Source organism: Streptomyces sp. ISL-12 (assembly GCF_018614415.1).
GTDB lineage: Bacteria > Actinomycetota > Actinomycetes > Streptomycetales > Streptomycetaceae > Streptomyces.
Map to the genome: position 1 here is coordinate 52,723 of NZ_JAGGOO010000048.1, position 57,671 is coordinate 110,393.

General features: G+C 70.7%; 45 protein-coding genes (2 of these 45 only partly in view). 23 read left to right on the forward strand and 22 right to left on the reverse strand.

Going from position 1 to position 57,671, the window contains the following annotated elements:
- The 5 genes from J7I94_RS14295 to J7I94_RS14315 all read left to right on the forward strand — a co-directional run.
- On the forward strand, positions 1-200 hold the final stretch of the coding sequence (locus J7I94_RS14295; RefSeq protein WP_215167441.1) for a LacI family DNA-binding transcriptional regulator. Its footprint begins 853 nt before the window's first position; the window shows 200 of its 1,053 coding nt (coding positions 854-1,053); its start codon lies off the left edge, out of view; the stop codon is at positions 198-200.
- A gap of 184 nt (positions 201-384) precedes the next feature.
- Positions 385-1,395 (forward strand): LCP family protein, encoded by a 1,011-nt coding sequence (locus J7I94_RS14300; protein ID WP_215167442.1) that lies wholly within the window; start codon positions 385-387, stop codon positions 1,393-1,395.
- Between the two features lie 105 nt (positions 1,396-1,500).
- Positions 1,501-1,857, forward strand: coding sequence for a YciI family protein (locus J7I94_RS14305; RefSeq protein WP_215167443.1), 357 nt, complete (start codon positions 1,501-1,503; stop codon positions 1,855-1,857).
- A 56-nt stretch (positions 1,858-1,913) separates the two neighbouring features.
- On the forward strand, positions 1,914-3,281 hold the full coding sequence (locus J7I94_RS14310) for an RNA polymerase sigma factor (protein WP_215167444.1): 1,368 nt from the start codon (positions 1,914-1,916) through the stop codon (positions 3,279-3,281).
- 698 nt (positions 3,282-3,979) lie between these two features.
- Positions 3,980-5,002: a hypothetical protein gene (locus J7I94_RS14315; RefSeq protein ID WP_215167445.1), complete on the forward strand. Its 1,023-nt coding sequence runs from the start codon at positions 3,980-3,982 to the stop codon at positions 5,000-5,002.
- Positions 5,003-5,008: 6 nt separating this feature from the next.
- Here the strand turns inward: J7I94_RS14315 and J7I94_RS14320 are convergent, their stop codons facing one another.
- Genes J7I94_RS14320 through J7I94_RS14330 form a run of 3 tightly spaced genes read right to left on the reverse strand, consistent with a single transcriptional unit; the run spans position 5,009 to position 7,415 of the window.
- Complete coding sequence (locus tag J7I94_RS14320) at positions 5,009-5,476, reverse strand: hypothetical protein (RefSeq protein WP_215167446.1); 468 nt, start codon at positions 5,474-5,476, stop codon at positions 5,009-5,011.
- 31 nt (positions 5,477-5,507) lie between these two features.
- Positions 5,508-6,230 carry a 5-formyltetrahydrofolate cyclo-ligase gene (locus J7I94_RS14325; protein ID WP_215167447.1) on the reverse strand — a complete coding sequence of 241 codons (723 nt, stop codon included), beginning with the start codon at positions 6,228-6,230 and terminating at the stop codon, positions 5,508-5,510.
- A gap of 18 nt (positions 6,231-6,248) precedes the next feature.
- Positions 6,249-7,415: a helix-turn-helix domain-containing protein gene (locus J7I94_RS14330; RefSeq protein ID WP_215167448.1), complete on the reverse strand. Its 1,167-nt coding sequence runs from the start codon at positions 7,413-7,415 to the stop codon at positions 6,249-6,251.
- A 228-nt stretch (positions 7,416-7,643) separates the two neighbouring features.
- Here J7I94_RS14330 and J7I94_RS14335 point away from each other — a divergent pair, with 228 nt between their 5' ends.
- The 5 genes from J7I94_RS14335 to J7I94_RS14355 all read left to right on the forward strand — a co-directional run bounded on the left by J7I94_RS14335 (position 7,644) and on the right by J7I94_RS14355 (position 11,871).
- Positions 7,644-7,967: a recombinase family protein gene (locus J7I94_RS14335; protein ID WP_215167449.1), complete on the forward strand. Its 324-nt coding sequence runs from the start codon at positions 7,644-7,646 to the stop codon at positions 7,965-7,967.
- On the forward strand, positions 7,964-8,200 hold the full coding sequence (locus tag J7I94_RS14340; protein ID WP_215167450.1) for a hypothetical protein: 237 nt from the start codon (positions 7,964-7,966) through the stop codon (positions 8,198-8,200). Before J7I94_RS14335 ends, J7I94_RS14340 begins: the two co-directional genes overlap by 4 nt.
- Before the next feature lie 508 nt (positions 8,201-8,708).
- Positions 8,709-9,806, forward strand: a complete 1,098-nt coding sequence (locus J7I94_RS14345; RefSeq protein ID WP_215167451.1) for a phosphotransferase — start codon at positions 8,709-8,711, stop codon at positions 9,804-9,806.
- Complete coding sequence (locus tag J7I94_RS14350) at positions 9,803-10,741, forward strand: lactate dehydrogenase (protein ID WP_215167452.1); 939 nt, start codon at positions 9,803-9,805, stop codon at positions 10,739-10,741. The genes J7I94_RS14345 and J7I94_RS14350 overlap by 4 nt, the downstream gene beginning before the upstream one ends.
- Positions 10,738-11,871, forward strand: a complete 1,134-nt coding sequence (locus J7I94_RS14355) for a hypothetical protein (protein ID WP_308114568.1) — start codon at positions 10,738-10,740, stop codon at positions 11,869-11,871. The genes J7I94_RS14350 and J7I94_RS14355 overlap by 4 nt, the downstream gene beginning before the upstream one ends.
- A 143-nt stretch (positions 11,872-12,014) precedes the next feature.
- Here J7I94_RS14355 and J7I94_RS14360 read toward each other — a convergent pair whose 3' ends face one another.
- A complete protein-coding gene (locus J7I94_RS14360; RefSeq protein ID WP_215167453.1) occupies positions 12,015-13,190 on the reverse strand; it encodes a methyltransferase domain-containing protein in 1,176 nt (391 codons plus the stop codon).
- An 89-nt stretch (positions 13,191-13,279) separates the two neighbouring features.
- On the opposite strand from J7I94_RS14360, the gene J7I94_RS14365 reads away from it, so the two are divergent.
- The 4 genes from J7I94_RS14365 (at position 13,280) to groL (ending at position 17,204) form a co-directional block, all read left to right on the forward strand.
- The gene (locus tag J7I94_RS14365) at positions 13,280-14,203 is read left to right on the forward strand and encodes a polysaccharide deacetylase family protein (protein ID WP_215167454.1); all 924 of its coding nucleotides are present in this window, start codon (positions 13,280-13,282) and stop codon (positions 14,201-14,203) included.
- On the forward strand, positions 14,200-14,904 hold the full coding sequence (locus tag J7I94_RS14370; RefSeq protein WP_215167455.1) for a polysaccharide deacetylase family protein: 705 nt from the start codon (positions 14,200-14,202) through the stop codon (positions 14,902-14,904). The genes J7I94_RS14365 and J7I94_RS14370 overlap by 4 nt, the downstream gene beginning before the upstream one ends.
- 249 nt (positions 14,905-15,153) lie before the next feature.
- Positions 15,154-15,462 carry a co-chaperone GroES gene (groES, locus tag J7I94_RS14375; RefSeq protein WP_019329594.1) on the forward strand — a complete coding sequence of 103 codons (309 nt, stop codon included), beginning with the start codon at positions 15,154-15,156 and terminating at the stop codon, positions 15,460-15,462.
- 116 nt (positions 15,463-15,578) lie between these two features.
- On the forward strand, positions 15,579-17,204 hold the full coding sequence (gene groL, locus J7I94_RS14380) for a chaperonin GroEL (protein ID WP_215167456.1): 1,626 nt from the start codon (positions 15,579-15,581) through the stop codon (positions 17,202-17,204).
- 106 nt (positions 17,205-17,310) lie between these two features.
- On the opposite strand, the gene J7I94_RS14385 is transcribed toward groL, so the two are convergent.
- From J7I94_RS14385 to J7I94_RS39335, 8 genes are all read right to left on the reverse strand, one after another.
- Positions 17,311-19,458 carry a DEAD/DEAH box helicase gene (locus tag J7I94_RS14385; RefSeq protein ID WP_215167457.1) on the reverse strand — a complete coding sequence of 716 codons (2,148 nt, stop codon included), beginning with the start codon at positions 19,456-19,458 and terminating at the stop codon, positions 17,311-17,313.
- Positions 19,455-20,807 (reverse strand): BREX system ATP-binding protein BrxD, encoded by a 1,353-nt coding sequence (gene brxD, locus J7I94_RS14390; protein ID WP_215167458.1) that lies wholly within the window; start codon positions 20,805-20,807, stop codon positions 19,455-19,457. Before brxD ends, J7I94_RS14385 begins: the two co-directional genes overlap by 4 nt.
- The gene (gene pglZ / locus J7I94_RS14395) at positions 20,804-23,533 is read right to left on the reverse strand and encodes a BREX-2 system phosphatase PglZ (protein WP_215167459.1); all 2,730 of its coding nucleotides are present in this window, start codon (positions 23,531-23,533) and stop codon (positions 20,804-20,806) included. The genes brxD and pglZ overlap by 4 nt, the downstream gene beginning before the upstream one ends.
- Entirely contained in the window at positions 23,533-27,456 is a 3,924-nt protein-coding gene (locus J7I94_RS14400; RefSeq protein WP_215167460.1) for a hypothetical protein, read from the reverse strand. The genes pglZ and J7I94_RS14400 overlap by 1 nt, the downstream gene beginning before the upstream one ends.
- Before the next feature lie 243 nt (positions 27,457-27,699).
- On the reverse strand, positions 27,700-28,344 hold the full coding sequence (locus J7I94_RS14405) for a DUF4276 family protein (protein ID WP_215167461.1): 645 nt from the start codon (positions 28,342-28,344) through the stop codon (positions 27,700-27,702).
- Positions 28,341-29,765 (reverse strand): AAA family ATPase, encoded by a 1,425-nt coding sequence (locus J7I94_RS14410; protein ID WP_215167462.1) that lies wholly within the window; start codon positions 29,763-29,765, stop codon positions 28,341-28,343. Before J7I94_RS14410 ends, J7I94_RS14405 begins: the two co-directional genes overlap by 4 nt.
- A complete protein-coding gene (locus J7I94_RS14415) occupies positions 29,749-30,216 on the reverse strand; it encodes an ATP-binding protein (protein WP_308114569.1) in 468 nt (155 codons plus the stop codon). The genes J7I94_RS14410 and J7I94_RS14415 overlap by 17 nt, the downstream gene beginning before the upstream one ends.
- On the reverse strand, positions 30,180-31,262 hold the full coding sequence (locus J7I94_RS39335) for a hypothetical protein (RefSeq protein WP_308114570.1): 1,083 nt from the start codon (positions 31,260-31,262) through the stop codon (positions 30,180-30,182). Before J7I94_RS39335 ends, J7I94_RS14415 begins: the two co-directional genes overlap by 37 nt.
- A 273-nt stretch (positions 31,263-31,535) precedes the next feature.
- On the opposite strand from J7I94_RS39335, the gene J7I94_RS39525 reads away from it, so the two are divergent.
- From J7I94_RS39525 to J7I94_RS14440, 4 genes are all read left to right on the forward strand, one after another.
- Positions 31,536-31,931, forward strand: a complete 396-nt coding sequence (locus J7I94_RS39525) for a LuxR C-terminal-related transcriptional regulator (RefSeq protein WP_215167464.1) — start codon at positions 31,536-31,538, stop codon at positions 31,929-31,931.
- 346 nt (positions 31,932-32,277) lie between these two features.
- Entirely contained in the window at positions 32,278-32,955 is a 678-nt protein-coding gene (locus tag J7I94_RS39000; protein WP_285442576.1) for a histone-like nucleoid-structuring protein Lsr2, read from the forward strand.
- 209 nt (positions 32,956-33,164) lie between these two features.
- Positions 33,165-34,010 (forward strand): helix-turn-helix transcriptional regulator, encoded by an 846-nt coding sequence (locus tag J7I94_RS14435; RefSeq protein WP_215167465.1) that lies wholly within the window; start codon positions 33,165-33,167, stop codon positions 34,008-34,010.
- A complete protein-coding gene (locus J7I94_RS14440) occupies positions 34,007-34,258 on the forward strand; it encodes a DUF397 domain-containing protein (RefSeq protein ID WP_215167466.1) in 252 nt (83 codons plus the stop codon). The genes J7I94_RS14435 and J7I94_RS14440 overlap by 4 nt, the downstream gene beginning before the upstream one ends.
- A gap of 48 nt (positions 34,259-34,306) precedes the next feature.
- Here the strand turns inward: J7I94_RS14440 and pglX are convergent, their stop codons facing one another.
- The 8 genes from pglX to J7I94_RS14480 form a co-directional block, all read right to left on the reverse strand.
- Positions 34,307-38,041, reverse strand: a complete 3,735-nt coding sequence (pglX, locus tag J7I94_RS14445; RefSeq protein ID WP_308114571.1) for a BREX-2 system adenine-specific DNA-methyltransferase PglX — start codon at positions 38,039-38,041, stop codon at positions 34,307-34,309.
- A 120-nt stretch (positions 38,042-38,161) separates the two neighbouring features.
- Positions 38,162-39,085 carry a hypothetical protein gene (locus J7I94_RS14450; protein WP_215167468.1) on the reverse strand — a complete coding sequence of 308 codons (924 nt, stop codon included), beginning with the start codon at positions 39,083-39,085 and terminating at the stop codon, positions 38,162-38,164.
- 436 nt (positions 39,086-39,521) lie between these two features.
- On the reverse strand, positions 39,522-40,154 hold the full coding sequence (locus J7I94_RS14455; RefSeq protein WP_308114572.1) for an RloB family protein: 633 nt from the start codon (positions 40,152-40,154) through the stop codon (positions 39,522-39,524).
- The gene (locus J7I94_RS14460) at positions 40,108-41,460 is read right to left on the reverse strand and encodes an ATP/GTP-binding protein (protein WP_215167469.1); all 1,353 of its coding nucleotides are present in this window, start codon (positions 41,458-41,460) and stop codon (positions 40,108-40,110) included. Before J7I94_RS14460 ends, J7I94_RS14455 begins: the two co-directional genes overlap by 47 nt.
- A gap of 98 nt (positions 41,461-41,558) precedes the next feature.
- Positions 41,559-45,974 carry a BREX system serine/threonine kinase PglW gene (gene pglW / locus J7I94_RS14465; RefSeq protein ID WP_215167470.1) on the reverse strand — a complete coding sequence of 1,472 codons (4,416 nt, stop codon included), beginning with the start codon at positions 45,972-45,974 and terminating at the stop codon, positions 41,559-41,561.
- Positions 45,975-46,158: 184 nt separating this feature from the next.
- Positions 46,159-48,258: an acyltransferase family protein gene (locus J7I94_RS14470; RefSeq protein WP_215167471.1), complete on the reverse strand. Its 2,100-nt coding sequence runs from the start codon at positions 48,256-48,258 to the stop codon at positions 46,159-46,161.
- A gap of 70 nt (positions 48,259-48,328) precedes the next feature.
- Entirely contained in the window at positions 48,329-49,099 is a 771-nt protein-coding gene (locus J7I94_RS14475; protein WP_215167472.1) for an SDR family oxidoreductase, read from the reverse strand.
- Positions 49,100-49,140: 41 nt separating this feature from the next.
- Complete coding sequence (locus J7I94_RS14480) at positions 49,141-49,854, reverse strand: MOSC domain-containing protein (protein ID WP_215167473.1); 714 nt, start codon at positions 49,852-49,854, stop codon at positions 49,141-49,143.
- Positions 49,855-49,959: 105 nt separating this feature from the next.
- On the opposite strand from J7I94_RS14480, the gene J7I94_RS14485 reads away from it, so the two are divergent.
- Complete coding sequence (locus J7I94_RS14485; protein ID WP_215167474.1) at positions 49,960-50,859, forward strand: LysR family transcriptional regulator; 900 nt, start codon at positions 49,960-49,962, stop codon at positions 50,857-50,859.
- A 41-nt stretch (positions 50,860-50,900) separates the two neighbouring features.
- Here J7I94_RS14485 and J7I94_RS14490 read toward each other — a convergent pair whose 3' ends face one another.
- Positions 50,901-51,230 carry a WhiB family transcriptional regulator gene (locus J7I94_RS14490; protein WP_215167475.1) on the reverse strand — a complete coding sequence of 110 codons (330 nt, stop codon included), beginning with the start codon at positions 51,228-51,230 and terminating at the stop codon, positions 50,901-50,903.
- 389 nt (positions 51,231-51,619) lie between these two features.
- Between J7I94_RS14490 and J7I94_RS14495 the strand changes: the two genes are divergently transcribed.
- From J7I94_RS14495 to J7I94_RS14510, 4 genes are all read left to right on the forward strand, one after another.
- Positions 51,620-52,231 carry a response regulator transcription factor gene (locus tag J7I94_RS14495; RefSeq protein ID WP_003948568.1) on the forward strand — a complete coding sequence of 204 codons (612 nt, stop codon included), beginning with the start codon at positions 51,620-51,622 and terminating at the stop codon, positions 52,229-52,231.
- A gap of 406 nt (positions 52,232-52,637) precedes the next feature.
- Positions 52,638-53,228: a sigma-70 family RNA polymerase sigma factor gene (locus J7I94_RS14500; protein ID WP_215167476.1), complete on the forward strand. Its 591-nt coding sequence runs from the start codon at positions 52,638-52,640 to the stop codon at positions 53,226-53,228.
- Between the two features lie 200 nt (positions 53,229-53,428).
- Complete coding sequence (guaB, locus tag J7I94_RS14505) at positions 53,429-54,931, forward strand: IMP dehydrogenase (RefSeq protein WP_215167477.1); 1,503 nt, start codon at positions 53,429-53,431, stop codon at positions 54,929-54,931.
- 105 nt (positions 54,932-55,036) lie between these two features.
- On the forward strand, positions 55,037-56,161 hold the full coding sequence (locus tag J7I94_RS14510; protein ID WP_215167478.1) for a GuaB3 family IMP dehydrogenase-related protein: 1,125 nt from the start codon (positions 55,037-55,039) through the stop codon (positions 56,159-56,161).
- Between the two features lie 722 nt (positions 56,162-56,883).
- On the opposite strand, the gene J7I94_RS14515 is transcribed toward J7I94_RS14510, so the two are convergent.
- Positions 56,884-57,671, reverse strand: partial view of a nucleotide sugar dehydrogenase gene (locus J7I94_RS14515; RefSeq protein ID WP_215167479.1) — the 3' portion only. 421 nt of this gene lie beyond the right edge of the window; 788 of the gene's 1,209 nt are visible here — the last part of the coding sequence; its start codon lies off the right edge, out of view; its stop codon occupies positions 56,884-56,886.

The window sequence follows — 57,671 nt, forward strand, 5'->3', positions numbered from 1 at the left end:
GCTTCGACGACCTGCCGGTGGCCCGCTGGGTGGGGCCGCCGCTGACGACCGTACGGCAGCCCCTGACGGAGATGGCCGAGGCCGCCGTCCGGCTGGTGCTCGACCTCGGCCGCGAGGGCGGCTCCGCGGCGGCGACCCGGGTGGAGCTGGCGACCAGCCTGGTGGTGCGCAGCAGTACGGCGGCGCCGCCGACGGCGTAGCCCCGCGCCGGTCGGTCACGGGCCCGAAACTTTCGGCTCCCCTGGAAGTCTGAGAATTTCCGCAGAAATGGCCCCCGTGTGTCGCCGCCCGCAACAATTCGGACGTACGTTCTTCCCGGGCGGGCACCCGGTGACGGCACCGTGGGGCGTGGGCAGGGGCGACAGAGCCGACAGGGGCGGACACATGGGCGGGCGGGCAAGAGGGCTGAAGGCCGCCGGCCTCACGATGGCGGGGCTCCTGCTGCTGGGCGTCGCGGCGGCCGGCTGGGTCTACTGGCACCTCAACGACAACATCACCGGCGTCGACATCAACAGCGCGCTCGGCGACGACCGCCCCGCCCGCCTCACCCCGGAGCCGTCCGTGTCGGCGTCCGCGTCCGCGCAGGCCACCGGCGCCCTCAACATCCTGGTCCTGGGCTCGGACTCGCGCAGCGGCGAGGAGAACGAGGAACTGGGCGGCGGCGACAGCGAGGGCGCCCGCTCCGACACGGCCATGGTCGTCCACCTCGACGCCGGCCGGACCGGCGCCACCGTGGTCAGCATCCCGCGCGACACTCTCGTCACCCGCCCGTCCTGCCCGCTGGCGGACGGCGGGTCGACGCGGGAGGCGTACCAGGTCATGTTCAACACCGCCTACGCGGTGGGCGGTCCGGTGTGCGCGGTGAAGACGGTCGAGACGCTCACCGGTGTCCGCATGGACCACTACATCGAGATCGACTTCTCCGGTTTCGCCAAGCTGGTGGACGCCCTCGGCGGGGTCACCGTCACCACCGACGAGGACATAGACGACGAGAAGAGCCACCTGACGCTCGACGCGGGCACCCACCACCTCGACGGCACCCAGGCCCTGGGCCTGGCCCGCACCCGGTACGGCATATCCGGCGGCAGCGACCTCGCCCGCATCGAACTCCAGCAGAAACTGGTCAAGGCGCTGCTGAAGCAGATCTCCGACACCGACCTGCTCACCGACCCCGCCCAGCTCTACGACGTCGCCGACGCCGTCACCGGCAGCCTCACCACCGACACCGGCCTGGACTCCCTGGGCGAGCTGATGAGCCTGGGGCAGAGCCTCGGGGGCCTCGCGGAGGACGAGGTGAAGACGGTGACGATGCCGGTGGTGCAGGCCCCGTCCGACGCCAACCGGGTGGTCGCCGACGAGCCGGACGCGAGCGCGCTGTGGGAGTCGCTGCGCTGACCCCTCGAAAAAATCCCCCCGACCGTGTCGATCCGGTCGCCTCCCGATCGACGTACGGGTGAGAGGCCGGGACGGGAACCCGGCCGCCGATCCCGAGGAGTCACCATGCCCCGCTTCCTGTCGCTGATCCGCATCGACGAGACCGACGTCCCCGCCGGGGGCCCCAGCCCCGAACTGATGGAACGCATGGGGAAGCTGATGGAGGAGATGACGAAGGCCGGCGTCCACCTCGACGACGGCGGCCTCGCCCCCACCGCCCAGGGCGCCCGTGTCCACTACACGGGCGGGCAGCTCTCCGTCACCGACGGCCCGTTCACCGAGACCAAGGAGGTCATCGGCGGGTACGCGATGCTCCAGGCCAAGGACCAGGCCGAGGCGGTCGAGTGGGTCAAGCGCTTCCTGAAGACCCACGAGGAGTACTGGACGATCACCTGCGAGGTGCGGGAGATTCTCGGAGGCTGACACGGCTGGCACGGCTGACGGGCCCGCGGTTGGTCCGGGGCGGCCCACGGTGTTGCATGGGGCCTGTGGAACCACAGCCCACCGCCGCCGGGGCCGCCCGGACCGCCCGCACCGCCCAGGACACCCTCACTGCCCGGACCGCCCGGACCGCCCTGGAGACCGTCTTCCGCCTGGAGTCCCCGCGGGTCGTCGCCGGCGTCGCCCGCGTCGTCCGCGACCTCGGCATCGCCGAGGAACTCACCCAGGACGCCCTGGTCGCCGCCCTGGAGCAGTGGCCCCGGGACGGCATCCCCGACAACCCGGGCGCCTGGCTCATGGCCACCGCCCGCCGCCGCGCCGTCGACCTGGTCCGCCGCCGGGAGAACTACGCCCGCAAGCTCGCCGAGATCGGCCGGACCCTCGACGACACGGCCCCGCCCGAGGAACCCGCCGACCCGGAGGACATCGACGACGACCTGCTCCGCCTGGTCTTCACCACCTGCCACCCGGTGCTCTCCGCCGAGGCCCGCACCGCCCTCACCCTGCGTCTGCTCGGCGGCCTCACCACCGCCGAGATCGCCCGCGCGTTCCTGGTCCCCGAGCCGACGGTCGCCCAGCGCATCGTCCGCGCCAAGCGCACCCTGGCCACCCGGAACGTCGCCTTCGAAGTGCCGTACGGCCCCGACCGCGAGGCCCGCCTCGGCTCCGTCCTCGACGTCATCTACCTGATCTTCAACGAGGGGTACGCGGCCACCGCGGGCGACGACTGGCTCCGCCCCGCCCTCTGCGAGGACGCCCTGCGCCTCGCCCGCGTGCTCTCCGCCCTGATGCCCAAGGAACCGGAGGTGCACGGCCTCACCGCCCTGCTGGAGTTCCAGTCCTCCCGCACCGCCGCCCGCACCGGCCCCGACGGCGCCCCGGTCCTCCTCAAGGACCAGAACCGCGGCCGCTGGAACCGCCTGCTCATCACCCGCGGCCTCACCGCCCTCGCCCGGGCCGACGCCGCCGCCCCGGGCCCGTACGTCCTCCAGGCCGCGATCGCCGCCTGCCACGCCCAGGCGTACACCTACGAGGAGACCGACTGGCCGCGCATCGCCGCCCTCTACGCCCTGCTCGCCGCCCGCGCGCCCTCCCCGGTCGTGGAGCTGAACCGCGCGGTCGCCGTCTCGATGGCCGAGGGCCCGGCCCCCGCCCTGGAGATCGTCGACGCCCTCGCCGCCGAACCGGTCCTGCGTACCTACCACTTGCTCCCCAGCGTCCGCGGCGACCTCCTCCACCGCCTGGGCCGTACGGCCGAGGCCCGCGCCGAGTTCGCACGAGCGGCGTCCCTGACCGGCAACGCCCGGGAGCGCGAGCTGCTCACCCGGCGGGCACGGGAGTGCCGCCGCGCCACAGCAGTTCGTGATACCGGGCGGCCCGCTCGCGGGTCACGGACTGAGCCATGAGGCGCCGGATCGCGTCGTTGACGTCGTCGAGGGCAGGGCAGCCGCACGGCCCGGCGGCCGGGACGAGAAGGGCATACCGCAACGCTGGGGCGTGCCTCCGACAGCCGCAGCGGACCGGGACCCATGACAGAGGCCGGACCAGGCAGTCGTAGAGCGGGGCGTCTTCCCATGGGTGCGATGTCCCGACGCGGACCCAGCCCCATGCGCGGTAGGCCGAGCGTGCGGCTTCGGCTTCGGCTTCGGCTTCGGATGGGACAGATCGCCTTCACACAATGACCCTGGTTCAGGAGACGCGGGCCGTACCGCAAAAGGCACGGAGTGCGTCCGGGTACAGCGCTACGGTGGCAGCTCGGGCATGGGGTCACTCCGCTGGTCTGCTGAGCGTGTTGGTCGTATGCGGACATGGCGACAGTGAAGTCGTCCGGCTGGCAGCGCCGCCGCGCTACGTGGTGTCGGGCAGGAAAGAAGCACGGTCGGTTATGGGCAGGCCGGGGCACACAGCGAGAACGGTTGGTGGGGGACGAATGAGAGTTTGCTTTCTGATCGACGAAGATTGGAGCTCACCGAAGGCCGGGACCCGGGGATGGCTCACCATGAGGGAATCTCTGGTGCGAGCGTTCATGGAATCCGTTCCACGGCATAGGCGTCATGCCCGCTTTTCTACGGGTACTCTCCCACTGTGGCAGCTTGCTCAAGAAGTGGGCAGCGCCGAATCCGCCGCAAACGGCGTTCTCGGCGAGCACTGGGCAGTCTGGAGCACCTTCCTTGGGCCGGACCTTGCTAAGCACATCGCGTCATGTGATGTCGCGGGCATGGTCGTGGAATCCCTGACTCCGTCGGACGCTCGTGCTATGCATATCCGGCTAAAAAGCGTCGAATGGTATCTGGGGGCGGTGCAAGTGCGTCCGGAGATTCCGGAGCACTGGGCAGTGTTTCTGAAGAGCATCCCGAGCCGGTTCCGGATCTTCGAAGACTCCCTCTATTTGTTTCATAGAGGGTATGAGTTGGAAGTCGAGGATACTCGAGATCACGCGGAATTCCGGGAGTGGGAAGCTTCCGCCTTGTTCTCCTCCGTTCATTGGGAGGACTCCGGAGCGCGGGAGACCATCTTTGACCCGTATGACAACATGCAGCACTTTCGCAGGCTCGGCGAGGCGGACGAACTGCTCCATGGGCAGTTCTCATCCGCACTGGGTGAAACCCTGATGCGCTGCTCAGACCTGGACCCGAATCTCACTCAACGGTTGCATGCGGCTATCAAGGCGTTCGAGGGGCATGAGACGGCCGAAGAGTTGGCGCATGTGTCGGTGTCCTGTCGGCGATTTACGGAAAAGCTTGCAGACTGCCTTTACCCTCCGCGTGAAGAAAAGGTCGGTGGGCGAAAGGTCGGCCAGGCTGAGTATCGGAACCGTCTGTGGGCATACGTCGCGGAAAATGTCACCTCTGACACCACGCGTGAACTGCTCATCGCGAACGTCGAGGACTTGGGCAAGCGGATCGACAAGCTGGACGGGCTGAGTAATAAGGGCCTGCACTCCGACGTTTCATCCGCAGATGTGAACCGACTGTTGCTTTCGCTCCTCGTCGTGGCACATGACTTGATCTCGCTTCGACCGCCCGGCGGTGCGTTCTCGTACAAGCCGTACGAGACCACGATTCGTGCCTTCATGGAGGAGGTGCTGCACCAAGAAGAGCATCCGTCGCAGGGTAGCGAGGAATAGAACTGTCTAACTGGCTGCGTGCTTGACCCTGCCATGAGTGGCGTCCTCGAAGCCTGCGATGAATTCTCGATGCCTGTCCTCGATCCCCTTCGCGCTCTCCCACTCGGAGGGGGCGAGGCCTTCGGGCTCCTCCAAGGGAAGTTGGTCGAGGGCAATGAGGGCCTTCACCTGGCAGACGGAGGTGGTTTCTTCTACCAAATTTTCGATGTCTTCCTCTTCGGCTACGCCCTGAAGAACGGGCAGCCTGTACGTGGCGAAGCTGTATCCCTCGGCGTAGGGATACACGGTAACGATGGCCGCGCGCTCCCACATCGACGCAGTAGCGGGCTCGCCGTCAAGAGCATCACTGCAACCCTGCTCGTACGTATCGAGAGCGCGGCCCGGGTCTTTTCCGATCTTTTTCCTTGAGGGCGTTGTACGCCTCGGTCTCTTCGCTCGTGATCGGGACGCTCCCTGGGCTACTTGGGCTGGCATTCCAGGCCAGCGCCCTTTCTGCGTCCACGCGCTACTCGCCCCGTTGAGCCCTCGCCGCGAGAGCGGGGATTGCCTCGATCTTCTCCGCCGTGAGGTCGTTCCAGACGAGCCCGCGAGGCCGGCGCCGGTTGGGGCACTCGATCACCTCGTCCGGCGTCACGATGAGGTCCACGCTGAAGTCGTGCTCGGTCTCGGGGATTTCCTTGTCGATGACCTGAAGGGGGTGGACGGGCGCGACGATGACCGTCTCGTCCGTCACGAGGCGCGCCTCGATGAGGAGCGCCACCTCCAGGTCGGAGTATCCGGCCCCCTTGCCGATGCGCGCGCCGGAACGATTGACGGCCACGCTGCCGCAGATCACGACGTCGACGGGCCGCATGTCCTCGACCCCCACGCGGCGGGCGACCAGCGCAGCCCCCTTCTTCTCTGCCGCCTGTTCAGCCGATACCTCCAGCGTCTCCGGGTCGAGCAGGAAGAACGGCTGGAGGCTCGCCATCCTTGGAACGGCCATATAGAGGAGCTTGCCGTCCTTGAGCGCGCGCGTGCGGACCGGCAACTGTGCCCAGTCGGGGTTTGCCTTGACCGTCCGGGCCTGCTTCCACACATCCAGCTCAGCCAGGCGCTCGGCCGTCGCCTCCCCGCCGTGGAAGCCGGGGATCTTGCCGTACGAGCCCTCGGGCACCGCACCTTCATGCTCGAGCAGGCGCCACACCTGGTCGCGGACGGCTTCCTTGGCCTGGTCGATGTTGCTCACGTGCCCCTACCGGTCCCGTCAGATCGCTGCCATGAGAGCCAGGAGGCGGTCATTGATGTCCTGCACCCACGGTTCGTGCCGCCACTCCCGAAGCTCTCGACCAGCGGCGAATGCCAGGTTAAGACCGCCGCCCCCTCGTGTCAGCTCAACCGTGTCGATCGTCTGGTGCAGCGAGACAGCTGCTTCGTCGAGCTTGTGCTGACGGATCAGCGAGAGCGTGAGGTTACCGAGTGCGATTGCTTGGCTCTTCTGCTTCGCCCCCAGCCCTCCGGCTGTCGTGCGCAGCACCGGCTCGGCCCGCGCCGGCAGTCCGAGAAACAGGTAGCACGAACCAGCAAGCCGGTTGAACTCGTTGATCGTGTAGTACTCCGCGGCGACGTCGGCCCCGTCGACCCGGTCGAACTGTGCCTCGGCCTGCTTCAGTGCTTCCTCGCATGCCTTGAGCTCCCCGGACATGGCATGTCCCTCGGCGACGTGCAGCAGGGCGAGGCCCGTGAGCGACGGACTGGTGTTTTCGGCGACTTCGGCCGCTGCCGCGGCGAACGCCACCCCCTCTATTGGGTCCTTCCCGCCGTAGAGGGCGACGTAGCTCTTGCGCAGCGTCGCGTACGCCTCGGCGCGGACGTCACGGACCTGGCGGGCGGCATGAACGGCTTCGTCGAGATATCTGACCGGTGCCACGTGGTCGCGCCGCTGGCTCACGTCCCACGTGAGTTGTCCCAGGAACGTGGCCGACTCGGCTTCGACCTGCAAGAGCGCCCGGCGGACTCGCGGTTTGGCAGCGTTCTCCCGAAGGAACTTCACTTGGCCGTGTACCTGGCCGGCGGGGCCGAGAAGGGCCGTCGACGGCACCTTGTCGTAGCGCTCGTCGAGCTGGCAGACGCGTTCGTGCAGGTACGCCACGGCCACCAGATCGGCCGACGAGGGATGTTCCAGCATGTAGTTCATACGCTCGCTCGACGCGGACTGTGTGATTGTCACGTCATCGAGCAGAGACTGCAGTTCGTCAGCTGATACCTCGAGCACGGCTGCGAGCTTCGGCCGTACCCAGGGCTGAGGTTCCGTTTCGGCCCGCTCCCAGCGCACGACCGTCGATCGTTCAACGCCGAGGTGTTCGGCGAGCTTTTCTTGGCTGAGTCCCGCTGCTTTGCGACGCTTGGCAAAGCGAACGCGTTTTGCCGCCATCGCTCTTCCCTTCCGGATTCGGGGGGCCTCGCCACCATAGCCAGGCCACGGCCGTTTACGCAGGTCGACGGCGGTCCTGCCACATTCTTGCCTCTTTCCTGCCCCACTCATGCTCTGGGTTTTGGCAGACCAAGGGACTTTTCTGGCTACTACGCCGATCCCCCGGTGGCCGGGGCCTACGGGCCGCCCAGCCGGAACCGGCTTCCCCAGGAGCCCAGGAGGAGTCCCATGCGCCCCGCGATTTACGGGTACATGCGCCTCGTCAGCAGCGACGAGACCGATGACGAGACCGAGTGCGTCAAGCGCGAGTTGGTCGAGTACGCCGCACGCGAAGGCTTTGCGCTCGACCGGGTTTTCACCGAATGCATCCGGCGGTCCGAGCCGGTGTTCCACGTCATGCTCGAGGCGTTGAAGCGCCACGAGGTCAAGGACATCCTCGTGCCCTCGCTCTGGCACTTCGCGCGGCTGCCCGGCCTCCAGAACGCGATGCGTCAACACATCGAGCAGGAGACCGGCGCCCGCGTCTGGGTTGTGCAGGGACGGCGGCCATGAACAACGTACGCCCCGTGGCCTACGCCTACCTGTACGTGGCCCCCGACGCCGATGACGACACCTCTTGGAGGCTTGAAGCCGAACTCAGGCGCTACGCCGACGACCAGGGCTTCGACCTCGCCGGCCTTTTTTACGAGGACATCACCGGCTGCTTCGCCTCCTGGGAGGCGCTGAGGCAGGAGCTCCGTCAGGTGAACGCCCACCACGTCATCGTGCCGTCCTTCTCCACTTGACGCGGCACGAACTGCTTCTTGAGCACCTTCTGGACCGTTTGGAGCGGGGAGGGAGAGCCGAAGTCCACGAGCTGCGTCCTCGGAAGTGATCGGAACCCGCACATCAGCAACCCAGGGTCACTGCGCGCGTCGTGCGGCAGGGCCCGCTGTGACCCAGTACCGCGCGCAGGTCATCACCGCCATGGTGACGGGCGCCTCGCTCTTGAGCGTCCTCGTCGTCGCAGTGACCCGCTGACCCCTCGCTCCGGCCGGTCGCCTGACCGGAGGAACGGGCCCTGGACGTATCGCGCGGTGCGCCCGGGGTCCACCCTGTTCGCCGTCCCGGCCGTGCTGCTCAACCCAGTACGCCGGGGTTATCCAAACCTCTTCCAGGGAGGCGTTCGTGACCGTCAATGTCGATGCTGTCTCAACTCGCCCGGACCTCGCCCCGCCGGATCTGGCCGAGGTCTTCGGCCACGCCTGCGCTCAAGTCCACCGCACTGCCGCGGACATATGGCCCGGTGAAGCCGTGACTTTGGAACGTCACATCCCGAGCACCACCGGATACGTGCACCAGACCCGCGTCGGGGACCGGATCCTGTACGCGAAGACCTCGATCCTGGGCGTCTCTCTTGTCTCCCTGCTCCGGGGTGCCTGTGGCCCATGGCCCGCTGTCCGCCGGGCTCAGCGGGCGTACGCCATGCAGCTTGACGGACTGATGACGCGCGAGGCCGCGCAACTCCAGGTCCTCGCCGAGATGGACCGGCCCCAGGTGTGCACCGTCGCCGGAGTGAGGGAGGGCGTCATCTTCACCGAGCCGGTCACCGGTCCGTCCCTGGGGGAGGTGCTGCTCACGCGGCCGGCCGACACCTGCGCCCTGCTCGTCCGCACCTTCGACGAGCTGCGCCCGCTGCACCGGCCGGGCGCCGCCCACCGCCTCGCCCTTGGTGGCGCGATCGGCGAGCGCAGCATCGCGGGGACCTTCCTGCGGAAGTTCAACGGCCTGTCCGGCGAGACCTACCTCGACAGGCTCGGAGCGGAGCGGTGCGAGCCGGGGGCGCGGGCCGAGGTCATCGAGCTCGCGCGACGCAGTGTCGTGCGGTTGCGGAAGCTGCGGGTGGCGCTGCCTGGCTCGGTAGGGACGTCCCTGGCCTACGGGGATCTGAAACCCGAGCACGTGCTCTTCACGCATGGGCCCGACGAGCGGCCGGTGCTGCTCGACCCTGGCATGTTCCGTGCGAGCCCGATGGTCGACATCGCGAAGATGATCAGCCGAACCGTTCTCCTGCTCGCCGCCCGACGACCTGACCTCGAGACGGCGCGTCAGGTCGTCGAGGGCATCGGGGCCTTCACCGAGCAGCAGGCCGGTCGGCAGGCCGGCCGGGAGCGCAGCGCCTGGGAACGCGGCCTGCTGACGCTCTGGATGATGGACACGGTCAACATCCTCGCGACCTACCTGTCCGCGCCGGCGGTCCTGCCGTTGCCCGGCGTCGCCTTGGCCCTCGTCGACCGCGCCGTCCCGGTGTGTCGGCTCGTCGACGAGGTGAGTGCCGACCTCGCCGAACGGCCGGCCGGGCGGGGTCCTTGGGAGCGTGCTCTTGTTCGTGCGTGGGCGGTCGCCTCATGACGTCCGTGCCGATGGCCGTCGGCCTCGTTGGCAGCGGTGCTGTCGGGCAGGCCGTCGGCGGAGCGCTCGTGACCGCCGGCGTAGGAGGTCGGCTGCTCGTTGCCTCGCGTACCGACGAGCAGTCGGGCGCCCTGGCCGACGATCTCGCCGATATGCAGACCGCGGTCGGCTCGCCCGTACGTCCGATCGCCGCGGCGACCGGCGACCTGAGGGACTGCGAGGCCGTCGTCATCGCCGTGCGAGCGAGCTTCGTCAACACCCGAGGCACCGACGTTCGCATGGGCGGGGCGCGGGCGAACGCGCAACTGATCGGCACGCTCGCCTGCGAGCTGCACGGGTACACCGGCACGGTGCTGATGGTGACCAACCCGGTCGACCTGATGGCCCGCCGCTTCGCAGAGGTTTCCGACTGCCGACGGGTTTTCGGCATCGGCTCGGGCCTGGACACCGCCCGGTACCGGCTCACCCTGGCCCGGCTGCTCGGCGTCCCCGTCGCCGAGGTGAAGGGGCATGTGATCGGCGAGCATGGCGAGGCGGCCGTGGTGTGCGCCTCGTCGACCACCGTCAACGACGAGCCCGTCCCGGTCCCCCGTCGAGCGATCCGGGCGATCAGGGACGAGCTCACCCAGCGGCCCGGCCGGATCAACGCCGGCATCGGCCGCACCCGCTCCGGACCGGCCGGGGCCGTCGTCACCGCCCTCCGCCTCGCCCTCGCTGTCGAGGACGGGGTGACCGAGCTGTCGACCGGGTACGGGGACGACTTCCTCGGAATCCCGTTGCGGTTCACCCGGGGCGAACCCGTACCGTCCATGCCTCCGCTCGACCCGGTCGAGGCCGGCGAGCTGGAGGCCGCCCGCGGCAAACTCCGCGCTGCCTACCAGATGGTGAGCGGCATCCCGCCGCAACCGCTTCCGTCGGAGAGGAATCCGTCGTGACCACTCACGCTGTACGCCTTGAGGCCGCCGGCGCGGCCGTGACCGTCGTGTCCGCCGAGCGCGCCGTCACCGACTGGACGGCCCGCTACTTCGGGCAGTGGTGGAAGGCCTCGGAGGTAGCCCCGGAAAGCGTTTGTACGGGCCCCGTCGTCGTTGCCCAGGTGAGCCCCGGCGCGTACGCCGACGCCGCCCTGGAGGTCACGCAGAGGCCCCACACGAGCGCCGTCCACGCGAAGGCGCGGCTCCTCCTCGCCCGCGACGAGGCCGCCGGCGTGATCCGCGGCGTCTCACCGGAGGAGGCGCTGGCCTACCGGTCCGAGCCCGCGGTCGGGCGCCTGACGGTCATCGGCTGCGCCACCGAGCCGGTCGCGACGGCGACCGCCCGCCTGGCCCGTGAGGTGATGCGGGGGACGCTGCTGAGAGCGGGCTGGTCGGTGCTGCACGCGTCGGCCGTCGTCCACGAAGGGCGGGTCATCCTCACTTTCGGTCAGAAGGGCGCCGGCAAGACGACGACAGCGCTCGTGCTCGCCGCTCGGCGGGGGCTCGCGCTGCTGGCCAATGACCGGGTCTTCGTCCGCCGGAACCGCAGGGGCGGCGTCGACGTCCTGCCCTGGCCGTCGGCCGCCGCGCTCGGCCTGGGTCTGCTCGACGGCCTCGGCTGGTTCGAGGTGGTGCAGGAGCGGCTGGAAAGCGGGGAGGCGCTGCACCCGACGCAGGACGGCCGTGTCACCGAAGCGCTGCGCGCCGGCCGCCGCGAGCCGTTGTGGGAGGGCGGGAAGGAGTTGAAAGCACAGGTCTTCCCCGATCAGTTCCCGAGCTGGTTCGGCGTGCCGCTCGCCACGGGCGGGGTCGCCGGCGCCCTGGTGTTCCCGAGGACCGAGCAGGGGGCCGTCCCGGCCGCCGAGGACGGCGACGGGCGCGGGCTGACCGACAGCGACTTCATGTCGGGCAGGACCGAGGACCGGTACCCCGACGTCTTCGAGCTCGCCCGGGTCGACGGAGGTGGCGCGGCCGACGCCCGGCACGAGGTGCTTCACCTCCTGGCGGAGCTCCCTCACCACGCGGTCGTCCTCGGTCACGATGTCGAAGGGAACGCCGACGTCCTGGCGAAGGTGACTGGCTGCGCCTGACACGCGGCGAGGTGTACGGCGAGGTGCGCGCCGCGCCTTCTTGCTGCCCCGGCCGTGTTCTCGCGGACGGGGCAGCCTTGCTCGCCGTCCCCCGGGTCAGGCATTGAAGTGCTGCTGGAGTACTGGTGGACGCGGGAGTGCCGTCAGCGGACCGGATGCCCGAGCAGCATCGTCGGCGCCCCAGCCACCCGGGTCAGGAACACGGTCGCCGCGTGCGGCCCCTGGGGCTTGACCTTGCGGCGCAGCTCCTCCGGTTCGACGGCCGAGCCGCGCTTCTTCACGGTCAGCGTGCCGACGCCGCGCTCCCGCAGCAGCGCCTTCAGCTTCTTGACGTTGAACGGCATCAGATCGGTGATCTCGTACGCCGTGGCGTACGGCGTCGGCCGCAGCTCGTCCGCCGTGACGTAGGCGATCGTCGCGTCGAGCAGTCCGCCGCCGACCTGGTCGGCCACCTCGGCGACCAGATGGGCGCGGATGACGGCGCCGTCCGGCTCGTAGAGGTACCGGCCGGGCGTGCGGACGTCCGGGTCGAGCAGCCGGCGGGAGAGCAGGGTGCGCGGGCCCGGCAGCAGTGTCGCCCGCACCGCGCCCGGCTCGGTGCCGAACCACAGCACCGCCTCCTTGACGTCCCCGCCGTCGGAGATCCACTCGGCCTCGGCGCCGTCGGGCACCGCCTCGTGCGGGATGCCGGGCGCCACCTTCAGCGCGGCGGCCCGGGACGCCGTACGGGCCGCCCGCACGGCCCACGACAGGGGCGGCGAGTAGGCCTCGGGGTCGAAGATCCGGCCCCGGCCGCCGCGCCTGGCGGGGTCGACGAAGACCGCGTCGTACCCGCTGGTCTCCACCTCCGCGACATCCCCCTCCCGCACCTCGATCAGCCCGTCGAGCCCCAGCGCCTCGGCGTTGGCGCGGGCCGCGGCGGCCGTCGCCGGGTCCCGGTCCACCGCCAGCACCCTGATCCCGGCCCGGGCCAGCGCGATCGCGTCCCCGCCGATCCCGCAGCACAGGTCGGCGACGGAGGTCACGCCCAGTGCGGTGAAGCGCCGGGCGCGGTACGCGGCGACACTCGCCCGCGTCGACTGCTCGACCCCGTTGGGCGTGAAGAACATCCGCCCGGCGTCCTCGGCCCCGAACTTCGCCACCGCCCGCTGCCGCAGCCGGGCCTGGCCCAGGGCCGCCGAGACGAGGTCGGCCGGGTGGGTGCGGCGCAGCCGGGTGGCGACGGCCAGCTCCTCGGCGGGATCGGTGTCGCGCACCTGGTCGAGCAGGTCGCGGCCGGCGGGGGTGTCGAGGGCGAGGAGGGCGTCGAGGTCGTTCACCGGGCCATTGTGGGCCAGGCGGTGGACCGTTCACCTCCGGTCGCGTGTCGGGCGGGCTGACGGTCCGGCGGCTGCGAGGATCCGGCACCATGCGAGCAGTAGTACAAAATGACAAAAATCGGGTACGTCGCAGGAGGGGGGCGCGCGTCCGTGGCGGTCTCGCCGTGCTCGCCGTCGCCACTCTCGTCCCGGGCTGTGCGCTGGGCTCCTCCGAGGTGCGGCCCGCCGCCGGCCAGCCCCTCAAGGCGCCCCCGGCCCGCGCGCTGGACGCCTACGCGAGCAAGTTGCGCGCCGCGCACGCCGCGGCGAAGCGCTGGGGGCTGAAGCGGGCCCCGCTGCCCGCGCCCCCGCCCCCGTCCCCGGCCGAGAAACCGGAGATCCCCACCCGCGACGGCTTCGAGGTCGACGACCACGCCGAACGCGGCCTCCCGCCGGTCTTCACCACGGTCCCGACCAAGGAGAAGATCGTCTTCCTCACCATCGACGACGGCGGCGAGAAGGACCGCCGCTTCCTGAAGATGATGAGCGACCTGAAGGTCCCGTACACCGCCTTCCTCAGCGACTACCTGGTGAAGGACGACTACGCCTACTTCAAGAAGATGCAGGCCCGCGGCGTCACCCTGAACAACCACACCCTCACCCACCCCTACCTGCCCGGCCTCTCCTACGCCGAACAGAAGCGCGAGATCTGCGGCATGCAGGAGGTGATCCGCAAGCAGTACGGCAAGCGCCCCGCCGTCTTCCGCCCGCCCTTCGGCAACTACAACCAGGACACCCTGGTCGCCGCCAAGAGCTGCGGCATCACGCACGTCCCGCTGTGGAACGAGGAGGTCTTCGCCGACCACTGGGACTACCGCGAGTGGGACCGCGAGATCCACCCGGGCGACATCGTCCTCACCCACTTCCGCGGCACGAAGGACTGGGACGGCACCATGCGCGACATGGTCCGCCGCTTCCTGGACAAGATCACCGCCGAGGGATACGCGGTGGCCCGCCTGGAGGACTACCTGTGAGGCGGCGCCGGGCGGCCACGGCGGGAGCCGCCCTGGCCGCCGCCCTGCTCACCGCCTGCGCCACGGCCCGTGCCCCCGCGGCGGGTCCCGGAACGGGCGGGGGCCCGGCAGGCGACCTGCCGCCCGTCGTCGACCACGTCCCCACCCGCGACCGCGTCGTCTTCCTCACCTACGACGACGGCGCCGAACGCGACCCCGGCTTCCCCGCCCTCGTCCGCGACCGGCGGCTGCCGGTCACCCTGTTCCTCACCGACAAGGTCGCCGGACCGGCGTACGGCCACTTCGCGCGGCTGCGCGCGGTCGGCGCGAGCCTGCAGAACCACACCCTCGACCACCCCGCCCTGCGGGGCCTGCCCTACGCCGGTCAGCGCGCCGAGATCTGCGGCCAGCAGCGCAAGCTGAAGTCCCGCTTCGGCGTCCGCCCCCGGCTCTTCCGCCCGCCCTACGGCCGCTACGACACGGCGACCCTGCGGGCCGCCGCCGGCTGCGGCATCACGGCGGTCGTCCTGTGGCGGGCCGCCCCGGACGCGACCGGCGCCCTGACCTTCACCCACGGCGAGCCCCGCCTGCGCCCCGGCGACATCATCGCCGTCGACCCGGACCGCCCGAAGGGGGCGTCCCTGACGGAGCGTACGGAGCGGGTGCTGCGGCAGATCGAAGGGGAGGGGCTGAGGGTGGGACGCCTGGAGGACTACCTGTGACGTCCCGGCGACGCTCACGCCGGGACCTCGCAGAAACCGCGCCCACCGGCGAATCCCCGCCGACGCGCCGCCGGCATTGGCACTCCGCTTGACCGAGTGCTAATCGCGGTCATAGTCTCAGGTCTGGCACTCCCCCCAGGAGAGTGCCAACAACGCGACGGGCAGGTCCGGCACCCGCGACGACGGATCGACCTGGTCGCCACCTCAGACAGTTAACCCCGTGAGATCTCCGAAGGGGGAGGTCGGATCGTGACGACCGCCAGCTCCAAGGTTGCCATCAAGCCGCTCGAGGACCGCATCGTGGTCCAGCCGCTCGACGCCGAGCAGACCACGGCCTCGGGCCTGGTCATTCCGGACACTGCCAAGGAGAAGCCCCAGGAGGGCGTCGTCCTGGCCGTGGGCCCGGGCCGCTTCGAGGACGGCAACCGTCTTCCGCTCGACGTCTCCGTCGGTGACGTCGTGCTCTACAGCAAGTACGGCGGCACCGAGGTGAAGTACAACGGCGAGGAGTACCTCGTCCTCTCGGCCCGCGACGTCCTCGCGATCGTCGAGAAGTAATTCACCCGAAGCACATCGCTTTTCAGCTGCGCCCCTGGCCCCCGCCACCACCAAGAAGCCGGGCGCCCGGGGCGCAGCGTCGTTAACCCACATTCCGGAAGAGGGCTCACGCTCCCATGGCGAAGATCCTGAAGTTCGACGAGGACGCCCGTCGCGCCCTCGAGCGCGGCGTCAACAAGCTCGCTGACACGGTGAAGGTGACGATCGGTCCCAAGGGCCGCAATGTCGTCATCGACAAGAAGTTCGGTGCCCCCACCATCACCAACGACGGTGTCACGATCGCCCGTGAGGTCGAGATCGAGGACCCGTACGAGAACCTGGGCGCCCAGCTGGTGAAGGAGGTGGCGACCAAGACCAACGACATCGCGGGTGACGGCACCACCACCGCCACGGTCCTGGCCCAGGCGCTGGTCCGCGAGGGCCTGAGGAACGTCGCCGCCGGTGCCTCCCCGGCGCTGCTGAAGAAGGGCATCGACGCGGCCGTCAAGGCGGTCTCCGACGACCTTCTCGCCACCGCCCGCCCGATCGACGAGAAGTCCGACATCGCCGCGGTCGCCGCGCTGTCCGCGCAGGACAGCCAGGTCGGCGAGCTGATCGCCGAGGCGATGGACAAGGTCGGCAAGGACGGTGTCATCACTGTCGAGGAGTCCAACACCTTCGGTCTGGAGCTGGACTTCACCGAGGGCATGGCCTTCGACAAGGGCTACCTGTCGCCGTACTTCGTCACGGACCAGGAGCGCATGGAGGCCGTCCTGGAGGACGCCTACATCCTGATCAACCAGGGCAAGATCTCCTCCATCCAGGACCTGCTGCCGCTGCTGGAGAAGGTCATCCAGGCCAACTCCTCCAAGCCGCTGCTGATCATCGCCGAGGACGTCGAGGGCGAGGCCCTCTCCACCCTGGTCGTCAACAAGATCCGCGGCACCTTCAACGCGGTGGCCGTCAAGGCCCCCGGCTTCGGTGACCGCCGCAAGGCGATGCTCCAGGACATGGCGGTCCTCACCGGCGCCACGGTCATCTCCGAGGAGGTCGGCCTCAAGCTCGACCAGGTCGGCCTGGACGTGCTCGGCACCGCCCGCCGCATCACCGTCACCAAGGACGACACCACCATCGTCGACGGTGCCGGCGACAAGGCCGACGTCGAGGGCCGCGTCAACCAGATCAAGGCCGAGATCGAGGCCACGGACTCCGACTGGGACCGCGAGAAGCTCCAGGAGCGCCTCGCCAAGCTGGCCGGCGGCGTGTGCGTGATCAAGGTCGGCGCCGCCACCGAGGTGGAGCTGAAGGAGCGCAAGCACCGTCTGGAGGACGCCATCTCCGCGACCCGCGCCGCGGTCGAGGAGGGCATCGTCTCCGGTGGTGGCTCCGCCCTGGTCCACGCCGTCAAGGTCCTGGAGGGCAACCTCGGCAAGACCGGCGACGAGGCCACGGGTGTCGCGGTCGTCCGCCGCGCCGCCGTCGAGCCGCTGCGCTGGATCGCCGAGAACGCCGGCCTGGAGGGTTACGTCATCACCTCCAAGGTCGCCGAGCTGGAGAAGGGGCAGGGCTTCAACGCCGCCACCGGTGAGTACGGCGACCTGGTCAAGGCCGGCGTCATCGACCCGGTGAAGGTCACCCGCTCCGCCCTGGAGAACGCCGCCTCCATCGCCTCCCTCCTCCTGACGACCGAGACCCTGGTCGTCGAGAAGAAGGAAGAGGAAGAGCCGGCCGCCGCGGGCCACAGCCACGGCCACGCCCACTGAGGCTGCGCGAGCCTTCCGGTGCCCGGTAACCCCTGCGGGGGTGCCGGGCACCGGCGTTCCCGGGTCCGGTCGTCAGTGCTCTGCGGTAGTCGCCGGGCGAACCGCGTCAGCCCGTGGTGTCCGTCAGGAAACGCACCGGTTCCGTCAGTGAGGCCCGGGCTCCTTCGAGGTCCGCCATGCGCGCCGCCAACGTGGCCTCCGACAGGCGCGGCGGAAGGGCTTCGGCGAACTTCAGGCCCTTCACGGCGTGCACATCCGCCTCGGGCAAGGTGAGACCGCTACCGGCATCCGCCACGGCGGTCCGCCAGGTCCGCGGTGTCACGTCGTCGCGCAGCCGTACGAACCGGTCGTCGACGTGCCGATGCCGCAGGACAACGGAGGGGAGAGACGCGGCCAGCGTAGCGTTGGCCCGGTGACCGCTCCAGGTCCACCACCGGACGTCGCTGTCACCCCGCCGTGTGATGACATTTCCGGCCGGGTGCACCACGTCCCGGTGGGTGTCCCGCGCCTCGGCCAGTTTCGCCTGGGCCCGTCGAGTGAGGACGACGGGTGGGTCGACGCCGAGCAGGATCTCTCTAACGGCGCGGGTCAGCGTGCGCGACCGCACCCGGTCCGGGCCGAAACCGCTCCACTTGGCCCGTCCGCCCTCGTCCGCTGGTTCCACGAAGCAGCGCCTGCGCCGCCAGTCGATGTAGGTGACCAGCCAGCTACGTCCTGCCAGCAGCAGCTTGCGCGGGCCTTCGACTTCCTCGGTGAGCAGGTCCGGGTCGGTACGGCCGATCTCCGTACGCCCGTTGAACACCGTGAACTCCGGTGGCGCTGTGAAGGATGCGGTCAGGTTCATGAAGTGCCGGTGTCCGAACCGTCGTTCGGCCTCCGGCCCGATGAACAGGGTGCCTCCGTCACGATCCAGATAGCCCTGTTCCGCGAGGTGCTGGATCACAGGAACCGCGGCCTTGCCGAACGGCTCGAGCCCGCCCCACCACTCGGGCCACAGGTTCTCGCCCACCCGGTGTTCCTGCAGGCACAGCGCGAGGATCTGCTGGGCGACGAGGTGGCGGGGGTCGGCGGGCGCGGTCACCGGTTCCACCCAGCCGCGCGACCAGGCCAGCAACAAGGCCGCGGCTGCCAGGAATCCCGCGTCGTGCACGGCGAGGAAGAGGCAGTTGCGCCGTGTCCCTGGACGGCGCCCGGTGCGGCCCAGACGCTGGAGGAACGAGGCGACGGTGGCGGGCGCGTCGAGCTGGATGACGCGGTCCAGATCTCCCACGTCGATGCCCAGCTCCAGGGTGCTGGTCGACACGATCACGCAGTCCCGGGCCTCGGCAAACGCCTGCTCGGCACGCCGCCGTTCATCGGCAGAGAGAGAGGCGTGGGAGAGGAACGTGGTGACGCCCCGGAGCCTCAGCTGCTCACCCAGTTCCTCGACGGTGCGGCGGCTCTCGCAGAACACCAGACGTTTCTCGCCCCGGTGCAGAGCCGCGATCACCGTCGCGGCATTGGGGACCGAGCCGACGTAGTCCAGCTCGATGTCGCCCGGGGGCGGACCCGCGGAGGCGTTTCCAGCTTCGGTCGCCAGCAGGGGCACGCCAGGGGAGACGACCGTGCCCGACCGTTTCCCGGCGCCCGATCCCTGGAGCCAGCCCAGCAGCTCCTGCGGATTGCCGACGGTGGCGGACAGCCCGACGCGCTGCAACGGCCGCCCGGCGATCCGCTGGAGCCGCTCCAGTACGGCGAGCAGGTGCCAGCCCCGGTCGTCGCCCGCGAAGGTGTGCACCTCGTCGACGACGACGCTGTGCAGCCCGGAGAAGAAGGTCCGGTGGTCGACATGGGTGCTGACCAGCATCGCCTCCAGCGACTCCGGCGTGGTGAGCAGCACGTCCGGCCGCTGGGCCAGCACCCGGCGGCGTCTGCTGCTCGCGATGTCGCCGTGCCACAGCTCGGCGGTCCTGCCCACCCAGCTCGCGTAGGTCTCCAGCCTCGGGTGCAGGTTGTTGAGCAGTGCCTTGAGCGGAGTCACGTACACGATGCCGGTGCCCTTCCAGCCCTGCCGCTGGGCCCGGGAGAGCAACGGGAAGACGGCGGCCTCGGTCTTGCCACCGGCGGTGGGAGCCAGGAGCACGGCGTCGTGGCCCGCCAGCAGGGGACCGATCGCCTCCTCCTGGAGGGGCCTCAGGGACCGCCAGCCGAGCGTGTTGACGATGTGGTGCGTGAGGATCGGGTCCAGCAGGTCCAGTGCCTCCGAGGCGCTCACGGCAGCTCCAGATGCACGTCTCCAGCACGCACGGCCGCCGCGTTGCGTTCCACCTCGTCCAGCTCAGCGGTGTCCAGGGTCAGGGTGTAGTGACGTCTGGGATCGAAGTCGTCGAAGGTGTCGATGCGGTCCAGGACGTCGGCGACCAGCTTGCGCAGGTACAGGCGGGGAGCGATCCCGGTCCTCCCGCCCAGGGAGCCGGTGACCGCGCGTGCCAGTTCGTCGAGATAGGCGTCGTCGGCGCGTGCGGCGACCCGCTCGGGATTGCGTGCCGTGGTGCCGTACACCCCCCGTACCTTGCGGCCCAGTTCGCCGAGGGACGCCAGGTCGAAGCCGGGCAGGCGGAGCTGGACGGCGCGTGGGGAGTCGAAGCGGGGATCGGTGGTGAAGTCGGTGGCCAGCCGCTGGGCGAGGGGCGCGAGCCGCTGTACGCCCTGCTGCCCGTCGTAGAACGCCGGAGTGCCGGTGATCACCAGGAACAGGCCCGGGAAGCGCCCCGCGTCGATCTCGTCGAGGAGCTGGCGCAGTGCGTTCAGGGACTTCTCCCGCACGTCACCGCGCACCCGTTGCAGCGTCTCCACCTCGTCCAGGACGAGCAGCAGGCCGGGGTGTCCGCAGTCCCGCAGCACGGTGAGCAGTCCCTGGAGGAAGCCGAGTGCGGCGAAGTGGTCGAGGTCGCCGCGTACTCCCGCGGCCCGCTTGGCGGAGGCGGCCACGGACTTCTGGCCGCCGAGCCACGCGATCAGCGCCTCGGCGCGCGCTCCGTCACCGTCGGCCACCGCCGCCCGGTAGCCGCGCAGCGCGGCCGAGAAGGCGGGCGTGGTCCGGGCCACCTCGGCGAGACGGAGTTCCAGCAGTTCGTCCACGCCGCGGGCGAGAGCGGCCTCGTCGTCCTCGTCCACCTGGTCGGTGGCGAGCACCTCTTCCTCCAGCGCGTAGAACCAGGAGTCGATCACGGCACGCAGTGCGGAGGCGGGGTGCGTGGACGTGGCCAGCCGCTCCGTGAGCCGCCGGTAGACGGTCTCCAGGCGGTGCAGCGGTGTTTCCGTCTCCGAGATCTGGACCTCGCTGACGGCCAGGCCGCGCCGCTTGGCCCGTTCCGCGAGCCAGCGGGCGAAGAACGTCTTCCCGGAGCCGTACTCGCCGCGCAGGGCATGGAAGGCGGAGCCGCCTCGCGCGGAGGTCGCCAGATCGTCGTCCAGGGCGTCCGCGAACCGGTCCAGGCCGACGGCGAACAGCCCGAGTCCCTGCTGCGGCACGGTGCCGCGGCGCAGCGCGTCGACGACATCGCGGGCGCGGGCGGCACTGAGGGCGGGTGTGCCGGAAGCGTCGGGAGGCGGAGTGCTCACGGTGCGGCGCTTTCCGGGAACTGCTGGCGCAGCAGTTCCCTGTCGAGGTGGACGGTGCGGCCGGACTCCACGAGCTGGAGCACCGGGTAGCCGTCGATGTTGAGGAGCCGTTCGAGCATGGTCACGAACCGTTGCGGATTGCGCTCGGACTTGCCGGTGGCGGCCTGGGCGGCGGCGGCGACGGCGGCAGGCGAGAGTTTGCCGCCGGCGGCGAGCAGCGCGTCCAGCGCGGCGGCCACGGCCGTGTTGCCCGGCGCGTTGCGGACGAACTCGCGCTGGGTCTCGAACGCCTTGCTGCGTACCGTCCGGTCACCGGCCGAGCCGTGCCCCGGCTGCGGGAACAGCCCCTCCGACTGCGGCTGCTGCCTGCGGGCACCCTTGCCCCGGGACGCCGGTACGGGCTCCTGCGCGGATGCCGTGTCGGTGCCGTGCCACCAGTCGGGCGCGGTGCTCTCCGCGGGCAGAGCGGTCCACCCGGCCGGGATGTCGCTGCCGGACGGCACGAAGGCGAGGACCGGGACACAGACCTCGGCGAGCGAGGCACCGCCGTGGTACCCGGCCTGGCGTGCCGTGTACCGCAGGTCGTCACGCCAGGCGGCGGTGAGCCGTCCGCCCTCGGCCCGCACCCGCGGTCCGGCCAGCTCCACCTCTCCGGCCTGCGCGGGCCCCCTGCGCCAGCGGGCACCTCGTACCTCCTCGGCGGCGGTGGGACCGGTCGCGCGCGGACTGCGGTCCAGGACATGACCGTGGTCCGACACGAGCAGCACCGGCCGGCCCGCGCCCCGGGCGGCGTCGAGCAGATCGGCCAGCCGCGCGATGTCCCCTATGCGCCAGCGCGCCCGTCCGCCCTCGCGGCCGTCGGCGAGCGCGTCGTCGATGGTGTTGACGATCACACCGACGATCTTCGTGTCGTCGGCGAGGGCGCTGAGCAGCTCGGGGGCGAGCCGGTGCCCGGCCGTCCCCTCGTAGCCGCCCTTGTGGAGGAGCACCGACTCGCGGCGCCGGCGTTTCCAGAACGTGGTGAACCCGGCCCGTTCCACGTCCTGGCCGCCCTCGGCCGGTGCTCCGCTCAGCAGCGAGGCCCGGCTGACCCGGGTGATTGTGGGCAGCATGGCGACGGCGGCGAGACGGCCGGGGCGCCGTCCCGCCGGCGCGGTGGGGACGATCTCGGTCCAGGCCCGGGGGTCCAGCCCGGAGGCGAGTTCCACGGCCACGTCGGCGCTCATGCCGTCCAGCACCACGATCAGCGGACGGCCGCCTTCCCGGGCGAGCGGGGCGGCGGCCTCGGCGAGCACGTCCTCGATCAGCAGCGCGCCGTTCGGTGCCGGCTGGGAGGCGGTCTCCGTCCAGGTCGCCAGGAGAGCCGCGAAATCCTCGTCGAGCCGTCTGCGCCGCTCCTGGACCCGGCTGATCAGCCGGTGGTACGCCTCACCGACCTCGCTGTCGCGGGAGGCGTCGCCCTCCGCGAGGATGCCGAGGGCGAGGTCCGCCCAGCCGGTGGACTCCAGGTGGTGCCGGACGCTCGGGCCGACGGAGCCGGGTACGGGCTGTGGCTGGTCGAGCCAGCGCAGGAGGCGTACGGCGGTACGGGCGCGCTCGGTGGAGTCGGCGTGGATGCCGGCCAACTGGTGACCGGCCAGGTCCCGCAGCGCGGCCTGCGCGGGCCCGGGGGACCCGTCGAGGGCGGCGGCGAGCGTCCGGAGCCGGTTCCGGTAGCCGGAGGGCAGCAGTCCGTCTCCGGCGAGCAGCCCGGTCAGTTGCGCGGTCCCGGCGAGCTGGTCGGCACGTTCCAGCACGGCCAGGACGCGGGCCCGGGCGTCGGCTCCGGCGCCGCCGCCCGCCTCCGCCTGCGCGATCCAGCGGGTGAGAACACCGGTGGCGGCCGCCGCGTACGGCGTGAGCGCGTCGAAAGTGGAAAGCGCCTGTCCGAAGAGGGTGCCCAGGGCGAACCCCGCGTCGGCGGCGGACGGGCAGGCCAGGGCGGCCGAGGCGAGGGCGCCCAGCGGAAGCGCGTCACCGCCGCGCCCGTCGGCGGCGAGCGCGAGCAGGGTGGCGGCGGCCGGTCCGGTCACCTCCGCCAGCCACTCGGCCAGCCCGGCCCGCTCCGGTTCCGGCAGCTCCGCGAACCGTCGTGGACCCGCCGGCGTACGGCTCCAGTCGAAGAGGGTCTCGGCGTCCAGGTCCAGGGAGTCGTCGCTGGTCTCACCGAGACCGACCCGGGCGGCGAGCAGGGCGCGCAGCGCCCGGTCCCTGGTGAGTACGGAGCCCACCCGGGGCCACCCGCCGGTGGGTTCGGCCTCAAGGAGCGCGTCCAGCAGCCAGTTCTCCCGGACCATCCGGGTGTCGAGATCACCGGCGCCGAACAACTGCTTGACGATCCCGGCCCGTTCGACGGCCAGCGGCCGCCGCCGCACCGCGTGCCCCCGCAGGTCCCAGCCGAGCTGGTCGGCCGGGACGTGACCGGTGACGACGAGGACGCTGTCCGCGCCCGCGGCGGTGTCGGCGGTGTGCTGCCGCCAGGCGTCGGCGATCCCCAGCGGCGAGTCCTGGTCGGTGACGTGGACGCGGTAGGTGGTGCCGTCGGCCCGCACCGCGAACTCCCGCTCCTCCTCCCCGCCACCCCACACGGCGTCGACCAGGACCAGCCGTCGCCCCTCCGCCCGCGGCAGCTCGGCCTCCAGCAGCACCTCGATGGCACGCCGCCCAGCGGTGGGCCGGGCGGCCATCAGCGGGCCTCACCGGCGACGCGACCGTCCTCGCCGGCCTCGACCGGCTCCCAGCGGATCTCCACGGTGGCACCCGGGTGGGCGGCCAGGTACGCCCGGACGTCGTCCCGCACGCCCGCCAGCTCACCGGCCAGCCGCTCCTCCAACGGCGTGGCACCCTCGGCGCTGAGGCGACGCCCGGAACGCGGGGCGGGCACCGGCCTGTCCTGCTCGACGGCCGCACCGGGCCGCACCGGCGTCTGCGGCGAGGGCACCGCCGGCTCGGACGTCCCGCCCTGCGGGTGATGCGTCGCCACCTCGGGCTCGCTGACCGGCACGTCCTGCGGCCCCGGGGCTGGTGCCGGTGCCGGCCGCGGCGCGAACACGTTCTCCACCTGGAGCGCCGCGTTGATGATCGCGTTGGCCTTCTCCCCGGCGTCCCCGAGCACCGGCACCAGCGACCGCTCGAACTCGGAGGCCCGCGCGGCCAGCGCGATCTCGTCGAAGAGCCGCCGTGCCCGGTCGCCCACGCCGTCCTCGCGCGCGGTGAGCCCGCGTACGTTGCCGAGGACGGCCCACGCGGTGTCGTCCAGGGCGCGCAGCACCTCGGCCGCACTCCCCATGGCGGTGTTCAGGTCACGTTCCGAAGCCGTGTACGAGGCCGAGGCCAACTCCCTTACCAGCGCGGTCGCGTCACTGCCGTGCCGGGTCAGCCGGGCGAGCAGGGCGGCGGCCTCGCGCAGGACGACAGTCCGGGTGGCCGGCTCCCCGGCACCTCCCGGGGCCTCCAGCCCGAGCAGCGCCGCGTGCCGCTCCAGCGAGGCGCGCACTCCGGCTACGTCCTTCTCCCAGCTCTCCGCACGCGCCCGGACGTCCTCGGCGAGCCGGTTGACGTTCCGGGCGTACAGGTTCGGCTTGGCGGAGACACCGAGCAGCCGGGCCGCCCGGTCCCGGGCCGCCGCGTACTCCTCGTCGCTGGGCAGCGGCTGGGACCGCAGCGACCAGCCGTGGCCGATCTCGTGCAGCGCGGGCGCCTCCCGCTCGGGGCCGCCCTGGTACACCCACGCCCGGTCGTCCAGCAGCGCGTAGGCGGCGATGAGGAGGTTGCAGGTCAGCTTGTCCAGCCCGCCGTAGCCGAGGTCCTTGGTGATCCACGTGCGGATGTCGTCGACGGAGAGATCGCCGCGCTGCTTGTGCGCTGCGGCCGCCTGGTTGATGCGGACGCGCCAGTCCTTGCGCATGACCAGCGGACCGTCGTGGACAGTGCCCAGCTCCAGGGGCTCCACGATCCGCTTGACGATCTTCAGATGGTGACTGTCGACGTTCTGGGCTCGGCCGCCCTCGTCCATCGCCTTGGTGATCCACTCCAGTACCGTGCGCAGCTCGGCCGGTGTGACGGCCTTGCGCTGACCGTTGCGGTCCGACCCGAAGTCGGGGTGCTTCGGGTACAGCGCGGAGAACATGCCGTCGGCCAGATGCTGCACGTTGGCCTCGAAGCCCTTGCCGCCCTCCTCGCGGGGCTGGGCGAACTCCGGCTGAAGGGACAGCACATGCCGGCCGTCCGGCACCTCGGGACCGGGGTTGGAGTCCGTCGGCCTGGCCAGCCCGTACACCTCGGCGAGCGCGCCGGTGAGCTGGTCGGTGAGCGTGTCGCGGGCCACCTCCAGCTGCCGCCGGACCTTGGCGCGGTCGTCCGGCGGAAACGTGCCGGTGTAGTCGGTGAGCCGGTCCCGCTCCAGCAGGAAGTTGATCCGCATCAGCCGGCCGAGCTGTGCCCGGCGCTGGTCGGAGAAGAAGTCGGTGAGCCACACCAGGGTCGGGGCGGTGACCCCGTCCTGCTTCAGCGCCTCGACGCGGTGGAAGTCGTCGCTGGGGTAGTGGTCGCCGTCGTCGAAGGGATAGTCGACGACGAACCGCACGTTGCCCGTGGTCGCGGGCTGGAACTGCTCGTCCGGCAGGTCACCGCGGTCCCGTACGTTGCCGAAGACGAACTCGGCGACCCGCCGGGTGCCCCGCCAGACGAGTTCCTTCTCGGGGACGAGCTGCCCGTCGCGGACACCGATCGCCTCCCACAGACGGTCGCGCAGCCACACCCGGCGCACGCCCGCCTTGTCCTCGTCGGCGACGGCGTCGAGCAGTGGCTCGATGTCCAGGTCGGACAGGTGCAGCGAGAAGACGGGGTCGGCCTCGCCGTCGGAGCGCACCTCGGACGGGAAAGCGGCCTGGAGGTCCCGCATCCGCCGGACCACCACGTCACCGGCGGGCACGGTCCGCGAGCGCACCGAGCCGTGGTTCAGCGCGGCGAGCCGGGCCCCCGTCAGCCGCCGCAGCGCGGGCACGTCCGGCGCGAGCGCGCCCAGCAGCAGCGTCTTCACGAACCGGTCGTCGGCCCGGAAGTCGGTGTGCGTCTCCGAGCCGTACTTCTCCAGCAGATGTGCGCGGGCTTTGCCGTAGAACTTCACGGCGGCCTCGGACTCGCTCTTCAGTTTGTCGGTGAACGCCGCGCCCGTGCCGTCGACGAGCACGTCCCACAGGTCGCCCAGCGGAATGAGCTGCCCGACGGCCGCGCCCGCGTTCTTCTCCAGGAGCTGCTGGACGAGCTTGAGACCGGTCCGCTCGCGCTGGAGGGCGCCGGAGAGCGCCACCAGGACGTTGAGCAGGGCCGGGGACAGCGGGTAGACCGCCCGGAAGTCGTCCCAGTCGGCCTGGGTGGCGCCGCCTCCGTCCAGCAGGATGTCCTTCACCTGCTGGTTGGACCGGTCGATCCCGGCGAAGGCGCTCTCCAGGACCGGCTCCTTGCCGGGCAGCGGCTTCAGCACCCGTTCCTTGATGATCTCCGGGAGGTTGCGGTCCTCCAGGTCGACCGTGTCGAACCGCTCGTTGAGGTATTCGAGGGCCTGCTCCATCGCCTTCACGTCGGACCCCAGCACATCGGAGCCGACGAGCTGGGACAGGTCACGCTGACGGGAGATGAACGACACGATCGGCGCGGGCCGGTCCGTCTCCCCGGACGTGATCAGCTTGACCAGCTTCTGGATCTCGCTGTTGACGAACGAACGGTCCCGCATGTTGGCCTGCAACCACAGCACCAGCTCGTCCAGGAACAGGACCAGCGCGTCGTAGCCGAGCGACTTGGCGTGCCGGCTGATCGCGTCGAGGCCGTCCTCCAGCGGCAGGTACTTCGCGGCGTCACCGCGCACGCTCTCCGCGTACGACCGCATGGGCCCGCTGAGCAGCGCGGCCACCAGCCGCTCCCGGCGCGCGTCACCGGCCGGCGCGTCGAACGCGGCGTCCAGCTCGCCGGGCCCCCAGCCCCCGCCGGCCCCGATGACCTTCAGCTCTTCCTCGTCGTCGTCCACGGCCGCCGGCTCCTGGGCGCCGCCCTCGCCCAGCCATCGCACGAACGCGTCCTCACCGAGGCTGAGCAGGGTGCGCCGCGCGTCGACCAGCAGCGCGTCGGAGCGGAACACCGTCGGCGTCGGGGCGTTCGGATGCAGCTCCCGCACCGTCCGCACGTAGCCGCCGAGCAGGGCCTCGTCCAGGTTGGCCCGGCCGACCAGGTGGTACGGCACCATCAGGAACTTCCGCCCGCGCAGCCACTCGTCGTGCCGGGCGATGACCTCACGCAGCCGCGGCTTGGTCCGGGTGGCCGGGTCACCCTGGAGGACGGCGTGCAGCACCGTGAGGAAGTGGCTCTTACCGGCGCCGAACGAGCCGTGCAGATACGCGGCGTACGACCGCTTTTTCGTGACGGCGCCCTTGACCAGCCCGAGCGCCTTGTCGAACTCGCCCTGGAGCTGGGGCGTGACCACGTACTCCGCGACGCCGCCCGCGGCCGTGCCCGCGAACCCCTCGGACAACTCGACCTTGAAGTCGCCGGAGAGGATGTCCTCCTTGATGTCGAGGACATCTCTCAGCACGACCGTGTCGCCGCCTCTGGCCATCTTCCGCTCCCGCTCCCCACACATCCGCCCGGCCACCCCCTCCGGGCCGGGACATCGAAGGCGTCCGCGCGAGCACCGGTCCCTGCGCCCCTGACGAACACCTCCTCAATCCTGCCAGCTCCCACTGACACCCGGACTGCGCAGTGACCGAACGGTCACGGTCCGCCGTACGGTACGCACGGCGGGTTCCCCGCGCTCCGGCGCGTGCCGGCGCCGGAGCACCGGCTGCTCGGGAGACACCGGCTACATGGAACCGCCGGGTACGACGGTACGCAGCGCGGTGGACAGTTCCGCCACGAACGTGCGCCATGACGTGACCTCGCTCACCGGGCCGTGACGGTCCAGCAGGTCGAGCAGTCGGTGCCGGTTCTTCGGGAAGCGCTGGTTCAGCTCCGCCAGACGCCGTCCCTTGCAGCCGCTGGCCGTCGCGATCGTGTCCTTGAGGCGTTGCTTCGGATCGGCGACGCGCTCCGCGGACGCCGCCGTCGGCAGGTCGAGAGGCAGGCGTCCGCGCGGGTTTCCGGCGACCTCGCGGATGGCCTGCTCGTCGAGGAGCAGCCAGGCCTCAAGCATCCTGACGGGCACGACCGGCACGTGCGCCAGCCCCGGCCAGACGTCACCGACGGCGTCCGCGATCTCCGTCCTGCGGACCTCCGGCGCACCGCGGTCGGCGTCGCGCTGGATCACCGCCAGGTCATAGGCACCGCCCAGGTCCCGCGTGGTACGCAGTTTGTCCGTGACGGAGTGCCCCGCCGGGAGGCGAAGCCAGCGCAGGTCCGGTGCGCTCACTGTCACCGGCACCCCGAGGTCGGCCGCGATTCCCTCCACATGGCTCACCAGTCCCTGGTCACTGGTGCCCTCGCTCAGGAACAGGACGCGCACGGTCATGCGACACGTCCGTCCATGTCGAAGGCGAGCTGGGATTCCGGCGGTGCCTCCAGGTAGGGAAGGATGTCGAGCTTGGTGACGTAGTCACCGGTTCCGTCGGCGGCTCGCCACGTGCCCGCCAGCGGGCGCAGCCGCAGTCGCCTGGTCACCTGCCCGTTCCGCGACCGGTAGGCCGAGGTGTCGGCGAACAGCAGATCCTGGGAGTCCACGAGCTGGACTACTCCAGGGGAGTGAGTGTTGATGAGTACCTGGCGGAACGGGTTGTCGTCGCCCGGGGCTTCCTGGGGATCGACCGCCAGGTCACGCACGAGGTTCACCATCGCCGAGAGGTTGGCCGGGTGGATGCCGTTCTCCGGTTCCTCCATGCACACCAGGCCACGGATCTCGGGATCCTCCAGGAGGACGCACAGGGCGAGGAACCGCAGCGTGCCCTCGGAGAGGCTACGGGCGGGGAGCACCATGCCGCTGATCTCGTGCAGCCGGATGGTGAGCAGCTCCCGTACGTCGTCCTCCTGCACGTCGAGCGTGCGCACCTGGAGACCGGAGAGGTCGGACAGGCGGCCGGCGACCCGGGAGTAGACCTGGTCGGGATCGTCGGACGCGGTGTGCAGCGCGATACGGAAGAGCGTGCCGGGCAGGTGCAGCCCGTTGGGCCCCATCGCCCTCGGGTCGGTGTATCCGTCGGAGCTGCGCAGCGCGGACGGTTCCAGGGCGAGACGGCGCCAGGACTGCATCTCCCGCCGTACCGCCAGGATGGTGGGGTCGTCACTCGTGTTCACCGTCGACACGACCGTGGCACGGGCCCGGGACGCCGCCGCGGGCCGCGGCTGGCCGCGGCTGCCCCCGTCCTGATGGATGCGGATCACGGACTCCGTGCCCTCGGCCGTGGTCGAGATGTAGGAGACACCCGAGCGCCGGCCGGTGACCACGGCGTCACGGAAGCGTGCCTTGGCGTGCGGGAAACGCAGCCGGGCCCGTGCGTCACCCTGTTTGATGTGCCGCAGGCTCTCGTGCAGCAGGGAGAGCCTGCCGATCTTCTCCGCACCCTGCGGGGGCTGGTAGCCGAGTTCCAGCTCGTACCGCAGGAAGGAGGTCGTCGGTACGGCGGGCCGGCCGAAGTCGTCCTCCACCGGCTCCGGCGGCACGAGCATCTCCGCCGCGAACCGCATCCGATGCGTCCCGCGGTCGTACCCGTTCCAGAAGAGGTCCCGCGCGTCACCGTGCCGCTCGCCATGCGTGCCCCTGACCTCTTGCGCGGCCTCCATGAGGGGCCGGTCGGCGAGCAGGCTCAGGAACTGGATGGCGTCGAAGACGTTGGACTTGCCTGTCCCGTTCTCTCCCGCGATACAGGTGAACGGGCCCAGCTCGACGGTCAGGTCCAGCAGGTTTTTGAATCCGTCGACCTCAAGCCGTGTGAGCATCCGTCCTCCCAGGCGGTCCGGCCGGTGCGCGCTCCGGCACGGTCAGCGTCGTCAGCAGCATATGTCCCGACGTGGCCGGTGACGGGGCTGGTGAGCGGCTGCCGGGCGGCGGCAGGGCACCGGCCCGTACGGCGACGACCGCCCACACCGTCTTCCCGGGCCCGCCGGCCCGCTCGGCCACGCCCCAGGCTCCGGCGAGCGCGGCCACCAGCAGCAGGCCGCGTCCGCTGTCCTCATCGGGGGCGCCGTCCGTCAGCCGGGGCAGGCACTCCCCGCGTGCGTCGCTGACCTCGATCCGTACGAGTCCGGGGTCCGGGAGGGTCAGCAGACGCAGTTCGGCGTCCCGGCCGGGCACCCGGCCGTGCGTGACGGCGTTCGCGGCCAGCTCGGCGACGATCAGTTCGACGGTGTCGTTCACCGCGCTGCCGTACGTCCAGCCCCAGGCGTCCATCCGCTGGGAGGCCAGCCGCCGGGCGAGCCGGGCGCCGCGGGGCGTGGGGGAGAAGCGCAGGGTGAAGGGGGAAGTGCGGAGGGTGTCCATGCGTCGAAGGTCGCGGCCGGACCGCCCTCCTGACCAGGGGGCACGGCCAGACGGCCCGGTTCTGTAGGGGCGGGCGGTGTTTCCGTACAGCGCGTACAGCGTGTCTCGTCACCGACGGGCCGGAAGAGGGTGGCTTGCACGTGGTCGCCCTCGCACTCGCGGAGGGCGGAGAGCCGGGAGGAGGTCGCGGGTGCGGCTTGCGGTCCGGGAATGCCGGGATGCTGGTCCGGCACGGGCGGCACCTCCCGGAGGAGGTAGCGCAGCAGGCCGCCGGGGCGATGGACCGGGGCGCCGTCGCCGGGGAGACCGCGCAGGATGTGCGTGCGGACGGCGGTGGGCGGATGCCCGGCGGCGAGCCAGCGGTCGGTGAGCGCGGCCAGCTCGCCGTGCATGGCGCGGGGGATGTGGCTCAGGGCGGGGGAGAGGGTGGGGAAGGCGGCGACGAGGGCGCGGGCCTCTTCGCTCGCCCGCGCGGGGGGTTCGGGGGGTTGGTGGGAGGTGTTCTCACCGAGGTCTTGATCTGGATGACGGTCGGTCGGCGGGGGTGTCGGCGCACCGACGGCCGGTTTTCGAGGACTCGGTACGACCTGCGGCGATACGGCGACAGGCGCCCGCGCCAGCAGCTTGGCGGCCTCGGCGGCGTTCAACGGCGTACTGGACACGAGCTGTTGGGTGATCCAATGACCGCCGGGCCCCTGCACGCGACGCTCGTGCACGAACCCTTCCTCCTTGAGCTGCCGCTTGGCCCGGGTGAAGGCGGTAGCGCCGATGCGGGCGCGCTCGGCGGTACGGGACAGCGACTCCCGGGTGCCCTCGGGGAGGGAGAGCTGCCAGGTGAGGAGGCGTACGGCGTCGGACGACAGCCGGGGGTGCCGGATGAGGTCGTGGGAGAACTGGGTGAAGGCGCGCGGGGGCGCGATATGGTGCCGGTAAATCACGGTGGAGGCCTTTTCCACTGGTGGTCCAGGTCCTCGCGAACGGCTGCAACCGTCGCGGGGACCGCTTTGTCATGGCGACCGTACCGCACGGACGGTGCCGACTCGTGCGCGTTGAGTGAAGTGAGCGGCTGTCTGCGGGAACGGCCATGCCCTCGCGGACGCGTACCTGCGAGTGGTCCATCGCGCCGAAAGCCCGGGCCTGCTTGCCGCATCGCGTTGCCGGGCTGTGGAACTGGTGCGCGCCGACTCCTGTGGACGGGGCAGGCCGATCTGGACGGGTTGCCGGCCACCGTGCGCGCCACGTTCCTCGACGTCTCGAAGGCGGTGACCGGCGCGGTGCGTGAACTGCCGTCCGGTGCCGGGCCGCCGGTGTACCGCACCGTCCAGGAGGCCCTGAGTGACATGCTGCGGCACGCGCCGCCTGAGCGCCGAGTTCTCGAACTCTCCGGGGTCCCGCGCGTGATGCCTTCGGCACACGCGGCGTACGGCGACCTGACCGACCGGAAGACGGAGGTGCTGGTGCCGATCGCGTGGGGTCTGCCGAATGTGGAGATCGCCGGGTGCCTCGTCGTCGCCGGGTCGATCATCAGGACCCACGTCAGCCGCGTTCTGGTCGGACTGGGTCCGCGGGACCGCACCCGGGTGGCGGTGTTCGCCTGCGAGGCCCGGTGGGTGACGCCGGGGTGACGTACCGTCGGCGGGAAAACGTGAGCACTGTGCCTGCTGATGTCCTTCGGCTGCTCAAGTGAGCGATGAGGTGACAGGGGAGGGGGATGTGCTCAAGGTTTTCGCTGACCCGGCTCGCGCCACGCGTACTTCCCCCGATTGTCGAACCGGGGGAGGGGCTGCCACCCCCAGGGGGCGGAGCAAGCCCCTGGGGTGCAGCACGGCATGGGTGACCAGTTCGGCGGCGAGCATCTCCCCGACGTCGACGAGCGCCTCGTACGTGATGACGGCAGGTAGGGTCGAGATGACGCATACGCCGTACTGATGTGGGCGAATCGGCCTCACTTCCGAAGAAGGACGCGGGGGGATGGGCAGGGCACTGACGCGACTCTGCCCGCCGCCCGTCGGGGCGTCCAACCCCATCGACTGGGCGGCTGTCGAGGCCCGGCTCGGCATGGGCCTTCCCGAGGACTACAAGGAACTCGCCTCCGTCTACGGCCCTGGCCGCTTCGCCGGCTACCTCCAGATCTTCCACCCCCACGCCCGGTCCGACTACGTCGACCTGACCGGGCCGATGCCGGCCAGGATCCGCGCCCAGCTCCACAAGGACTACACCCAGGGATCGCACCCCGTTCCGTACGACCCGCAGCGCCTCTTCCTCATGGGGAACACCGACAACGGGGAGTACCTCTTCTGGATCACCGAACCGCCGGAGGTGCCCGATTCCTGGCGGATCGCGATCAACGAGGCCCGTGGGCCCCGCTGGTTCACCTTCGACGGAACCTTGACCGCGTTCCTCGTCTCCGTACTGAACGGAGAAACGGTCGTACCGCAGTTCCCCGATGATCTCCTGCAAGGAGAAACCGGCTTCACCCGGACGGCCGACGAGGTCCGGGTGCCACTTGCCGCTCCGGCCGCACCTCCCGTCAATTCCGACGTCATCCGCGAGTGGGCCCGCGCCAACGGCTACGAAGTCCCCTTCCGGGGCCGTATCCCCGCGGCAGTCCGTGACGCTTGGGAGCGGGCCACGCAAGGCGGGGAGTGACGCATCCGGGTGCCCTGTGCGCCCCTGGGTGCCCTGGGAAGGGGTGCGGCGGGGACCGTTGCACAGACCGCTGGCCGCGGTGGCCGTATCGGACGAAGCATGTCCACGCGTAAGGGTTGAGCGAGAGCGATCGGGCTGCGTACGGCCTGCTTGCCGCTCTACTCTCCGGTTACGGAGCGCGGTTGAGTGGATGCGAAGGGGCGCGGCGGATGGACACGGGCGCGGACTCGGGCACGGGCGGCATGGAGCTGGATGACTCCCGCGGGGGGTTCCTGAAGTGCTTCGGGTGCCAGGTGAAGCTGTTCCGGGAGGCGGCGGGGCTCACGCAGGCGCAGTTGGGCGCCCTGGTCGGGTACAGCGAGGCGCAGGTCGCGGCGGTGGAGCAGGGGCGCCGGATTCCCAAGCCGGACCTGATCGACGCGATCGACCGGGCGGTGGGGGCGCGGGGCGTGCTGAAGGCCATGAAGAAGGAGGTGGCCAAGGCTCGGTATCCGTCGTTCTTCCAGCGATACGCGGAGCTGGAGGCCCAGGCGGCCGAGCTTCATGCCTACGACAATCATGTGATCAAGGGCCTGTTGCAGACGGAGGACTATGCGCGGGCCGTCTTCACCATGTGGCGCCCGTTGCTCGGCGAGGAGGTCATCGAGCAGCGCGTAGCTGCTCGAATGGAAAGGCAGAAGCTGTTCGCCAGACGCCCCGCTCCACTACTGAGCTTCGTCATCGAGGAGCAGGCGCTACGCCGCCCTGTCGGAGGGCACAACGTGCTGCGCGGCCAGTTGGAACAACTCCTTCTCTTCGGGCACGAGCGCAACGTCGAAATCCAGGTCATGCCGACCGAACGCGTCCAACATGCGGGACTCGGCGGCGCCTTCACGTTGATCCATCTCCCGGACCAGCGCAGGATTGGCTACATGGAGGTACAGGAAGCGAGCATCCTGTACTCCGAGCCCAAGAAGGTCAGTCCGTTGGAAGCAACGTACGGCGTGCTCCGAGCGCAGGCGCTGACTCCCAGCGACTCCCTGGCCTTCATCGAGAAGCTGTTGGGAGAGTTGTGAAGGACACGAATCAGACAGCTGGGCCGGCCTGGGTCAAGAGCAGTTACAGCGCGGGTGACGGCGGCCAGTGTGTGGAGGTCGCCTGGACGAAGAGCAGTTACAGCTCGGGCAGCGGTGGAGATTGCGTCGAGGTCGCGGACGCGGGCGCGGCCGTGCTGATACGCGACTCCAAGCGGCCGGCGGAGGCGTTCCTCTCCGTCGGCTTCGACGTGTGGGACGCGTTCGTACGGATGGCCGCTCGCGGCTGAGGTATGAACTGGAGGGGCGGCTGGTTCTCCGGCCGCCCCTCTCGTCTGTCACTCGCTCTTCTTGCGCCCCCGCGTCTTCTTCTCGGGGCGCCAGTTGATCAGGTCGGTCTCGGAGACCTCCGCGTCGGCACGGCCCGAGTCGAGGGCGGACTGGAACTCCTCCGCGGGGTTGCCCTCCCACTCCTCGTCGTACTCGCCGTACCACTGGTGCACCCAGGGCAGCGCCTCCCGGAGGCCGGCGAGCAGCGGCACGAGCCGGGGGTCCTTCTTCTGCCAGCCGTCGTTCTCCACCCGGTCTCGGATGAGGCCGACGAGGGCGTCGGCCTGGTCGCGGTGGTTCCAGCCGGCCCAGCCGAGGAGCAGGGAGTTGTCGGACTCCGTGGAGGCTCCGGGGTAGGAGATGAACCGCTCCTTGGGCACGTCGAGCTTGCCCCGGTGGGACCAGTAGGAGTGCTTGAGGAAGTCCGCGCTGGTGTACTTCGGCGGGACCTTGATGTCGAGCCGCTGCCCGGTACGGTCCTCCTCGCGCTGCTGCTCCCAGACCTGCTCCCACTGGGCACGCTTGCGCAGGCCGGACTCCTTGTAGCGGAGGGCGGCGAGGTAGGGAACGTGCTCGGGCTCGATGACGGCGGCCAGGACGGCGGCGAGAGAGGCATCACGCTTGCCGAGGTGGTCGGCGGCGTACAGCTCGGCCACGGACTGAACGTCCTTGTCGTGGCGCAGGGCGTCGGCGAGCTGGTTGACGGTGAGCGGGCGGGGCACGGTGTAGTCGTCACGCTCCTCGAACCACAGCTCCTCACGCTCGGCGGCGTCGAGCAGCCAGTTCCGCAGAGCGGCGGCCTCGCGCTTCTCCCAGGGCTCGGTCGACCAGCGGCGCTTGTACTCGGGCCGCTCGATGAGGCGGATGTCCTTGTTGGCCTCGATGAGATCGATACGGGCCTGGACGACCTTGCGGTACGCCTCGGGCCAGTGGGCCGGGATCTCGGTGACGGGAGTGGAGCCGTGTCGCTCGAACCAGGCGGTCTCGACATCCCCGCGAGCGAGGACGATCTCGAACGCCCGCTGCCCGAGCGCCACTTCGGGGACCTCGCTGATCGTCGTTCGGGCGACCTCGTCGGGCGTGAGCAGCCCGTAGGCGCCGTAGACGGTCCAGTCCAGCTCTTCCTGGAGAGCGATCACGCGGGCGCGGATCTGGTCCTGGGCGCGGTGTGCTTCGTCCAGAGCTTCCCGGGTGGGTACGGCCTCGCTCGTGAGAACAGAGGGAGCGTGCTTGGCGGCTGACTGAGCGAGGGTGTCAAGTTCACGACTGAGCGTGAGGGGCAATTGTTCGGGGAGGGGGAACTCCTGGAGCTTGGTGCCGGTGAACTCGTATCGGTCAATCCACGCCTCAGGCGTCCAACGGTTTCCGCCGCCGCTGGAATTATCGGCGCCGCCCTTGGCTTGGCTGACCTGCTTCAGCCAGAAGCAAGCAGCCGAAGAGTTCAGCACCCCCAACAATTCCAGGTGCTTCTCCTCGCTCGCCCCCTTCGGCAGTTTAATCACAGGAGCGGACTGTTTGAATACCTTCCCGCCCCGGTCCAGCACGAAGTGGTTGTGAGTGGCCACGAATGCCATGGCAATACCCAAGGGAATGGTGTAGCGCTCAGGATGCCACCGGCTCCACTCGTACCAGGTGAGGCCGATCTCCTCGTGCGTGCCGTTCGGTTCCCTGCGCTCGCGGAGGTCGGCGCGCAGCGGCCACAGAATGCGCTGGCTGCTGCCGTCACTGAGGTCGGCTTCGTAATCCGTTCCATAGGGGAACAGTGCTTCCGTCTCCGGAGACAGGTCCCAGTCGCGAACAACGGTCCCTTCTACGAGCGGAACCGCATGCTCCTTAGGGACGCCGTACCTGACCCATGTACCCGGGTCGGCGAAGTATGCGCTGTCCGCGCCGGTGTGGGTGGTTCGGCCGATGAGCTTTACACAGTCCCCGACGGAGCCTCTGCCGCTGGACTCCAGTTTGCCCATCAAGTCATGTGCGTTACCGCCCTGAAGGGACCAGGGGAAGTCCTTGAAACGAGCGCGCGCGGAATCAATGGCCGACACCCACTCCGACTCACTCCCCGGCGCCCCCACCTGCCCCACAATCGCCCGCCAGACAACCCCCTCCTCAGCCCGCACCGGCTGACTGGGCTCCCCCCGAACCCCCAGAACAGACCGCACGGCCTCCCCCTGCCGAGCCACCTGATTCCGCCCCGCCAAAATAACGGTCGGCGTCCCATGCCCCGGAATATAGGCCCCGGACGTGTCAATCACATGCGTAAGCTGAACCCTGGGAAAGAACTCCTCGATCAGCTTCTTCCCGAACTCCCGCTTCATAAATGAATTCGCGGTGATCTGCCCGGTGAACCCACCATCTCGATGGTCACCCCCCGCCCGCACCGCCAACTCGAAGATCCGCTGAGCGAACGGCACCGACAAGGCGTACTGCCGATAACACGCGTCGTACGCGGCCTTGTAGTTCTTGTTCTCGTTCGCGTCCTTCACCGTGATGTACGGAGGATTCCCCACCACCACGTGATAGGAGCCCCGCCCGAGCAGGTCCACTTCCCTCGCGTACTGCTCGACGTCCTCCGTCCGGTAGTAGAACGGCTCGTTCTCCGCGAACAGCGTGTCCAGCGACTCCGTCACCGTCTCCGCGCCCCGCCCGTGCAACAACGAGTCCGCGACCGCCACTCGAATAGGCAGCTCAGGCGCGGACCTCAAGTCCCGCACGCCACAAGCCTTCAGCGCCGCCACCAACAACCGGAACCGGGCCACCGCCACAGCGAACGGGTTCTTGTCGGCGCCGTGCACGGACTCCAGCGCACGCCGGACCAGTACCCACTGCTCGGTCCCCGGCTCCGCCTCCCGCCACTTCTCCAGGAGCCGCTCGAAAAGGCCCAGCAGGAAGTGCCCGGATCCGCACGCCGGGTCGATGCACCGCAACCCCCGCACGACCTCCTCGCCACCGTCACCCCCACCGGGACCGTCGTCCCACAGCTCCCCGGTCCACGCCGAAGGCCGGTGTTTCCAGGCCGGTGTCAGCCCGAACTCCTCCACCGCCGGTTCGAGCGTCAGGTCGAGGATGAACTCCTCCACGAACTCCGGCGTCTGAAGCAGCGCGTACGTCTTGCGGGCGTGCTCGGAGAGGTCCTGGTAGAGGTCGCCCAGGAACCGCGTGTCCAGGTCGGCGGTGTCGGTGAAGTCGTGGACGATCTCGCCGTCGGCGCCCCGCTGCCGCCAGAAGGCGAGCAGGTCCGAGGCCGCCTGGTAGGAGGGCGTGACCTCGTACAGGGGGTTGTGCATGCGGTCGAAGAGGCCGGCCGCCGTCGGGTGGGCGGCGGCGAGCGCGTCGAAGGAGGCGAGGAGCCAGTCCCGGTCGTTCTCCTCGGGGTGCGCGCGGAAGTGCGCGTCGTGACGGTCCTGCGCCTCGGCGAGACGGTCGCCCGGCCCGGAGAGCCAGGGGTCGGGGATCAGCCCGTTGTCCTCGGCGAACCGAACGAACACGCAGGCCAGCACCCACGCGGCGGCGACCTGTACGACCCGCTCGTCGCGCCAGGTCTCGTACATCGCAGCCGTACGTCCCGCCGTGACGGCCTTGTCGTACTCCGCGCGCAGCGCCACCCGGAACTCCGGGTCGCTCTCGGTCCGCTCCCGGAGGTCGTCCTCCAGGATGCGCGCACGCTCCTGGAGATCCTTCAGCAGCCGCGTCCGATCCAGCGAGGACCCCGTCCCCTGCGTCCCCTCCGATGTCACCGTCACAGCCGTACCTCTCATCCCGCTCGCGGGCCCCGCGATCACCACGGAAGCGCCGAATCCCCTGCGAACCCCCCAGGGCCCACCGCCCCATCCTGCCAGCCCGCGCTTCCGTGCCCGGCTGCCTCAGAGCCCCCGTTCGTGCTCACGGACGTAGGTGAACCCGCGCGGCAACTCGTGCGGCCCGGCCAGACCGGCCCTCTTGTGATCCTCCCGATAGGAAGCCTTGGCCTCCGGGCTCGCCTCCTTGCCGAGGTGGCCGATGCGCATCAGATGTCCCGCGACCCGGTGGGCGTTCATGCCGTACCCGTCGTCCGATGTCGTTTCCCGGATCTCCTCACGTCCGGCATCACGGAGAACCGGGGCGTAGCAGAGCAGCGGGACCTCGGTCTCACCAGGGCGCGCGGGGTAGTGCAGCATGGCCGCCTGGTTCACGCTTCCCCGCTCCCACGTCAGGATGCGACGGGTCAGGAGCCGCTCGATCGCGGCGACGATCTTCTTCCTCGGCGGCCTTTCCGTCTCCGCACGGTCGGCGGTGTTCCTGAGCAGCGCCTCCTGCGGGAGCAGGGCCCGGCCCTTCTCGTCGAGGTATCCCAGTTCACGCAGCGCGATCAGCACCAGCTCCTCCACCCGGTCCACACGGGCGTCGAAGGCGGCCAGCTCGCGGGTCATGATTCTCGGGTCGTAGGCGTACCGGACCACGGAACCACCGAAGACGACGGGCTTGTCCAGTGGGGTGAAAGCGAAACGGAGCTTTCGCCAGGTGTCCCAGCGGACGGACACGCGCGTCCCGGGAAGAACGAAGGACTGCCAGGTCAGACCAGTCAGTGCAGGGTCGGCACCGGTCGTCCGGAGTCTGACACCCTTCTGCTCGTCAAGGGTCCTGATGCGGTGGCGACCGCGCAGGAAGGTCACGTCCAGTGGTTCGTGAGGGGCCGCGCGGTCGGCCATCGCGGCCGGGACGGGGCAGGTGCCGTGCAGCAGGTGTTCCGCACGCACATGGAACTTCCATTCCACCGTGAGCCCGGTGTTGATCACCGAGTGGGGCATTCCGCTGTCGAGATCCTCGACGACGACCCGGGTGAGATCTCGCGAGCGAGAGTCCGGTGGCCGAGATACCGGTTCCCCATGCGTCCTCGAAGCCGCCATACGTCCGTAGCAGCCGTTGCAGTACAGGTCATCACCGCGCACGGCGACGAGCCGAGCCTGCTTCGTCAGCGCACATTGCGCGCAGTCGAAAGAGACGACGTTCTCCAGCCGTACCTGCTGTAGTGCGCCACGGGGCGCGTACGTTCTCGTGATCTTCTCGCCGAGCAGCCGCGAGCCGATGTTCATGACAGATCAACCCCCCGCCCCCTTCGTCCCCTCCCGGCCTCTCCCCGACAGCGGCGAACCTCGGGGGCAGACCGGCTGCGCCGACCTCGCAGGGAGAAGAGGGCCAGCGTAGAAACGCCTGCTCGACCGATCAAGAGCAGGCGTGGTCGTCTCAGTTCTGCAAGTGTGTCGGCACGATCTGCCGGATCAGGCGCCACATACCCGTCGACGGATTCTGTTTGTGTTCCTCGCCCGCTTCCGCCAGCCTCCGTGCCCGCTCCACCGCGTCTGGCCAGGTGTTCCGATACGGAGTGAACGAGAACCTTTCCGCCGCTTTGCTGTAGCCGGAATGGTGGGGTACCAGGTGCCGTACGGCCTGGCGATACCCGTCGACCGGGGCGCGGTGATCGGTGAAGTGGAGCAGGAGCCACAGCTCGAAGCACGGATTGGAGAGAGCGATCTCGATGTTCTCGACGCGGGCCAACCGCAGTGCCTCGTCGAGATGGGCGAAGTCGTCCACGTCCAGTACGCACCAGGTGTGCGCGTAATGATCCCCGGTCCGCGCACGCTCGCCCGCCGCGTGCCGGACCACGGACACCGGGTCCCGCGGGCAGACCTTGATCTGTACCTCGACGGCACGGTTGTCGACCGCTTTCAGCAACCCCCGTACGTAGATCGGCTCTGTGTTCCTTGCGCCGCACACGACCAGAATCGAGGGCAGGGCGTCCCGGTACGCCGGCTTGCGGCGGAGCGTGGACTCACGCCTCGGTGTTCTTCGCCCGTCCCGCTTCGGTTCCCTCGCCACCCGTTTCCCCCCGCCCGGCAAGCGCCAACGTGAACGTGTCGTCGATCATGGGCACCGCGCCGTAACCGCCGTTCAGATACCGGCGCTCGCGGTTCTCGTCCTGGCGTGGCCGGAAGTCGGACAGCGGATAGAGCGAGCTCTCCCCGAACTCGTTCTTCGCCACGAACCAGATCTGGTCCCGCTTCAGGATGTCCTCCCCGGCCCTGCGGCCCAGCAGACTGACATCGTGACTGGTGAAGAGCAGTTGCGCGCCGTGAGGATTGCGAAGCGGATCCTGGAACAGCGCGACAAGGAAGGCGCTCAACCGTGGGTGCAGGCTGCTGCCGAGTTCGTCCACCACCAGAGTGCCGCCCTGCCGGGCCACGTCCTCCAGCGTGAACGCGTACTCCACCAGCGCCTGAGTGCCCGCCGACTCGGCGTGCAGCGGTACCTCGAACGGCCCGTTCCTGCCGGTGTGCCGGAGCAGCAGTTCGTGTCGTGTCCGTCGTTGCGTCCGCGGCAGGTCGAAGAGCACGTCCTTGCCGCTGTCCCGAGCCGTGGTTCGCGACGCCGTAAGAGCTTCTTCCTCGACGCTCTCGACTCGCAGGTCCTCGATCCCGAGGTCCGCGACAAGCAGAAGATCGCGGAGATGGGCCGGCTCTCCAAAGGCATCCAGCCTCTGCGCCAACCTCCTCAGTGTCATGAGACGGTGGCGGGAAAGCCCGGGTACTACACTGCCGCCGCCGAACACCAGTTTCCTGCGGAACCACTGATACACCGGATTGACCGCTTCTATGGCCAGCCGCGACCGGGCCGCCATGGAGAGCAGCAACGCGTTGGAAGCAGTCACATCGGCGACCGTACGCAGTTCTTTCTCACGGTCCTGGGTGCTGCCCACCCGAAGGGGCTTGTCCCCCTCCCGCTCGAACACCACGCGCTTCCGGCCCTCCGGGTAGGCGTAGAGCCACTCCGAGACCACGCACTCGTCGTCCACCTCGAAGCCGTAGACGTACCGCACCCCACGCACCAGAAGGTCCGCGACATACCAGGACGAATCGGTGTCGGCGATGTCGGCGAGGAAGGGATGCCGGTTCAGCCCCTCACCGTCCTCTGCCAGGAGGTGCGAGTGGTTGACCATCTCCGCCATGTACCGCAGTGCGTGCACGACGTTCGACTTGCCGGCGGCGTTCGAACCGAAGACACCCGCGACAGGCACTGCCTCCCATTTGGTGCCGGCCGGCCGGTCGCCCTCGTAGACGGGCTGAAGCTGCCATTCCAGCTCCTCGCGGATTGATCGGTGATTGGCCACCCTGAAGTTCAGCAACATGGGAACACCCCCTCTCTGAAGAGTCTCACCTCAATCTCTGCAAGTGAATCGTCGATGAGGGGGCTTGGCAAGCGGATCCGGGCAGTTGGGAATGGTGATCACGCCACTTGGCGCAACTGTCTGACGAACAGCCCGTCCAGCACCTCCCACTCGCTCACCCGGTCCACCACCTCCACCGTCCGCCCGTCCAGCGTCGGCGTGGCCCGGGGGTCCTCCGCCGGGAGCAGCAGCCACAGACCGTGCGGGACGTCGGAGGGACGGCGGGCCGCCTGCTGCAAGCCGGCCACCAGTTCGCGCCCGCCCGCTTCCCAGTACCGGGCGATCAGCCCGGCTTCGTGGAGCAGCAGGACGGTGCGCGGGCCCGAGCGCTCGGCCAGCTCCACCACCCGCTGCCGTACACGCTCGGCCGCCAGACGGGTGTACGAGGCGAGCGCCGCACCCATCATGCCGGTCGCCGCGAACTTCGCGTCCGCCTTGAGCAGGGCCTGCCAGCGCACGGACTGCTCCACGGCCAGCTCCTTCAGCACCTCCAGGAACAGCGTGTTCAGCGCCACGGCGACGGCTCCGTGCCGGTCGGCCAAGGCTCCTGCGACGCCCGGCAGATCGGATCCCTTCAGCGTCAGGGCCAGGAAGCCGCCGCGGCGCCGGGCCTCGGCCAGCCGGGCCGTCAGCACCTCCCGCGGATCACGGCCCTCGGCGATACGGCCCTGCGCGGCCGCATAGAGGGAACCGGTGCTGGTCAGGGAGGATGAGGAGAGCGCGAGACGGCTGCCCGCGCCTTCCTGGACGCGGGGGAAGAACCGGCGCCGCTCCGGGTCGTACACCAGCGGGAAACCCGCGTCCGCCAGGGCATCGGACAACTCGACGTACGTCGTCTCGTCCAGGACCGCCAGACCGGGGAACCGGGCCCGAACCCGGGCGAGCAGGTCGGCGGTGGCAATTCCGGTCTCCGGCCGGACACCCGCCGGTGCCTGCGAGATGCGCAGGGCGCGCGCCAGGCTCAGGGCCAGCGGAAACAGCTCCAGCCGGGGGGAGACCGCGACCCCGGTCGCCATCGAAGCGGCCAGCTCCACCAGCCGGGTGTCGGCCAGGGCGGCCATCCCCTCGGGAACCTCCACCGAGCGCAGCTCCCGCAGCACGGTGGCCCGGCCGGGCAGCGGTTCCCGCCCGGCCAGGTCGGCCGCGCGCACCCCCAGGTCCGAGGCGTAGTCGGCGAGCTCGGCGGGGGTGGGGTCGTCGGCGCCCGGCTGGTCCTCCAGGGCGATCACGACGCGTCCGTTGCGCCGCTGCACGGTGAACCGCGCGGGCGGCTCCGCACCTTCCGGAGTCTCCTCGGCGCCGGCACCGGCGTCGTCGTCGCGCTTGCGGATCTCCGTCTCGACCGCGGCCCGCACCACGGCCAGCGCCTTGGCCTGCGCGGCTACGGGATCATCGGTCCCCGCGCCGTGCCGGGCGCGCAGCTCCGACGCCAGCTCTTCGGCCGTGGAGACCCGCTCGCGGTCGGTGAGGATCGCCACCAGCTCGTCCCGCACCCGCCGCAGCCACGTCAGCTCGGCCCACTTCTCTATCGCCACCTGCTGGTTCTGCGACACGGTGGGCTGGCTGATGCCCAGGGCGCCCGCGATGCGGCTCTGCGCCGGCCACGGCTCCAGGGCCTCGCCGGTCTCCAGTACACCCGGGAGCTGGAGCGTCGCCCGGACGACGTCCGGACGCGGCCTGGTGCGACGCTTGCCCTCCGGCGGGGTGAGGCGTGCGGCCAGCGTGTCGACCGACTCCAGTACCTCCTCGGGCGCGTCGGGCCGCACCGCCGCCGGACCCTTCGCGGTGGCTCGGCGGCGCAACGCCTGGGTCCACTGGCGATGGCGGCGGTTCAGCTCCTTGCGGATGGCGTTGCCCGCGCCGCGGGCCCGGGAGATGTGGTGCGGAGGGATGTTCAGCAGTTCCTCGACCGTGTGGGCCTTGAACCCCTCCGCGACGGAAACGGCCCGGGGGGACAGCCCCGCCGCGGCGAGCGGCGTGGAGAGTACGGCGGCCTCGGCCGCTTGCTCGCGGGCGTCCTCCAGGTCTTCCGCGCGGATGCCGACCGTGGCCGGCGTCGTCGCGGGACGGGCCGCGTCGGCCCTGCGGAAGACCTGACGCCACGCCTCCTGCACCTGCCGCAGACTGTCGTAACGCTGCTCGACGTCCCGGTGCAGGGCCCGCTCGAAAAACCCCCTCAACCCCTCGCTCAGGGCCTGGGGAAACAGCTCCGCCGAGACATGCAGCTCCGCCTCCGGAACCATCCGCGGGTCGCCCTGCCCGTCGCCCCAGACCGGCCGCTCACCGGAGGCCATCTCGTGCAGGGTGACAGCGGCGGCGTACCACTCGGCGTGGTCGTCGTAACGGGAACGGCCCGCCCCGCCGAGGAACGGGTCGAGATACCCCCGGGTGCCCGCGGACACGTCCTGGTCCGGAGCGTCGGCCATGGAGAAGTCGAACAGCATCAACTGCCACGAGCCGTCGCTGCGCTTGAACAGGCCGAGGTTGTCCGGCTTGATGTCCCGATGCCGTACCCCGCGCGCCGCCAGGGCGTCGAGCGCGTCGAACAGGTCGTTGCCGAACCGCTCCAGCTGGTCGTACCCCAACGGCCCCTGGTCGCGCAGCCGGGAGCCCAGGCTCACCGGTTCCCGGTCGTCCTCGCCGCGGTAACCGCCGGCGTACTCGATCTCCAGCACCGTGTGCCCGGCCAGCTCGCGGGGCTCGGCGAGCAGCTTGACGATCCGCCCGCCGCCCACCTCCTGCAACGCCTTCGCCTCCGCGTGCAGACGGGCGTCCTTCTCCTGGTCCAGGGAGACCTTGAAGACCCGCAGCGCGTCGTCACCGTCCTCCGCCGCGGTACGGCGGACCAGCAACGCACGGGCCGTGGCACCGGTACCGAGCACCCTCACCACGCTCCAGGTGCCGTCCAGCGGTTGACCCGGCTGCACGGTGAGGGGGTCGGCGGCGGGTCCGCCGGCCGCGGGCGCCGCGGTGTCCGCCTCCGCGGCCGCCAGCAGTTCCAGGAACTCGTCGACCGACGCGGGACGGTCCTGCACGTCAGCGGCCGTCGCCCGGAAGACGAGCGTGTCCAGGGCGGTCGACACGGAGTCGGAGACGGCGTACGGATGCAGGCCGTGATCGCTCTGGAGCCGCTCCAGCAGCGCGCTGCGGCGATCCGCCGGTGGACGCCCGGTGAGCAGCAGGTAGGCGAGCGAGCCGAGACCGAAGACGTCGAGGTCGACCGGGTCGGCGAACTCCTGGTCGGTCTCCGGCGCCAAATAGACCTGCGCGGTGTCGGCGATCAGCCCTCCGTCCAGAGGGGTGTCACCGAGCGAGCGGTGCATGGTGGTCTCGAAGTCACGGGCGGCCGTCTGCCAGTCAGCGATCCGCAGCACGGGATCGCTGCCGTCCTCACGGGCCGAGACGTACACCGACCGCGCGGAGAGGGCCCGGTGGTAGAGGGACCGGTTGTGCGCGTAGCGCACCGCCTCGGCGAGCTGCCGAACCAGGTCGAGACGCTGCGTCGGCGTGAGCCGCCCGCCGTACGCGTCGAGGTAGGCGTCCAGCCGGAGATCCGACTCGCGGTGCCGGAACAGGATCGCGGGGCCGCCCTGGTGCTCACGGATCTGCGCCGCCTGCACGATGCCGCGGTGGTTGATCCCCTGCAGCACCTGGTACTCGCGCTGCGCGGCCCGATCCAGCTTCGCGCGCTGTTCGTCGGAAGCGGCCGCCCCGGCCAGGTAGATGCGGACCCGCCCGCTCTCCTTGACCAGCTCGTCGTCCCGCACGGCCAGCCGGTCTTCCCAGCCGGGCCCCGCGTCGAGTGCGCGCGCTTCAAGCTTCCAGTCGTCACCGAAGCGCAGATGGGCGGTCGAATGGCTGATGCCGATCTTCTGCATCAGCCGTTCCAGACGCTGGCTGATCACCGGGGTGATACGCCAGCTCTCCCGCTCCGGCGGGCGGCCCAGCAGGTCGTCCCAGATCTTCGGCAGACCGCTCGCGCCGTCGTTACGGCCGTAGACGTTGGTGCGCTGGAACTCGTCCAGCTCGCTCACCAGACCCGGATCGTGCAGGAACACAGCCGGTTTGATGAAAGGGACGTCCCTGGGGGACATCCCGAGCGACCGCGCGGCGCGCTCCAGCTGCCCCTTCAGCTCCTTGGCCTTCAGGTCGGTCAGATGCAAGGGATTGCGCAGGGTGCGCACCCGGTCGCCGTGGAACTGCCAGGTGTCTCCGTGGTTCACCACCCGGCCGGGGTGGCCCTTCAACTCCAGCAGGTAGAGGCCACCTGTTACGGCGATCAGCACGTCACACTCACTGACCCGTCCGGAGGCCCCGGTGAACTGAAAGGTCGCCCATGCCCGGTAAGGCTCCGTCTTCGGCATCAGCCCACGGAGATGGTCCAGCCCTTCCTGCTCCCAGCGGAACCCGGACCGCCGCGGCTGGAACCACCGCTCCCGCTGGGCGGGGGGCGCGGGCTTCGGAGCAGCGGGCACCGGACACCTCCATGGCGGCCTATGCAAGGCCTGTGCAGGGGGAGAGAGCCGCCGAGACGCGAGGCGTGTCTCTCCGAGGACAGGACCAAAATCCTAGTGCGCCCCTCTGACATCCGGTCCTTCCGTGGCGGAGCCGCCCGCAGCTTCCTGGCCTGCTGCACCGGCGGCCTTCGCTGTTCCCCCGTCACACCGCCACCGGCAACTCCCCGCCCAGCCACGCCGTCATCGTCCGTACATACGTCGCCGTCAGATGGTCGTCGTTCCGGTACACGACCACGCTGCCGATGACCGCCGGGCACTCCCCGCCCCGGCAGAGCATCGGCGTCGCCTCGATGAGTGACGCCCCGTCGACCTCGTCCGTCGCCACCTCGCCGACCTGCTCGAAGCCGAGCGCGTCGCCCTTCGCGGTGGCGCAGTCCGCGAGGGAGTCCAGCGCACCCGAGACGCAGGACGGCACGTCCTGCGCGGGGTGCGGATTGTCGGCGAAGGTCAGCACCTTCGCGCCGGTCCCGGTCAGCCGCCGCAGCGTCTTCGCGTAGCCCTCCTCGGTGAGTTCCGCGCCCGCCGTGTCGCCGAGCCGCGTGCCGTCGCCCGCCACCGGTGTGGTCGCCCGCGCCCCGGTCACCACCAGGGCCGGCTGCTCCGCCTCGATCCGCTGGAGTGCCGCCTCCCGCCAGGTGTCGCACTCGGTGTACGCCCGCCTCAGCTGGATCGCCCACATCGTCACCTCGGCCGGTGAGCAGGCCGACTTGGTCAGCACCTCCAGGCGCCAGCCCCGCCGCTCGGCGATGGTCTTCAGCGCGGGCGTCCACTGCACGGCGTGCGAGTCCCCGAACAGCACCACGGTGGTGCCGGAGGAGGTGTCGCCGTAGACGCAGCCACTGGCCAGAGTGGCGTCCAACTGGTCCACCAGACAGTCGTCGTGCGCGTCGTCCACGTCGTCCTCGGCCGTCTCCGGCAACGGACGCAACGCGTCCGCGCTGCGCTGGAGGTCCGTGTCACCCGCCGTCAGCACCGCCGCGCCGGGCGCGTCCGCCGCCTCGGCGAGCCGGGTGCCCGGCACCGCCGTCCAGGACACCGCCCCGCAGAACACCGCGCCCGCCGTGCAGGCCGCGCCGAGCACCAGGCCGGAACGGTGCGGCCGTACGGACCGCTCGGGGGCGTGCCGGAAGCGGTTCTCCACGTACCGGTGGGTGAGCGCGGCCGGTATCCAGGAGAGGGCGACCGCGAGCAGCGCCACCGACAGGGGCGGCTCGCCCAGCCACACCGTGGTGAAGGCGAGGAACGGCCAGTGCCACAGGTACCAGGAGTACGAGATCCGGCCGACACAGCGGACGGGGGCGAGGGAGAGGAGGCGGCCCGCCGGGGCGTCCACGGCCACCGCGCCCGCCGCGACCACCGCCACCGTCCCGAGCACCGGCAGCAGCGCCCACGGGCCGGGGAAGGCGGTGTCCTCCCCGAAGCAGAGCGCGGCGGCGCCGATCGCGGCGACCCCGGCCAGGCCCGCCGTACCGGCCGCCCACCGCGGCACCCGCCGCCACCAGGAGCCCGGCACCAGCGCCGGCAGCCCGCCGGCCGCCAGTTCCCAGTACCGCGTCCCGGTGGAGAAGTACGCCGCACCGGCCGCCTGCCGGGTGAGCGCGAGGGCGTACCAGAAGGAGGCGGCGGCCGTCACCGCGAGCACCCCCGCCAGCCACGGCCGCGCGTCCCGGCCCCGGCGCCGGCCCCACCGGGCCACGGCGACCAGCAGCAGCGGCCACACCGCGTAGAACTGCTCCTCGACCGCCAGCGACCAGAAGTGCTGGACGGGGCTGGCCGCGGTGCCCAGCGCCGAGTAGTCGACGGCCTCGGCCGCCTGGCGCCAGTTGACGACGTACAGCGCGGCGGTGACAACGTCCAGGAAGACGTCGCGCAGGCCGGCGGGGGAGACCAGCAGCCAGGCCACCAGGACGACCGCGGCCAGCACCGTCAGCGCCGAGGGCAGCAGGCGGCGCATCCGCCGGGCGTAGAACCCGGCAAGCGAGACGCGGCCGGTGCGGCCCAGCTCCCGCACCAGCAGGCCGGTGATGAGGAAACCCGAGATCACGAAGAAGACGTCGACGCCGACGTAGCCGCCCGCCAGGCGGGCCGCACCGGCGTGGTACAGCAGGACGAGTCCGATCGCGAGTGCCCGCAGCCCCTCGATGTCGGGCCGGAACCCCGGACGCGGTCTCGGCTGCGACGCCGCCTCGCGCGCACCGGGCGGCATCACCTCCGCCGCCCCGCCGCTCCCGCTTCCCGTCATGCTCCGGCCGTCGTACATCCCCCTTCGCTATCACCCGCTGCTGTGCGTCACACACACCCCCGGGCGCGGCTCACTGCGGCCCGTACTTCCGCGTCCGCGAACTGACCGCCCCCAGCACGCCCCGCGGCACCAGCTTCGCCGCGCCCATCAGGGCCTTGTAGCGGGGGTCGGGGATCGACAGGGTCTTGCCCCGGGCCAGGTCGTCGAGGGCCGCCGCGACCAGCTTGTCGGCGTCCAGCCACATCCAGTTGGGGATGCTGTCCGTGCCCATCCCGGCCCGCTCGTGGAACTCCGTGCGCACGAAGCCGGGCGCCAGCGCCATCAGCCGTACGCCGCTGCCGGCCAGGTCCCGCGCCGCGCCCTGGGTGAACTGCACGACCCACGCCTTGGAGGCGCCGTACGTGCCGCGCGGGACGAACGCGGCGACCGAGGCCACGTTGACCACGCCGCCCCGGCCCCGCGCGCGCATCGCCGTCGCCGCCGCCGACGTCAGCCGCAGCACCGCCTCGCAGTGCACCTTGAGCATCCGCAGCTCGTCGGCCATGGGTACGTCGAGATAGCGGCCCTTGTTGCCGAAGCCGGCGTTGTTGACCAGCAGGTCGACCGGGTTCTTGCGGTCGTCCAGCCGGGCGGCCACCGCCTCGATGCCGGTGTCCTCGGCCAGGTCGGCGGTCAGGACCTCGGCCTCGATACCGTGCCGGTCGTGCAGTTCGGTCGCCTGCTCGCGCAGCCGCCGGGTGTCGCGGGCGACCAGCACCAGGTCGTGCCCGCCGGCCGCCAGCCGCCGCGCGAACGCGGCGCCGATGCCTGACGTCGATCCCGTAATCAATGCCGTTGTCATGGCGCAAGGTTAGTGACCCGGACTGTCAACGTCCGGTTTGCTCACCGAGCCTTCGTCCGGTGAAGCGCCGGTGAAGGCTCGGCACCCCTGGGGGATGTCCGGGACCCCTCCGCGTACGCCCGTGCCTGCGCCAGCGCCACCGGGTGCAGCGCCTCGCCCGCCGCCAGCAGGCGCGGCAGCAGCTCCCGCTCGGTCGTCACCGCGCGGAACTGCAACGCCACCGTCACCTCGTGACCGGGCCGGTGCACGACCTCCACCGGGTCGCCCGCCCGCACCTCGCCGGGCTCGATCACCCGCAGGTACGCCCCGGGCGCGCCCTTGCGCGTGAACCGCCTCACCCACTGTTTCTCACCCAGGTGGCCCTGAAAGGTGCGGCAGGGGATGCGTCCGCAGGTGACCTCCAGGAGCACGTCGGGGCCGATCCGCCAGCGCTCGCCGATCAGCGCCCCGGAGACGTCCAGGCCCACGGTGGTGAGGTTCTCGCCGAACGCGCCGGAGCGCAGCGTGCGCCCCAGTTCGCGCTCCCAGTCGTCGAGGTCCTCGCGGGCCACCGCGTACACCGCCTGGTCGTCCCCGCCGTGGTGGCGGGTGTCGCACACCGTGTCCCCGACGACACCGCTGGCCCCGTCCGGCCCCGGCGCCGCGATCCGCACCGGCCCGTCGACGGGCCGCTTGTCGATCCCGGTCACGCCTTGCGGGTGATCGGTGTACGGCACGGTCTCGGAGCGGCCCAGATTCACGGAGAGAAGCTTCATGTCCGGCACGGTAGAAGAGTCCGGGGCAAAGCGTCGACGCGTTTTCCGCCTCCGGGCCAAAGCATCGCTTATCCGTGACCGTCCCGGTCGCTTATCCTCGGTCGCGTGATCGAGGCTCGTCATCTCCGCGTGCTGCGCGCCGTGGCCGCCACCGGCTCGTTCTCGGCGGCGGGGCGCGCGCTGGGCTGCACCCAGCCCGCGGTCAGCCAGCAGATGAAGGCCCTGGAGGCGTCCGTCGGCACGCCCCTGCTGGTCCGCGGCCAGCGCGACATGCGGCTGACCCAGGCCGGCGAGGCCCTGGTCCGGCACGCCGCGGGCATCCTCGCCGGGCTCACCGCCGCCGAGGAGGAGGTCGCCGCCATCGCCGGGCTGCGCGCCGGACGGGTCCGCCTGGTCTCCTTCCCCAGCGGCAGCTCCACCCTCGTCCCCACCGCGCTAGCCGCCCTGCGCGCCGCCCACCCCGGCACCCGGGTCTCGCTGGAGGAGGCCGAACCCCCTGCCTCGGTCGAACTGCTGCGCGAGGGCGACTGCGATGTGGCGCTCACGTTCCGTTACGAGGGAGCCGCGGGCGGCGCCGAGGAGTGGGACGACCTCGTCGTACGGCCCCTGCTGACGGACCGGCTGGTGGCGCTCGTACCCGACCGGCACGCCCTGGCGCGCGCCGGGTCCGTCGCCATCGGGGAGCTGGCCGACGAGCCGTGGATCGCGGGCTGCCCGCGCTGTCGCGGCCAGTTGGTCGAGGTGTGCGAGGCGGCCGGTTTCTCCCCCCGGATCGACTTCGCCACCGACGACTACCCGGCGGTCGTCGGCCTGGTCGGCGCCGGTCTCGGCGTCGCCGTCCTCCCTCAGCTGGCGGTCGACTCGGTACGGCCGCGGGGCGTCCGCACGGTGCGGCTGGAACCGGCGGTGCGGCGGGAGATCGTCGCCCTCACGCTGCCGGACCTGGCGCAGGTGCCGGCCGTCGCGGCGACGCTCGACCAGCTGGCGCGGGCCGCGGGGCGCTGACCCGCGCGCGTGCCACGCAGGGCGCTTGCAGAAACGTTCCTTCAGCTGTTCGGGGCGGTGTCCGTGCCGCCGGCCGCCGCGGGTACCAGACGATGGCGCGCCCGTCCCATCAGTTCCTCGCGCTCGTCCTCGGTCAGTCCGCCCCACACGCCGTACGGCTCTCGTACCGCCAGCGCGTGCGCGGCGCACTCGGCGCGGACCGGACACCGCATGCAGACCTCCTTGGCCGAGTTCTCACGAGCGCTTCGGGCCGCGCCGCGCTCCCCCTCCGGATGGAAGAAGAGCGAGCTGTCCACCCCGCGGCAGGCGGCCAGCAGCTGCCAGTCCCACAGGTCCGCGTTAGGTCCGGGAAGGCGGGAGAAATCTGCCATTGCGTGACCCCTTGTAACCGATATGGGTGGATGCCGTATCCACGACCGTACAACTACGATCTAAGGAGATGAAAATATGACCCATTGCGAATCTAGTACCAGACACCTCCAAAGCGGAAGAAAAGCGTCTAAATGGGGCACGGGTTGTGGTGAAAGGTTGAGGGTCCCCGCGCGTGACTGCGTCGTGTTCGTCCCCTCACGTAGAGTGCCGAAGACGACACACAGCCCCGTAACTCTTTCGAGTGACCGTCGTTGAGAGGGCGGAGGCGGTTGCAGGAACAAGCGCTCGGGCGGGCGTCCGAGACGGTGACCGCACAGGTGACGAATTTCGTACCAGCCTGGAGGCTCAAGGTGACGCGCAGCAGCTGTGAGAGCCGCGGAGGACAGCCATGACATCGGTCCTCGTCTGCGACGACTCCCCGCTTGCCCGAGAGGCGCTCCGCCGCGCGGTCGCGACCGTGCCCGGTGTCGAGCGCGTGACGACGGCGGCCAACGGCGAGGAAGTCCTCCGCCGCTGGGGTGCCGACCGCTCGGACCTGATCCTGATGGACGTGCGCATGCCCGGCCTGGGCGGCGTCGAGACGGTCCGGCGGCTGCTGTCCGCCGACCCCGGCGCGCGCATCATCATGCTCACGGTCGCCGAGGACCTGGACGGCGTGGCCCTCGCGGTCGCCGCCGGCGCCCGTGGCTATCTGCACAAGGACGCCTCGCGCGCCGAGCTGCGGGCCACGGTCACCCAGGCGCTGGCCGACCCGACCTGGCGGCTCGCCCCACGGCGGCTGCGCTCGGCCGAGATGGGCGCCGCGCCCACGCTCACCGCGCGCGAGATCCAGGTCCTGGAGGGCATGAGCCACGGCCGCTCCAACGCGGAGATCGGCCGTGAGCTGTTCCTCTCCGAGGACACCGTCAAGACCCACGCCCGGCGGCTCTTCAAGAAGCTCGGCGCCTCGGACCGGGCACACGCGGTGGCGCTCGGTTTCCGGTGGGGCCTGGTCCGTTAGGCGACGCCCGTGAGGCGCGGACCCACGGGGGCGTACGGAGACGCGGCGGACCCGGGCGGGGGTGCGGCGGATCTCGGCCGACGTGCGGCAGCCTCTGGCGGAGGCGTGGCAGTCCCCGGCGGAGGCGTGGCGGATCCCGGTGAGGGGGCGGCAGACCTCGGCGGAGGCGCGGCCGGTCCCGCTCATCACCAGGTGGGCGGGGGTGACGAGCGGAACCGTCGGGTGCCCGCTGCCCGTTTCGGCGCCGATGCCGCATCCTTGAGGTGTGGAGTTCCTCGGGGACGAGTCGGTCGAGCGGAAGGGGAGGGCGCAGGGGATGAGTTCCGGCGCACCTGCTCATAACGCTTCGGTGCACAACAACGGACGCGGCGGAGCGGACCAGACGGCCGCAAGGCACCATGGACCGATGCGTGACGACGAGACGGCCCCTGGGCAAGGGGGAACAGTCGGTGCGCTCGTCCACCGTGCCGTAGACGGGGACGAGCAGGCCACGCACGACCTGCTCGCCCATGTCCACCCCCTCGCACTGCGCTACTGCCGCACCCGGCTGTCCCGGCTGCCCGGCGACGCGCGTCACTTCGTGGAGGACCTGGCCCAGGAGGTCTGCGTGGCGGTGCTCCTGGCGCTGCCCCGCTACAAGGACACCGGACGCCCGTTCGAGGCGTTCGTCTTCGCCATCGCCGCCCACAAGGTCGCCGACCTCCAGCGCGCCGCGATGCGCCACCCCGGTTCGACCGCCGTCCCCTCCGACGAGATGCCAGAGCGGCCCGACGACTCCCTCGGCCCCGAGGAGCGCGCCCTGCTCAGCAGCGACGCGGAGTGGGCCAAGAAGCTGCTGGCCAACCTCCCCGACAACCAGCGGGAACTGCTCCTGCTGCGCATCGCGGTGGGGCTCACGGCGGAGGAGACCGGCCAGATGTTGGGAATGTCACCCGGCGCCGTCCGCGTGGCGCAGCACCGCGCGCTGAGCCGGCTGCGGGCCCTGGCGGAGCAGTAGCCGCCCCGGCGGGACAGGCGTGCGGTGCCGGGCACGGGCGTGCCCTGCCCGGGGGCGGCGGCCGTCCCGTTGAACGGGCGGCCCGTCACTTTCGTACGAACATACGGCGGCGGAAGATGCCCATGATCGTGGAATGCGCCACCCTCACTTCCCGTTAGCATGGACATCCGCACCGATCAAGGCCATTTGGGGAAGGTGTCATGACTGCGAACGTCGACGGAGTGCCCGATAAATTCGCGACACTCGGGCTGACCTACGACGACGTGCTGCTGCTGCCGGGCGCCTCCGCGGTGCTCCCGAACGCGGTCGACACCTCGTCCCGTATCTCCCGCAACGTGCGGGTCAACATCCCGCTGCTCTCCGCGGCGATGGACAAGGTGACCGAGTCCCGGATGGCGATCTCCATGGCCCGTCAGGGCGGTGTCGGCGTCCTGCACCGGAACCTGTCCATCGAGGACCAGGCCAACCAGGTCGACCTGGTCAAGCGCTCCGAGTCCGGCATGGTGGCCAACCCCATCACCATCCACCCGGACGCCACCCTCGGCGAGGCGGACGCGCTGTGCGCCAAGTTCCGCATCAGCGGCGTGCCGGTCACCGACGGCGCCGGCAAGCTGCTCGGCATCGTCACCAACCGTGACATGGCCTTCGAGACCGACCGCTCCCGGCCGGTGCGCGAGGTCATGACGCCGATGCCGCTGGTCACCGGGCAGGTCGGCATCTCCGGTGTGGACGCCATGGAGCTGCTGCGCCGCCACAAGATCGAGAAGCTGCCGCTGGTCGACGGCGACGGCGTCCTCAAGGGCCTGATCACGGTCAAGGACTTCGTGAAGGCCGAGCAGTACCCGCACGCCGCGAAGGACGCGGAGGGCCGCCTGATCGTCGGAGCCGCCGTGGGCGCCAGCCCCGAGGCGCTCGACCGCGCCCAGGCCCTCGCCGAGGCCGGGGTGGACTTCCTGGTCGTCGACACCTCGCACGGCCACAACAGCAACGCCCTCAGCTGGATGGCGAAGATCAAGTCGAGCGTCGGCATAGACGTCATCGGCGGCAACGTCGCCACCCGCGACGGCGCCCAGGCACTCATCGACGCCGGCGTCGACGGCATCAAGGTGGGCGTCGGCCCCGGCTCCATCTGCACCACCCGAGTGGTCGCCGGCATCGGTGTCCCGCAGGTCACGGCGATCTACGAGGCATCCCTCGCCGCCCGGCCCGCCGGTGTGCCGCTGATCGGCGACGGCGGACTGCAGTACTCCGGTGACATCGGCAAGGCGCTGGCCGCCGGCGCCGACACGGTGATGCTGGGCAGCCTGCTCGCGGGCTGCGAGGAGTCGCCGGGCGAGCTGCAGTTCATCAACGGCAAGCAGTTCAAGTCGTACCGCGGCATGGGCTCGCTGGGCGCCATGCAGTCCCGGGGCCAGGGCAGGTCGTACTCCAAGGACCGCTACTTCCAGGCCGAGGTGGCGTCCGACGACAAGCTCGTGCCCGAGGGCATCGAGGGCCAGGTGCCCTACCGCGGCCCCCTGGCCAACGTGCTGCACCAGCTCGTCGGCGGCCTGCGCCAGACCATGGGCTACGTGGGCGCGGCCACCATCGAGGAGATGGAGTCCAAGGGCCGCTTCGTGCGGATCACCTCCGCGGGCCTGAAGGAGAGCCACCCGCACGACATCCAGATGACGGTCGAGGCGCCGAACTACAGCCGTAAGTGAGCGAAGCGCTTCCCGAGGGCGGCCCCGGAGCACCGGGGCCGCCCTCGTCCGTGTCCGTCGGGGATACTGGAAGACGCTGCAACGCATGAGGGAAAGGCCACACACGTGACTGAGATCGAGATCGGGCGCGGCAAGCGCGGCCGCCGGGCATACGCCTTCGACGACATCGCCGTCGTCCCCAGCCGCCGTACGCGAGACCCGAAGGAGGTCTCGATCGCCTGGCAGATCGACGCCTACCGCTTCGAGCTGCCGTTCCTGGCCGCCCCCATGGACTCGGTCGTCTCCCCGGCCACCGCCATCCGCATCGGCGAACTGGGCGGCCTCGGCGTACTCAACCTGGAAGGGCTCTGGACGCGCTACGAGGACCCGCAGCCGCTGCTCGACGAGATCGTCGGCCTGGATTCGGAGACCGCCACCCGCCGCCTCCAGGAGATCTACGCCGCGCCCATCCGCGAGGAGCTGATCGGGCAGCGCATCAAGGAGGTGCGCGAGGCCGGTGTCGTCACCGCCGCCGCGCTCTCCCCGCAGCGCACCGCCCAGTTCTCCAAGGCCGTGGTCGACGCGGGCGTGGACATCTTCGTCATCCGCGGTACGACCGTCTCCGCGGAGCACGTCTCCAGCGCCGCCGAGCCGCTGAACCTGAAGCAGTTCATCTACGAGCTGGACGTCCCGGTGATCGTCGGCGGCTGCGCCACCTACACCGCCGCCCTGCACCTGATGCGTACCGGCGCGGCGGGTGTCCTCGTCGGCTTCGGCGGCGGCGCCGCGCACACCACGCGCAACGTGCTGGGCATCCAGGTCCCGATGGCGACCGCGGTCGCCGACGTGGCGGCGGCCCGCCGGGACTACATGGACGAGTCCGGCGGTCGGTACGTGCACGTCATCGCGGACGGCGGCGTCGGCTGGTCCGGCGACCTGCCCAAGGCGATCGCCTGCGGTGCCGACTCGGTGATGATCGGCTCGCCGCTGGCCCGCGCGACGGACGCGCCGGGCAAGGGCCACCACTGGGGCATGGAGGCGGTCAACGAGGAACTGCCGCGCGGCAAGAAGGTGCACCTCGGCACGGTCGGCACCCTGGAGGAGGTCCTCACCGGGCCGTCCCACCACCCCGACGGCTCGATGAACATGTTCGGCGCCCTGCGCCGCGCCATGGCCACCACCGGCTACAGCGAGCTGAAGGAGTTCCAGCGGGTCGAGGTCACGGTGGCGGACTCGCAGCACCGGCGGTAGTCGCGCCAGCGGTAGTTGCACCGGCGGTAGTCACGACGGACGGTCGTCGCTGGAGGCCGGTCGCCCTTGCGGGGGTGACCGGCCTCTTTCGCGTGTCCGGGCGTCCGGGCGGTCCGGCGCGGGGGCGCGCAGGGTGATCGGGGGGCGCATGGTCGCCTTCGGCCCGAATACGCCGGAATGCGCCCTGGAGCGCCGGTAACGTCCGTGTCCGGCGCCCCGGTTCTCTGGGACGCCCCCTTCCGAGGAAACGCGTTCCGGGCCCCGTCCCCTCGGGGCCCGGCCCGAATTCCAGACGCGCCGCCCACCGGGCTGACGGCGGCATCGTGGAAGGGGGCGTGCCCATGGGACGTCACCGCACGCCCACCCGCTGGGACCGCATCCGTCTTCGGATGGTTCAGTGCCGCAGGAGGTGGATCTTGCGGATTTTCGGATGGTGAGCGGCCACCCCCACAAGAACTAGGGGTGGACACTCCGTGATCCATCTTGGAGCCTGCCGCACTAGCCCTGCGGTGGGCTCCACCTTTTTTGCGGTGCCGGAGGAGGTGGATCTTGCGGATTTTCGGATGGTGAGCGGCCACCCCCACGAGACCTAGGGGTGGACACTCCGTGATCCATCTGGGGTCCGCCGCAGTGCCCTCTGCGGTGGGCCCGCCCCTACGTTACCCACCCAGCCTCCCGCCCACCACACCCCTCGTGGCGGGGACGGCATGCGCGCGCCCCTCTCACAACCGATGCGCCGCCCCCGTGGGCGTGGCCCCCCGCGTGTCCAGCAGCAGTTGGGCCTTCACCGACAGGCCCTGGAGGTCGTACGTGCGGTGCTGCTGGAGGAGGATCGTCAGATCGGCGTCGGCGGCGGCCTCGTAGAGGGAGTCGGCGCGGGGGATCGGGCGGTCCAGGACCGTCCAGGACGGGATGTGCGGGTCGTGGTAGCTGACCGCGGCGCCCATCGAGAGCAGGCGGGTCGCGACCTCCTGTGCCGGGGTGCCCTGCTGGTCGGCGAGGTCGGCCTTGTACGTGACGCCCAGGAGGAGCACGCGGGCGCCGCGCGCGGACTTGCCGTGCTCGTTGAGGAGGGCGGCGGCGCGCTGGACGACGTAGCGGGGCATCTGGCTGTTCACCTGCTGGGCGAGTTCGACCATGCGCAGGCCGCGGGGGGCGTGGCCGGCCAGGTCCTGGGCGACGGAGTGGCCGCCGACGCCGGGGCCGGGGCGGAAGGTCTGGAAGCCGAACGGCTTGGTCTCCGCGCAGCGGATGACGTCCCACAGGTCGACGCCTAGGTCGTGGCAGAGGACGGACATCTCGTTGACGAGGGCGATGTTCACATGGCGGAAGTTGGTCTCCAGGAGCTGGACCGTCTCCGCCTCGCGGGGGCCACGCGCGCGTACCACCTTGTCGGTGAGCCGGCCGTAGAAGGTCGCGGCCGACTCGGTGCAGGCGGGGGTGAGGCCGCCGATGACTTTGGGGGTGTTCGCGGGGGTGAACTCGCGGTTGCCGGGGTCGACGCGGCTGG

Coding starts and splice junctions, on each gene's coding strand:
- J7I94_RS14350 (WP_215167452.1), top strand. CDS start 9,803: ATGACGTCCGTGCCGATGGCCGTCGGCCTCGTTGGCAGCGGTGCTGTC.
- J7I94_RS14480 (WP_215167473.1), bottom strand. CDS start 49,854: ATGAAGCTTCTCTCCGTGAATCTGGGCCGCTCCGAGACCGTGCCGTAC.
- J7I94_RS14410 (WP_215167462.1), bottom strand. CDS start 29,765: ATGCTCACACGGCTTGAGGTCGACGGATTCAAAAACCTGCTGGACCTG.
- J7I94_RS14340 (WP_215167450.1), top strand. CDS start 7,964: ATGAACAACGTACGCCCCGTGGCCTACGCCTACCTGTACGTGGCCCCC.
- J7I94_RS14450 (WP_215167468.1), bottom strand. CDS start 39,085: ATGCCCCACTCGGTGATCAACACCGGGCTCACGGTGGAATGGAAGTTC.
- J7I94_RS14365 (WP_215167454.1), top strand. CDS start 13,280: ATGCGAGCAGTAGTACAAAATGACAAAAATCGGGTACGTCGCAGGAGG.
- J7I94_RS14320 (WP_215167446.1), bottom strand. CDS start 5,476: ATGCCAGCCCAAGTAGCCCAGGGAGCGTCCCGATCACGAGCGAAGAGA.
- J7I94_RS14405 (WP_215167461.1), bottom strand. CDS start 28,344: ATGACCGTGCGCGTCCTGTTCCTGAGCGAGGGCACCAGTGACCAGGGA.
- J7I94_RS14330 (WP_215167448.1), bottom strand. CDS start 7,415: ATGGCGGCAAAACGCGTTCGCTTTGCCAAGCGTCGCAAAGCAGCGGGA.
- J7I94_RS14490 (WP_215167475.1), bottom strand. CDS start 51,230: ATGGCAGATTTCTCCCGCCTTCCCGGACCTAACGCGGACCTGTGGGAC.
- J7I94_RS14475 (WP_215167472.1), bottom strand. CDS start 49,099: ATGACAACGGCATTGATTACGGGATCGACGTCAGGCATCGGCGCCGCG.
- J7I94_RS14335 (WP_215167449.1), top strand. CDS start 7,644: ATGCGCCCCGCGATTTACGGGTACATGCGCCTCGTCAGCAGCGACGAG.
- J7I94_RS14460 (WP_215167469.1), bottom strand. CDS start 41,460: ATGTTGCTGAACTTCAGGGTGGCCAATCACCGATCAATCCGCGAGGAG.
- pglZ (WP_215167459.1), bottom strand. CDS start 23,533: ATGGCCGCCCGGCCCACCGCTGGGCGGCGTGCCATCGAGGTGCTGCTG.
- J7I94_RS14310 (WP_215167444.1), top strand. CDS start 1,914: ATGGGGCCTGTGGAACCACAGCCCACCGCCGCCGGGGCCGCCCGGACC.
- groL (WP_215167456.1), top strand. CDS start 15,579: ATGGCGAAGATCCTGAAGTTCGACGAGGACGCCCGTCGCGCCCTCGAG.
- J7I94_RS39000 (WP_285442576.1), top strand. CDS start 32,278: ATGGGCAGGGCACTGACGCGACTCTGCCCGCCGCCCGTCGGGGCGTCC.
- guaB (WP_215167477.1), top strand. CDS start 53,429: ATGACTGCGAACGTCGACGGAGTGCCCGATAAATTCGCGACACTCGGG.
- J7I94_RS14300 (WP_215167442.1), top strand. CDS start 385: ATGGGCGGGCGGGCAAGAGGGCTGAAGGCCGCCGGCCTCACGATGGCG.
- J7I94_RS14495 (WP_003948568.1), top strand. CDS start 51,620: ATGACATCGGTCCTCGTCTGCGACGACTCCCCGCTTGCCCGAGAGGCG.
- J7I94_RS14415 (WP_308114569.1), bottom strand. CDS start 30,216: ATGGACGCCTGGGGCTGGACGTACGGCAGCGCGGTGAACGACACCGTC.
- J7I94_RS14435 (WP_215167465.1), top strand. CDS start 33,165: ATGGACACGGGCGCGGACTCGGGCACGGGCGGCATGGAGCTGGATGAC.
- J7I94_RS14500 (WP_215167476.1), top strand. CDS start 52,638: ATGCGTGACGACGAGACGGCCCCTGGGCAAGGGGGAACAGTCGGTGCG.
- J7I94_RS14470 (WP_215167471.1), bottom strand. CDS start 48,258: ATGACGGGAAGCGGGAGCGGCGGGGCGGCGGAGGTGATGCCGCCCGGT.
- J7I94_RS14400 (WP_215167460.1), bottom strand. CDS start 27,456: ATGGCCAGAGGCGGCGACACGGTCGTGCTGAGAGATGTCCTCGACATC.
- J7I94_RS14305 (WP_215167443.1), top strand. CDS start 1,501: ATGCCCCGCTTCCTGTCGCTGATCCGCATCGACGAGACCGACGTCCCC.